Here is a 54,245-nt window from a genome sequence, read left to right as displayed (position 1 = left end):
GCTGCTGCAATTGCACCTGCGCGACGAGGGCTATGAGGTGGTGCACATGGCCGATGGCGACGCGGGCATGCAGGCCTTGGAGCGGGGCGGTTGGGATGCATTGGTGCTGGATTTGATGCTGCCGGGCGTGGATGGCCTGGAGATATGCCGCCGCGCCCGCGCGATGGCCTATTACGTGCCCATCATCATCACCAGTGCCCGCTCCAGCGAGATGCACCGCATCCTGGGGCTGGAGCTGGGAGCGGACGACTACCTGGCCAAGCCATTCTCGGTGCTGGAGCTGGTGGCCAGGGTGCGCGCGCTGTTGCGCCGCAGCCAGGCCTTGGCCCAAAACGCCCGGTTGGATGCCGGTGTGCTGGTGCTCGGCAATCTAGAGATCGACCCGATATCGCGCGAGGTGAAGGTGGGGGGATCCCAGGTGGAGCTGACACCGCGAGAATTTGACCTGCTGCATTTTTTTGTGCGCCATCCGGGCAAGGTGTTCTCCCGGTTTGACCTGCTCAACCAAGTCTGGGGCTACCGCCATGATGGCTACGAGCACACAGTCAACACCCATATCAACCGCTTGAGAGCCAAGATCGAAGCCGATCCTGGCAGCCCCAAGCGCATTCTGACCGTATGGGGCCATGGCTACAAATGGGCGGAGGAAGTGCCATGAAGCTCGCATCCACGACCTTGGCGCAGCGCCTGACCCTGGTCTTTGTGCTGCTGCTGTTGGCTTGCAGCGCGGCCACGGTCTGGCTGCAGATGCGGGTGTCCGACCAGCGTGAGCAAGAGGTGGTGCAGCGCCTGTCGCAGGATCTGGCCGCGCGCATTGCCCGCTACCCGGAGCTGATGCGTGCCGATGGCCTCAACGCCGGGGCCAGCCGCGAGCTGTTTGGCAAGCTGATGCAGGTCAACCCGAGCGTCGAGGTCTACCTGCTCGATGACACAGGTGCCATCCAGGCTTACGATGCGCCGCAAGAAAGGATACTGCGCCAAAAGGTGGATCTGGAGCCCTTGCAGCGCCTGTTCAGTGGCGCGGCCCTGCCGGTGTTGGGCGACGATCCCCGCAGCATGGCCGAGCGCAAGGTGTTCAGCGCAGCGCCGTTGATGCAGGGCGGCCAGCGTTCTGGCTATGTCTATGTGATCCTGCAAGGCCAGGGGCGTGACAGCCTGGCTGCCCGCGTGAGCAGCGATGGCGCGCTGCGCACACTGCTGTGGTCGCTGCTGGTCGTGGTGGTGCTGGGCGCGGTCGCAGCGGCTGTGGCCTTTGGCATGATCACCCGGCCGCTGCGGCGGTTAACGGCCGCCGTGCAAGAGCTGCAAACCGATGGCCTGGCCGATCTGCCCCAGGCCCAGGCCAAGCTGCAAAAAGCCGCGCATGGCGGAGCCGATATCGCTGTGCTTAGCCAGGCCTTTGCGCAGCTGGCGCAACGCACCTGGGAGCAGTGGCAAAAGCTGCGCACCCAAGACCAGCAGCGGCGCGAGCTCTTCGCCAATATCTCCCACGACCTGCGCACGCCTTTAACGTCATTGCATGGCTATCTGGAGACCCTGCAGATCAAGGCCGATGTGCTATCGGCAGACGAGCGCCGCCGCTACCTGGGCATCGCGCTGGACCAAAGCCGCAAGGTCGGTGACCTGGCGCAAAAACTGTTTGAGCTGGCGCGGCTGGAATACGGCGTGGTCAAGCCCGAGCCCGAGCGCTTCTTTCTGCCTGATCTGCTGCAGGACGTGTTCCAGAAGTTTGAGCTGGCCGCCGAAGCCAAGGCGCAGCGCCTGCACGCGGTGATTGACCCGGATCTGCCCCCCGTCACTGCTGATCTGGGCATGCTTGAGCGCGTGCTGGTCAACCTGATCGACAACGCCATCCGCGCCACGCCGCCAGGCGGCGATATCCATGTGGAGCTGCGTGCCGCAGAGCAGGGCCGCATCAGCGTGACGGTGCAGGACACCGGGCCAGGCATACCGCCCGTGCTGCGCGACAGCCTGTTCGAGCGCCCCACCTTGAGCCGCATGCACAGCCGCAGCGATGGGCGGTCTGGAGGGCTGGGGCTCATGATCGTGCACCGCATATTGCAGCTGCACGACAGCTCGATTGAGCTGCTCAGTGAGGCAGGGGAGGCGGGGGCGCGGTTTCGGTTTTATTTGCGCTAGGGCTACCTGAGCGCATCACGTTGAAAACAAAAGGCTGCAAACCGAAATTTGCAGCCTCTGTTTTGTGCGCCTCTGGCAGCGCCAGATTCAAAAGCCTTTGCAAGCTGCTGAATCCATTATCTTTGGCGGAGAAGGCGTCCGCTTCCAGAGTAGATAGCATGCCGATTAAAGAGGCTTTTGGGTGTCTATAGGCCAACAAACAGGCCAAAGCGCTCGGTGCTTTTATTTCTGAGAACTCTTCTGGTTGGTTGTTTTTCGGCAACACCAGACGCCCTCAATCGTACAAAAAATGTTGAGTGGGCTTTGATCGAATCGGTCCCAGCGCAAACGCTTAAAGTGGCTAACACAACCCTCGATACGTCGCTCTCAAGCTTTGTCGTACGTCTGTACTGTCTGCAGCTTAAAGTCTCGTCTTAATCGCAGACCTTTGGTTTGCTGGGTCCTGTTTGCACCTCTTAATCGTGAAGCCCAATGTTCAATGCTAGAACAGAATGTCAGATTCACTTGCCAATTTTCTGAAGGATTGTTGTGATTTCATCATACTCTTCATACCATATTATATTAACTCCCAACTCTCTCATGATTTCTTCGTTAAGCTTATGGTGCCTTTCAAGAAATCGTTTTACTGTTTGATTAGGCGCGCGTACCACCGGCTTTCCATCTTCATTGGAGAATTTATCAAATGTAATTCTTTTGATAAATGCAAAATGCTTTGACTTATCGATTGACTTTGCTGATATTTCTAGAAGTCTTCGCAGGTTTGGATCAGTGAGTGAAAGTCCTATCATAAGGCATGATGATTCTTTTAGATTATTTAGTTGCACTAAATTTGACCAATGATAAGCATCTTGATAAATCTTGTGATAACCCTCCTCTGAGAATACTAGTGTTGCTTTTTGTATGTTTGTATAAATGGAACGATCTTCTGGGAGAAAGCCGTGTACATGATATATTGGCAATTCCTCAGCATTTGGAAGATCAAGCTCTTCAAATATAGGTTTAAATGAAATTCCGTGAGCGCTTGCTTCACGTTCCAGCAGATCATCGAAGTTGTATGTCAAAACACATTTCACCTTTGCACCGGTGCGGCTGGGTGTGCACAGGTTAATGATTGATTTAATGAGACTGGAGCTTAAGGAATATTTTTTATTGCGTAGGCCGTAGAGTTGTTTTGTTACGGCGTTTATAAATTTCTCTTGCTCTACGCTGGAGTCGGTTGTAATACCTTTGCGGATATATCGCGCTAAGGTTAGTGATGAAGGTCCATCAATTTGTCTAAGGCGCTTTACTATGCTTGATATATGCTCTGAATCTGTGCTTTTAGAATTGGCTTCGTCATCTGTGAGCATTGAGACAAAAAGTGAATTTAGAAGAGTGTCCCAGTCTGGCAGCCCTGCACTACTTGAAACTCCTGCGCCTAAAAATATGGAAAATCGTCCGCTTTTGTATTCATCTCGAACTGCATTAACCACTTCGTCTCTCTGCTGACGCCAATCCTCGACATTGCTTTCGATTGTAACTTTAAATCTATTTAAAAAGAGATTTTCTGCAAGTTTGGAAGCGGTTTCTGTATGGCGATCTATTAATGATTGTATTTCGTTGGGTCCCCAAAAATGACAACGGCTTGATTGTCTAAAATTCAACTTGAGCATTAATCTCGCATTTGAATCGATATTTGTGAGAGATATAAGTAGAAATGATGAATCTTTTCCAGTGTCGAATGGTGATATTTTTTTGGTCTCAGTAAGAATGCGGGCTAAACTTATTACTCTCGCTATCTCAATGGAGACATGTCCAGAGATATCTCCAAATCCATTTGGGGCCACCGCATCGTAAGCGGCTACATCACTTCCAGCATTATGAATAATTTCTTGGCTTTTGGATTTGGCCTCTTCTTGTAATAATTTTATTAAAAAAGATTTCAGTAAATAGTAGCCGCGTGGGCCTTGTGACGATATTTTTTCTTCTAATTCAAGATAGTTCATAAATTCTTTAGTTTATTAAATGTGAAATTTCATTTGAATCTGGCAGTAAATTAGATTTTTTGGAGCTATCGGGTTTCCGAGGGCTATTTATTAACCGAAATTTCAAGTAGAAATATATGTGTATAAAATTATCTAGCTGCCTGAGTATTTTTACTTATCTGTCTTTTTAATCATTTTGAGGCACTTGTCCAATTGAAACTCGCGAAGGTTGTTTCGCAAAATATTCGTTTAACATCTTGGCCGCGAGTAACGACAGCCGGATGGAAAAAATGCGGGGTCCATCATGCCGCCGAAATCACTACACGTAAGAGGGTTTTGCACAGACATCAATACGATGCAGCTGTGTGGATGTGGTTGTGGATTTGGCACCCTCCAGAGCATAAATTGCACACTGTCCACACCTTAAAAATTCCGACGAATGCCGACACTCTAACTAAGTGTTCAACCGGCTTGCAAGACACAGCCAGTATAGGAAAGTCGCTATACGGACAGTCCGACGATTGCGACCTATTAAGCGAGCGGGCGCGGCGGGGTCTCGACGGCGCGCGGCGGGGATATGCAGGGGGGGGCCTGGCGCGGGGCAGGGGGCGAGGGTGGCCCTGGCCTGCGTGCGTGGGCCTGGGGCTGTGCCTGCGGGCCGTAGCTTTGTCGCTGGGTGCGGACAAGGGGCTGTGGGGTGGGCATGCAAAAGGCCCGCGCTGTGGCGGGCCTGTGGGGCCGGGTGCGTGGCTGGCGGCGCGTGCGGCGCGGGCCGGGCCTGCTGTGCGTGGGCTGGGGCGCCGGCCTGGGCCGGGCTGGCTGTGGTATCCGGCTGGCAGACGGCGGGTGCCGCTACTCGGCGGCCTGGCTCTCGTCCAGCTGGTAAGGCTTGAAGCGCACCACCTCCCGGCCCGCCTGCGCGTTGATCGAGCCGGCTATGTCGGTCTGCAGCGTGGTGATCTCATTGCGCGCAAAAACCATTGCAGCTTTTTCCACATCACCGAAGCCGCCCGTGTTGTTTGGCAGCATGCCGATCAGCTGCGGCGGCACCCGGTGCGCGGCCAGAACATCGTCGCGGCTGCTGTTCTTGATATTCAAGAAGTCATCTTTGGCCGCCACCTCACTGATAGGGATCAGCTGCAGGCCGTCCTTCTTGCCGCCTGGCGCATAGAAGAAGACGTTGCGGAAGTTGCCACCGTTCTTTGTCTGGGTCAGCTGCTTGCGCAGGGCGTCAATGTCGCCCTGGCTTTGGGCCGGGTCAGTCGCGTACAGGATGAAGCCTGCGTGCGAACCGTTGTTGTAGTAGCGGCGGCGGAATAGCGTTGCGCTTTCGTTGAGCTGGGCCGACTGCATGGCACCCAGGTAGCCGGGGACACCATAAATTTCCTGATGCAGATCGGGCTCGCGCAGGTGCAGGATAGACCCGGCTTTGAACTCGTGCGGCGACTGCAGATCCGTCACGAAAAAGAATCGCCCCGGATCGATGCCCACCCGCATGTATTTGGCCAGGGCGTGGCGCAGTACCAGCTTGTCACCCAGCTGGTTTTCGCGCCACTCCAGATAGCCGTTGCCAAGCACGCAAAAGTTAAAGGCCATGGCCTTGAAGTCTGCGGCGCTCAGCCACTGGGTGGGGATGAACGTGCTGGCCAGGATGTTGACCTTGCAGCGTAGGGCTGATTCATGGTGCGCGCCCACGCGTAGCAGACGGGCCAGCGCAGCCAGGCTGACGAGTGGCTCATACCATTCGCCGTTCTGCACACACTCGGCATACTCCATCAGCGCGCTGCGGCCACCTATCACGGGCTCGGGCTCGCCAAAGCTGAACGCCTGCACGTTGGACGGCTTGCCCGACTGGATGACTGGCGCAGGAGAGGGTGCGGCCATTGCGGGCGTGCGCTGGGGTTGCGCGGGTTTGCGTTTTCTCATTAGGGGTACACCTCGATAAAGGATTGCGTTTGCGGCGTGGCCAGGCCGGTGCCGACTTCCAGCGCTTCGTTGCTGAGCGCGTTCATGCACGCCCATGCCAGATCGGAGTGGCCGGTATCTTTGCTGCGGCCCGCTGCGTACGTCACGCTGCGGCCGCTGGCCGTCATCTCGCGCTTGATGGCCATGAACGAGGCGGCCAGCTCTTTGTTGCCGGCGTCCCACTGCAGGCGCTTGGACTTGATGACCTGCAGGGCTTTCATCACCAGCATGGTTTTGCTTTCCACGCTGTAGTTGATGCCCCGGGCAGCCGGGAAGAACTTGACCACCAGCTGGTAGACGGCATTGCCAATACTGGTCTGGTCGATGGTGAGCTGCTGCACGTTGTAGGTGTCGCAAATCTTCTTGATCTCGGCTGCCTGCGCCTCAAAGTCCAGTCCGCGCAGCTGCCTGGTGTGCAGCACGCGCAGGGGGCCGCCTGGTGTCTCAGGCGGGGCCAGCACCACCAGGCCCGCGCTGTCACCGTTCAGGCTGGGGTCATAGCCCACCCACACCGGCTGCCAGCCAAAGGGCCGCTGGGCGAATGCCTTGAAGTCTTTCCATACCTCCCAGCTGTCCACCAGGCACGGCTGCAGGTTGGTCAGCGGAAAGACGCTAAACGAGTCATCCACAAAGCCGCACATCAGCAGGTTTTCAAACTCTGGGTCGGAGTACTCCAGCCGCAGTTCGTCCAGGTCGAAAAGATCGCAGCCCCCGGCCTCGGCGTCCAAGATGTTGACGATGTGGCGCCACACCTTGTCTTCGCCCGTGAAGCCGCCCGCCAGCTTGCCGTGGGTAATGTCGATATCGGTCTTGAACTTGCGCGCAAACTTCTTCGCGCTCCACAGGTCATAGGCCGCGTGCTGGATGCTCGATGGGGTGCTGAAATAGGTTTTGCGCCACTTCTTGTGAATGGCCATGCCGCTGGCCACCTTGTTCAGGCGCTCGAAGTCGGTTGTCCAAAAATACTCATCGAAGTAGAAATTGCCGTGGTAGCCCTGGGCTGTGCGCGCATTGCTGCCCAGGAAGTGCAGCTGCGCGCCGTTCGCCAGAATGATCGGTTCGCCTTTCAGCTCCACCTGGCAGACCTCAAAGACAAACGCCTGGATGTACTGCTTGAAGATGTGCGCCTGGGCCTTGCTGGCAGACAAGAAAATCTGATTGCGCCCCGTCTCCAGCGCATCAATCAGCGCCTCGCGGGCAAAGTACCAGGTGGCGCCGATCTGGCGGCTTTTGAGAATCTGGCGCGTGCGCTGGTGGCTGTTCTGCCACCAGGTGAGCTGGTACTTGAAGCACGATTCAATGAAGGCATCGCGCAGCTGCTCGATCTGCTCCTGCGATAGGAAGTTTTTGACGGGCTGCTTTTTGGCGGCTGCGTTGCGCGCATCGATATTGGGGTTGAGATCGCGCTCGCGGCCCGACTGGCGGTAGTTGCTGATGCGCGCGAAGCGCTCCATTTGCCGCCCGAGTAGGTCAATTTCCTTGTAATCGCTGCCGGTCTTTTCAGTCTTGGCCACCAGCTGCGCGTAGCGCGTCTCCGTCACGCCCTCGGCGCGCTGCGTGGGGCTGGCCTCTGCCCAGCGCTCGGCCTTGTGCCAGCCGTGCAGGGTGGCGCGGGCCACGCCCAGCTTTTCCGCAATGTGGGTCAGCTTCCAGCCCTGCCAATACAGGTCACGGGCCTGACGCCGCAGGCCGGCCCCGCCATCGGTGACGGCGCTGCACTCGCCAGCGGGCAGGCCGTCAATCGCAAACGGCAGGCCCTTGCCCTCGGGTGAAATCTCTTTGAGGACAGCAGCGGTAAACGCCTGTTCGGGCGTCACCGTGGTGATGTGCGGTCCGCATTTGCCGCGCGATTTCGCAAGGCGTTTGACGGCGCGCGCCGGCACGCCGCTGTCAGCGGTGGCAGTGGGCGCGGGGCAGGTTGGTGGCTTTTGCGGTGCTACTTTCATTCCTCCAGTGTCTGCCGCGCGCGCGCGGAAATCGACAAGTGGAAATTGTCCGAAACGCAGCCACAGCGCGCGGTGATTGCTACAAAAACAGGGTGCGCGGAACATAGCGATAGATCAACAACCGCTTAACCGAGCCGCACCATGCCAAGCAAATTCTTTCGAGTCGCCACCGAAGGCCAAACCACCGATGGCCGCGAAATTACGCGCGCTGAAATCGAGCAAATGGGCAAAAGCTACAACCGCCAGAAATACGGCGCACGTATCTGGCTGGAGCATCACCGGGGCACCGTTCCTGGCGGCCCCTTCGACGCCCTGGGTGATGTGTTGGCAACGGAAGTTCGTGATGTCGAGGACGGGAAGAAAGCGCTGTTCGCGCAGATCGAGCCCCTGCCGACGCTGATCGAGATGAACAAGAAGGGCCAGAAGCTCTATAGCTCCATCGAAATCCACCCCAATCTGCCTGGCACTGGCGGCCCTTACCTCTTTGGACTGGGCGTTACGGACAGCCCTGCCAGCCTGGGCACCGAGGTGCTGAAGTTTTCGCAAGGCGCCGCTGTCAACCCATTTGCTGGACGCAAGACCGACAAGGCAACGCTGTACAGCGAGGCCATTGAGACCGATCTGGGATTGCAGGCCGACGAAGAAAGTATGGCCAGCGGTGTGCTGAAAAAGTTCAGCGACCTGATCGATGGTTTCAAGGGCATGGTCGCCGCCAAGCCTGCAGCAGGTGACAACACCTTTGCCGCCCAGACCGTGGAGGCACTCGGCGTGGCTCAAGACGCCATGCAAAAGCAAGCCAAGGAAAACGCCGACCTGCTGGAGAAGTTCAACAAGCAGGGCGATGCGTTTGCCACTCTGCAGCAAAACTTCGACGCACTGAAGGCCAAGCTCGAAGGCACCGAGAACCACAGCGACAAGCGCCCAGCTGCCACCGGCAAGGATGCCTCGGAGCTGGCCGACTGCTAAGCAAGCTACAGCCGCTCAATAGCCGCTCTCACCAACAACCGACACCAGTTTTTATAGGGACGCAATCATGCGCAACGAAACTCGATTTAAATTCACCGCCTACGTGGCGCAGCAAGCCGCGCTGTCCAACGTGGCAGACGCCGCCGTCAAGTTCGCCATCGCGCCCAGCGTGCAGCAAACCTTGGAGCAACGCATTCAAGAGTCCAGCTCCTTCCTGGGCAAGATCAACATCGCCCCCGTCGATGAAATGATGGGCGAGCGCCTGGGCCTGGGCGTGAACGGCCCCATTGCCAGCCGCACCGACACCAGCGGCAACGATGAGCGCAAGCCCACCGACGTGTCGGACATGAACAGCCATAAATACATGGCAGTGCAAACCAACTATGACACCGCCATTCGCTATGCCAAGCTGGACATGTGGGCGAAGTTTCCGAACTTCCAAAAGCTGCTGTCGGGCGCCATCATCCAGCAGTGCGCGCTCGACCGCATCATGATCGGCTTCAACGGCACCAGCGCAGCGGTTAACACCAACCGTGCAACCAATCCCTTGCTGCAGGACGTAAACAAAGGCTGGTTGCAAGACCTGCGCGAGAACCGTCCCGAAGGTGTGATGAAGGCCGGCCAGACGGCGGGCAAGGTCAAAGTAGGCATGGATGCAGCCGGCCAAAAGCTGGCCGATGCGGACTATGCAAGCCTGGACGGCTTGGTGTACGACGCCCGCCATGCGTTGATCTCGCCCATCTTTTCCGAAGCTGCCGACCTTGTAGCTATCGTGGGCCGCGACCTGATGCACGACAAGCTGTTCCCCATCGTGGACAGCCAAAGCGCACCCACCGAGATGATCGCCGGTAGCCTGGTGGTCAGCCAAAAGCGCCTGGGCGGCCTGCAGGCTGTCACGGTGCCATTCTTCCCGCCCAACGCCGTGCTGATCACCAGCCTGGACAACCTGTCCATCTACTACCAGGCCAGCGCACGCCGGCGCATGGTCAAAGACCAGCCCGAGAAAGACCGCATCGCCACGTTTGAATCGTCCAACGATGCATTCGTGATCGAGAACCTGGAAAAGGCCTGCCTGGTCGAAAACATCGAACTGGCCTAAGCCCAGCGCACCGGCCTGCCATCGGCGGCTAAAAAAATAGGCCGCTCTTTAGCGGGCCGGTGCCCACCAACACCAAGCGGGGAACATCCACATGCGACAGACACCAGCCCAAGCGCACTACATGCGCACCATGGCTGCCCTGGCGGCCAGCGCTGGCAGTGCCACCGACGCCTACGGCCAGACTATCGGCACCGCCTACGAACTGCAGCTTGTCCAGTTGCACCAACACCGCATTGCGCTGAAAGACCTCAAGAGCAATGAGCGCAAGGCCGAAGCCAAGCGCGCCATGCTGCCCGAATACGACGCCTACCTGGCCGGGGTGTTTGACACCAAGCCAGGCACGCAAGACGAAGTGGTGGCCACCATCCTGATCTGGGCCATTGACGCGGGCGACTATTCGCGCGCGATGCTCCTGGCCGAATACGCCCTGGCGGCTGGCATCAATCCGCCCGACAACTACAACCGCGATATGGCCAGCGTGGTGGCCGAGGAAATCGCCGAAGCCGTACTGGCTGGCCGTCTTGCTGGCCCCGAGGCCGTTTCTGTCACCCAGCGCGTGCTGGAGCTGACCGCCGAGGCCGACATGCATGACCAGATCAAGGCCAAGCTGAACAAGGCTGCAGGCTGGGCACTGCTGGGAAAGACCAACAGCCAGGACATTGCCATGGATGCCAAGGGCCGCACGCTGCAAGTGTGCAGCGCGGCCCTGCCATACCTGCAGCGCGCTATGGAGCTTGATCCAGTGCGCGCAGGCGTCAAAAAAGACATTGAGCGATTGGAAGCGCGCCTTAAAAAGTAGCGCCCCAATCGCCGAACCAGTCGCACCCCGCGAGCCGTGGCGGCCCCAGGGCAAAGGCAGCATTGATTTGCCACCGCCTGACGCCCTGGGCCACCGCCACACCTAACACCCTGAAAGCCTGACGCCGTGAATTCGCCCTTTGTCGCTGTCGCCAACCCGCCTATCAAGGGCGCCGAGCCATCGGTGACCAATGACGGCTGGTGGCCCGATGTGAACTGCGAGAAGCTGCGCGAAGACGCCAGGCTCGACGGCACCGTGACGCCGCCCCGCCTGCTGCTGGCCGTGGAAGAGGCCATGCTCAGTGTCAACAGAGAGCTGGGCGACTGGCAGGCCGCGCAGATGGCGCTGGGCTATGCCAGCCTGGCCGATGTGCCAGCCACCCAGCTGGGCGGCCAGAGCGTGAAGCTCAAGCACTACCAGCGGGCCATCCAATCGCATGTGCAGTCGCAGCTGGCCAGCGCCTACCGCGACATTGACACGCTGCCTGATGGCGCGGGCAAAGAAAGCCGGGTGCGCAGCGCGCTGGAGATCCGGCAAGACAGCCTCGACACCCGCACCCGCCACGCCATTGCCGACCTGCAGGGCTTGCCCCGCGTGATTGCCGAGCTGCTATGACCGGCGCGCAAAACACCATCACCGTGCGGGCGCTGCAAAACGATGTGCTCGATGCGCTGGTAAATCGCCACCTGGGCAGCACAGCGGGCCACGTAGAGGCCACGCTTGCCGCCAACCCGGGCCTGGCCAAGGTGGCCATGGATATCCCCATGGGCATGCCCGTTCGCCTGGTCAAGGCCGTGCAGCCCGTGCAAGACCGCATCAACCTTTGGGACTGACGACACGATGAACAAGCTGCAAACCTATTTGACCGAAGCCGGTGTGCCCGCTGAGCTGCACGCCCAGGCGCTGGCCAGCCTGCAAAGCGCGCGCAAGCCTGCATTGATCCGCTTTTGGCTGGGCCTCACTGCCCCCATCGTGTGGCTGTTCATCGCTGCACTGCTGCCCCGCAAGGCCGAGCAGCTGCCGCGCTGGCTGCGCTGGTACGACAATAACATCAGTATCAACGGGGACCGCTCTGACTGGGCGCTGATCGATGGGCGGCATGTGCGCATGCCCGCGCCCGACGAAGATGTGGTGCGTGACGATGGCCAGCATGTGAGCTACCGGCCGCCGTACAGCCCGCGCAGCTTCTTGCCGCGCTGGAATTTCAACGGCATCCGCAACCGCTGCGGCTGGCTGGCCAAGAAGTGGGGGCAGCCCCTGGATGGCATCGCCTATCGCGCTGGGCTGCCGGTGCTGGATGGCGAATGGGGCAACCCAAATATCGGCCGCCAGGTGATGGGCATCCGCGTGGCGTGCGCCAGTGGCGTCTGGCAGCTGGTGCGCACCAGCAAGCTGTGGGGCGGCACCAAGACCGAGAACTACGGGTTTGAAGTCCTGAACGCCAACACTATCGACCGCTTTGCTACATGCACATGGACGGCCTGGAGCTGGAAGGGGCCAAAGAAATGAACATCGAAGAAGCCGCACGCGATGCGGCCATTGCATCTGCGGGCGGAAAAACCGCGCTGACCAGCGGCGGCGCGCTGGTGGGCTGGGGCCTGCTTAGCAGCGAATGGGTGTTTGGGATCATCGGCGCCTGCATCGGCATTGCAGGCCTGGCCGTGCAGTACTACTTCCAAAAGCGCCGGCGCGACGATGACCGCAAGCAAGCCGCCGACGAGAACCGCCGCGCCGAGGAAATCCACAAGCTGAAAATCCAGCTCTACAACAAGCAGCTAAACGGCGTGCCCAGCCCTGACGCGTCGGTGATCGTCAGCCCGCCGCCCACGCGCAGCAAGCAGACCGATCTGCCAGTTACCGACTTTGGAGGGCTGCCCGATGACTAGACCCCTGCCATACGTGCCCAAGGGCACCATCATTGCCAAGGGCGCCACCGCAGTGGCGGGCGCCGTTGCAGCCATCCTGCTCACCACCTTGCCGGTGGACGAGGGCCGGGTGCTGCCTGCCTATCTCGACCCGGTGGCCATCCCCACCATTTGCGAGGGCTGGACGCGCGGCGTAAAGCTGGGCGATGTGGCCACGAACGCCGAATGCGATGCGCTCACCCTGCAGGGCATACAAGAGGCCTGGCAGCTGTTTGAGCGCTGGGTGCCCGCCGAGGTACGCGATGCCATGCCCGACTCCAGCGTGGCCGCCTTCCTCTCTTTCATCTACAACGTCGGCCCGGGCGCGCCAGGCGTAAAAGACGGGTTTGTCTACCTGAAAAAGGGTACTTACAGCACCATGCTGCGCCTGCTGCGCGGCGGCGATGTGGCAGCTGCCTGCCGCCAGTTGCCCGCCTGGGCATCGGCCAAAGAGCGCAAGCTGCGCGGCCTGGCCTTGCGCCGTGATCGGGAGATGGCCATGTGCCTGAAAGACCTCAAGCCATGAAAAAGCAAACCGGCGTCATCGACTGGCTGACCGTCATCGTCTGCGCCGCGCTGCTGGCGGCCCTTTGGGCGGGCTACGGCTGGGCATACCGCAATGGCTATGCCGCGCGCGACCAGATCGCCCAGCAGGACGATGCCAAGCGCCAAGCGGCTGAGCGCACCGAGGCCGCCCGCCAGGGCGAGGCCAGCCGCACCGCAGACAACCAGCTGCGCGACCAAGCCGCGACCCTTGCCCGTGAATTACAGGAGAGCAAAGACCATGCAAAAACTATTGAAGCTGAGCGCGACCGCGCTTTGCGTGCTGGTAGTCAGCGGCTGTCAGTCCGCACCACCAGCTGCGCCGCCCCCGCAGTACCTGCTGAGCGAGCCGCCCAGCATGCCGGCGCTGGGCCTCAAGAAGCGCGAGCCGAACTACTGGCAGAGGATGCAGCCGATATTGCAGCCATCACCGCCGACGCCGAAGACGCCACCCGCGAGCTGAACAGCTGCATAGACCAGTACAACGCGGCCAAGCAGGCGCTGGACGATTGGAAAAACACCATCTGGAAAGGCCCCAAGCATGTGGAAGCTGCAAAGCCTGCGCACCCTCATTGAGGCCGCAGTCCCTGACCTCAAGGCCAACCCCGAAAACCTCATAGTCCTGGCCAGCTCGGGCCAGGCCGTGACGACGATGGCTAAGAGCCTATCGTTTGAGTACGCCTACACCATTGAAGTGACCGTGCTGGACTTCACCGGGCACACCGATGCGCTGTTTGTGCCGCTGATCGCCTGGCTGCGCGTCCACCAGCCCGAGCTGCTGCTCAACCCCACCAGCCAGGCCACCGGCCTGCAGTTCCAGGTGGAGCTGCTCAACACTGCCGGAGCCGATATCGGCATTCGTGTGCCCGTCACCGAGCGCGTGATTGTCACCGCCGACCCCAGCCACCCCACGCGCCTGATTTGCGACCACCCCGCCGAGCCCCAGGTAATCGGTACCAACCGCTTGCCCGAGCATTGGCAGCTGTGGCTTAAAGACCAGATGCTGGCCGAATGGGACATTCCCACCCCGCCAGAAGAAGCGCGGTTTGTGCTGTAGCCCATGGCAGACTTTCGCGCCATTGAAGACTGGGCCGGCCACCTGCTGGCCAAGCTCGATGGCACAGCGCGCCGGCGCCTGGCCGTGGACATTGCGCGCAAGCTGCGCACGGCCAACACCCAGCGCATGCGCGCCCAGACTGACCCCGATGGCAACGCTTGGACACCGCGCAAGGCACCCAGCGGCGCATTGCGCAGCAAGCGCGCCCAGGTGCGCCAACAGGCCCAGCAGCGCAAGCCCATGTTCGCCAAGCTGCGCATGCAGCGCAACATCCGGGCGCACAGCGAGGGCGGCAACGCGGCGGTGGTGGAGTTCGTGGGCCGCGCCCAGCGCATTGCCCGCGTGCATCACAATGGCGAAACCGATCTGGTGAACCCTGGCGGCCCAAGCTACGACTACCCAGCCCGCGAGCTGATCGGCATCAGCAAAGATGACACCGATTGGCTGCGCGAATACCTGCTGGACTACCTGAGCAAGTAGCGGCCACCCGCTGCAAAAAATGTGCGAGGCGCAGCCACAGCGCCCGCTGCTGGCCTTCCGCGCGCGCGCGGCCGACACTGGCCGCATGCCCCCAAACACCAGCCCAGACACCAACCCGCTAGAGCTTGCCCGCCAACTCGCCAACGTGGCGCGCCTGGGCACCATTGCGGCTGTTGACCTGGGCACCGCGCGCTGCCGCGTCAAGACCGGCGACAACGAAACCGATTGGCTGCCATGGTTTACAGGCCGTGCCGCAGGCGAGAAGGGCAGCCAGTGGTGGCCGCCTGTCAAGGGCGAGCAGTGCATGGTGCTAGCCACGGGCGGCGACATGGGCCAGGGCTGCGTGCTGCTGGGCGTGTACAGCGACCGCATGGCCGCACCCAGCAAGCAGGCAGACACCTGCCGCACTCAGTTCAGCAAACAGGACTACAGCGAAACCGCCAAGGGTGAACACCTGCTGCACCTGGACAAGCGCGTGCGCTTTGAAGTGGCAGAGGGCTGCAGCATCACCATGGAGGGGGACAACATCACCCTGCAGGCCGGTAGCACCACGCTGAGCATTGGCCCTGCCCAGATCACTGCCAACGTCGATGTGATCGCCCAGGGCATCAGCCTGGTGAACCACCCGCACAAGGGCGTCCAAAAGGGCCAGGCATTGACGGAAGGTCCGGTGCCAGCATGATGAACGCCCAGACCGGCACCCGCATGGATGCCATCAGCCACCTGCGCCAATCGGTGATGGACATCCTGACTACGCCCATCGGCAGCCGGGTGATGCGCCGCGACTATGGCAGCCTGCTGCAGGCGCTGGTCGACCAGCCCGACAACCTGATTGCGCAGACCCGCGTTTTCTCCGCCATCCAATCGGCGCTGATGCGCTGGGAGCCGCGCATTGAAGTCAAGCAGATCAAAAGCCTGCGCGACCCAAGCCGCCCCGGCTATGCCGAGTATCAAATTTTGGGAACCTACAACAGCGACTTTGGCGCAAGCCAGCCGCTGCGCCTGTCGGTGTCCATTGCTTGGGGGGCATCCGCATGATCGACCTGGCCACACTGCCCGCGCCCGCCGTAGTCGAAGCCCTCAACTGCGAAACGATTCTGGCCACCAGCAAAGCCGACCTGGCCAACCTGCTGCGCCCGCACTTGCCCGCTGTAGACGATGTACTGGCCCTGGAGAGCGAGCCGCTCACCAAGCTGCTGGAAGCCTTTGCCATGCGCGAAACGGCTTTTCGTGCGCGCGTCAACGATGCGGCCCGTGCCCACCTGCTGGCCTTTGCCAGGGGCGCCGACCTCGACCACATCGCGGCCCTGGTGGGCGTCACGCGCATGGATGGCGAGGCAGACGCCCGGCTGCGCACCCGTGTGCAGCTGCGCATTGCGGCCCTGGCCAGCCAGGGCACGCGGGAGTACTACGAGTATCAAGCGATGACCGCCAGCCTGAACGTGCGCGCAGCCATGGCCACCAGCCCGCTGGCTGGCAAGGTGCTGCTGCAGCTGTGGTGCCAAGACCAGGCGCAGGCCGCCGCCACGCTGGCGGCTGTCACTGCCGTGCTGAACAGCGATGCCGGGCGCATGCTGGGAGTGCCCATCACGGTGACCGTGGCCCAGCCAAAGGCCGTCAACATCACCGCCAACATCTACCGCAACCGCAATGCCCCGGCCAACCTGCAGCAACTGCTGCAGACCCGGCTGCAGGATGCCTTTGCCAGCATGGCCGACCTGGGCGCCACTGTGGCGCGCAGCTACATCACCACGCTGCTGCATGTAGAAGGCGTTGTGACGCGGGTGGAATACCCCGACAGCACCGCGCCTGCCGAAGTGACCGCCATTCCTGTGGGCTACTTCCCCACCCTGGGCCAGGTGCTGCTGGTGGACATGGGGGTGGCATAGCCATGGCCGGCCCCAAAGTCTCCCAGCGCCACCGCAGTGTGCTGCCCCCCAATGCCAGCTTGCTCGAGCGCGCCATTGATGGCAACTTTCCAGCCGACTGGGGGAGCCTGGCCGACCAGGCTGAGCCCGCCGCCGATCCTGATGTGCTGCTGCCCTGGGTAGCGGCTCAATGGCAGCTCAGCCAGTTCGACCGCTACTTTGCCGATCCGCGCGAGCTGCTGGCCAAGGGCCTGCCATGGCTGCGCGAGCGCGGCAGCGCCGCCGCCGTCAAGCGGGCCATGGGCTGGCTGGGTTACGCCGGCGTGCGGATCGAAGAGGACGGCGCGCGCTTGCACATCAGCCCTGGCCGCGAAGTCTCCATTGCAGATATGCAGCACATCGCCTACATGGTGCGGGCCAGCATCCCGCTGCATGTGAAGTTTTACCGCCTGTTCCATCGCTATGACCTGCGCCGCATCCGGCTGGACAACCGCCCGCGCCTGGACAGCGGCATGCTCGACAGCGACAGCGGTGTGCCCATCGATGTGGGCGGCGAAGTCATCCTGGGCAGCCAGGGACAGTTTTTTAACGCGGTGGCCCAGCGCCCCCGCAACGCCATGGTGCGCACGCTGGCCACCATCGGCTGGAGCTTGACCACGCGCCGCAGGGATGTGCTGCGCCTGGATTCTTGGCGTCTTGACCGGCGCTTGCGCAAGGCCCCGCGCCTGCTGGCCACCAATGTGGAAGCACCCAACACCCCAGCCTATGCCCGGCTGCCCGCTCAAGCGGTCTATGGCAGGGCCTATGCCACCACGGCCGCCGCCCGCAACGCGCAGCCAGCGCTGGCACGGGCGGACACCTATTGCGCCGTGGTGCCGCGCACTATCCGCGCCCGCACTTGGACGGGCTTCTGGGATGGCCACGCCTGGCAAGAGTCTGAAATCGCAACCAAATACACCGAGGAAAACACACCATGACAGCAGCCGTTTTGCAAGATGCTGGCCGCATTGCCCTGGCCAAGGCCCTGGCCGCCATGCCCGCACACTTTGCGTGGGGCCGGGGTGATGGCGCCTGGCCGGCGCCGCCCGCCGTGCCCAGCAACCGCACCACCTTGCTGGCAGAGGTGGGCCGGCGCCTGGCCACCATCGTGCGCTATGTGGTGCCCGCCACCGAGGCTGATTTTGATGTGGAGATGGACGCCAAGCAGTTCTACAAATTCAGCGCCGACCCCACGCCATATCTGTACCTGCGCGCCGAGTTTTCCACCGATGACGCCCTGAACGAAGAGATCCGCGAATGCGGCCTGTTCTTTGGCACCGTGGCCAAGGCTGGCGTGTCTGCGGGTCAGCGCTACCTGAAACCCGAGCAGGTGCAGGACGCGGGCTTTATCTACCACCTGACCTACCGCAGCAAAGCAACGCGCGAGGGCCAAAAGGCCTACGAAGAAGCGGTGTTGCCTCTGTAAATCCCGGGACAAGCAATGACCATTTACAAAACCTTTGGCCGAGCTGACGGCTTTGTCAGCGTGGATCACCATGCAGACCGCATTCTGCAGTCGCGCGAGTTGAACGACAGCCAGGCCATGCAGCAGGACGCGCTGCGCCGGATCGCAGACGGCATTTTTAGCGACGGCGATATTCGTGAGGGAGCCCGCTGCGCCATGAGCGCGACCACCGGAATTGCCGCCATGGAGGCCGGGAGCATCTACATTGCCGGTCGCATCCACGATGTGGCCGCTGCGCTGGTGGAAGTGCCGGTACTGGGCACCCAGTATGTGGGCATCTACCTGGAAACCACGACGGTGACGGCGGTCGATGACCCGCGCCTCTACAACCCAGCGGTGGAAGGTGAAGGGCAGAACGAGCCAGGTGCCGACCGCACGCGCATGGTGGCGCGCTGGGGGCTGGCTGGCAGCCAAGACCAGCCGGGCGACTTCTTCCCCGTGTGGACGATTGAAGACGGGGTGGTCAAGCCCCGCGAGGCGCTCAGCAGCAACAGCCCAATCATGGGCGCCATCAAGGACTACGACATCGCGAGCACTGGCGGCGGCAACTACGTGGTGGACGGCATGACCGTTCTCATGCATGTCGATGACCAAGACGGAAACCAGATCTACACCGTCAAGGCCGGTGAAGCGCATGTAGGCGGCATAGCTGTGTTTCGCCCAGTTGACAGAACCGTGGTTTATGCCGCAGTGCCCAACACCATGCAGGTGCTGAGCGAGCCCCATGCCGCCAGCGGTGAAGCCTTGCAGACCATCACCTTTGACCGTTACCCGGTTTTGAAGCCTGCCACTGTGCGCGTGCAGCGCAAGAAAACCCAGCAGGTGAACCGGGGGCCGGTGCTGGGTGGCGCTGACCAGCTGAACGAAAACAGCGTGGTCAAGATCAACAGCATCAAGCTGGGCGGAACCACCTATTACGAGCCTGCCGACTTCAAACTGACGGCGGGGCAGGTGGACTGGAGCCCTAGCGGCGCAGAGCCAGCGACCGGCAACCTGTATACGGTGGAGTTTGAATTCATCAGCATCGAGCCGGTGCTGAACCAAACGCCCACCACGTTCCAGATTGCGAACCCGGTCAACGGCACGGTGCATTACGTGGACTATGAATTTGCCATGCGCCGCTATGACCGCCTGGTAATGGATGACCAGGGGGTATACAGCGTTATCAAGGGTGTGCCTGCCACCTGGCAGCCAGTGCCGCCCGATGTGCCTGACGGCCAGCTGCTGCTAGCCACCGTGTACCAAAGCTGGATGCAGGAAACACGCCGCCTGATTCTCGACAGCTGGCGTATGGTGCCCATGCAGACCATCGCCAACTATTCCAACCGCATGGACGATATCGAGCTGGACTTGGCCGAGCTGCGTTTGGCTACGGATGTGAACGGGCGCTACAGCGGCCTGAAAAAGGGCTACTTTGCTGACCCCATGCGCGACGACAGCATGCGCGACCAGGGGCTCGAGCAGACTGCGCAGATTCTCGACGGCGCGCTGCAGCTGTATGAGGACTTTGGCGCCCATCTGCTCGATGACGGCAAGACCTCGTATTCGATGGGTTTCGATATCGTGACGGGCCTGCGCCAAGCAGCGTACAGCCGCAGCATGGCCATCAACCCCAGCATTGGCGTAGGCCAGCTGCCCGCGTCTGTCATCCTGGCGCCGCCCATTGACCGCTGGGAAGTGCCGGGCGTGCGCCAATATCCCAAGGGCGTGAAGTTCCATTACAACCCGATCTGGAACCCGGGCCAGACGGTGGCCAACAGCGTGCAGGCCGAGTTTGACAAGACCTTTGATAAATCGCTGGTCGATACCAGCGATCTCTACCTGCGTGAGATCGATGTGGGTGTGACGCTCACCGGCTTTGATCCGCTGGAGCCGGTCAAGTCGGCCACTTTTGACGGCCAGCCTGTGGCATTCAAAAACGCCCAGGGCCAAACGCCATCGGCCAATGCGCAAGGGGTGGTGGAGGGCAGCTTCAAGGTGCCAAAGGGCATCACCGTGGGCACCAAGCGCGTGCGCATCGAAGGAGACAACGGAAGCTATGGCGAAGCCAGTTACACGGGATCGGCCACATTGAAACTGCAACTCTATTACCTGTACAGCGGCAACTTTATTACTGCCGGTGTAGGCATCGAAACGGTGAACTATGTCTTATAACGTCCTGACCCAAGCCATCAACCCACCTACTACCTGGCAGTCTGCTGGTGCCAACCTTTTCTTTGCACGAAAGGGTCAGGCCGTGCTTGTCAGCATCAGCCGGGCCGATGAAAAGGGTTTGCCCAAAAACGAGCTGGCCACCGTGCGGCTGGAACCCGACCAGATCAACACCGTGGGCGCTACCCCTGTATCCTGGCCTGCCCCCGTGCTGATGCAGGCCGGCGTGCCCTATGCCCTGAGCATCAGCGCTGCCGATACCGACACCGCGCCCTATGTGGCGCAGGTGGGTGAGGTCAACCAGGCGGGCGGCTATGTTACGCAGCCGCCTGCAGAGATTGGTGCGCTCTCGCACACGAACGAATCGGGGGTGGTGACCAAATACTCCAACCGGTTCTTGCGCTTTGAGCTGCTTGCCGTGCAGTACAAGCAGACGGCAGAGACCTTTGTGGTGGGGCAGCAGCCAGTAGTGAACGCCACCAATCTGACGGTGAATGCGGGCGCCATTCAGCCGGCGCCCGATGCCCAGGTGACCTACCAGCTCAAGCTGCTGGACGATCAAGGCGCCGTCAAAGCCACCCACGACGTGGATGTGGCGCAACCCATCCAGCTGGCTGCGCCACACACTGGCGCCGTGCAGGTTGAGGCCACCTTGCGCCGCGCCGCCAATGGCCTGGCCCCGGTGCTGGAGCAAGGCACCGTGCTGGTGGTGGGCAGCTTGCTGACCCAAGGAACTTACATCACGCCTGCGGTGCAGCTGGCAGGGGGCAACGCCATTACGGTGATTTTTGAGGCCAGCTTGCCAGCGGGTTCATCCGTGAAGGTGGCCTGCAGCACCGACAACGGCGCAACCTGGGTAGATGTGCCTTTTGAAAGCAGCAGCGCGCAGACGGCTGGCAATGTGGAGCTGACCCACAAAAAGACCGGGCTGGCAGGTGCTGCGCTGCGCGTGCGCCTGCAGTTGTTGGGCAACACCAATGCCCGACCCAAGGTGCGCAACCTGCGCGCAGTGATTCTGTAAGGGTTTGGCCATGGCAATCCAAGACGACATTACAGACTACTTCGGGCTGGAGTTGCCCTACGCGGGCAACCCGCTGGAAGTGGATGTGGAGCGCCTGCGGGCGCTGGGCCGCGCCGTTGACAACGCGCTCAATGACCTGCGCGAGCTGATCGACACCAAGGCCGAGGCGCAGGCGGTAGACGGCGCGCTAGATGCGCTGCAGAAGGCCATCAACGACATGGGCGCCGCGCGCGTGCAGTCGGTCAATGGGAAAGCGGGCGTCAACATCACCTTGGCGCGCGCTGATTTGAAGCTGGGCCCGGCCAACGGGCCCAGCACCACCAGCATTGCCTATGACACCAGCGGGCGCGTGTCGGTGGTGACTGAAATGCTGGACGCCAAGCAAGCGGTGACGGTCATCAGCTATGACGCTGCCGGGAACGTCAAAACCGTGGTCACCACCTATGACGGGCGCAAGCGCACCGAAACCATGACCTACAACAATGGGCGGCTGGAAAGCACCACCGCAACAGAGGAGGGAGTATGAGCACTTCTTTATTGGCCCAATCCCTTGCAAAGCTGGGCGAGTTGGCCACAAGCCTGGGCACTGCGCTGACCAACATCGCGGGGGTGCAGACCACCGCCAACACCATTCGCACGGACGTTACCAGCGCGCGCGACAACGTGAATGCCACGACAAATGCCGCACGCGACAACGTTAAAAGCCATGTGACTTCGGCGGTAGGTGGCATTGTTAGGCAGAGCTATACCGTTTTACCCACGGTGATTTGGCTCAATGGAAACGGAGGCGCGGGCGGCGTTATATATGCCGATATTCCGATTGGTGCTGTTAATGTCAATAAGGCATTTATTCAGCCTCAAAGACTTCTAATTTCTCAGGGTGGCATTGCGTATTTGACGTACAGATTCATTAGCAGCACGGTTGTCCGCGTTGAGGCGTCTTATGGATCAAACGTTACAGCTGGCTCAAATTGGGTTGTTGGTTTTAGTGTTACGGAGTTTTCATAATGGCAGCCTCTTACGCATTTACGAATGATGTTGGGATATGCATCGTGGAATGTAAGTACCCTTTTGCGCTCGATCCGCTGCCTACCAATGCAATCTTGCTGAAACAGGGTGAGACGCGCATCGGCCAAAAGTGGACGGGCAGCAAGTGGGTGCCCGTGGTGGCCCAGGCCGACCAGCGCCCGGCCATCGTGGTGGAGAACATCACCGCCGATGCAGGCAGCAATGCGCACACCATCATTGCAGACAACTTCGCCGAGGTGCGCACCAGGGTGGGCGCTATGCTGGCCATCTCCGTGCGCATGGAAGTGGGCGGCCAGCTCTACCCGGTCAATGAGGCATTCGATATGCCTATCACCAGCGTGGACGGTCGCGTGTACCCCAAGCGGGTGCTGTTTGAAGCGGGCCGCGCCACGTTCACCATCACGATGACCGAGCCCCGGATCTGGAACGTCACGGCGGAAATGATCAACAGCGGCCTCCCCCCTGAAAAGCAGATGCGCTTTGCCGGCCTGCGCGTGGTGGCCGCCGAGATTTAGACCCGCTTCCCACCCAACCCACAACCCGCCCAGGCGGGTTTTTTTGTGCCTGGCGCAGCCACAGCGCCCGCTGCTGGAGTTTCGCGCGCGCGCGGCAGACACTGACGGCTACAGAGAAATCAAGCGCGCCCATGCACAGGCTTGCGCACCCATTCACCCTTTGGAGTATCCGAATATGGCAACAGGAAACCTGGCCAATTACCACCACGGCGTGCGCGTTGTCGAAGTCTCGGGCGGCACCGCTGAATTGCGCATTCCATCGACTGCGGTCATTGGCCTGGTGGCCACCGGCCCCGATGCAGACCCGGCTGTTTTCCCGCTGGACAAGCCTGTGCTGTTCAGCAGCATCAGCAAGGCCCAGGCAGCAGCCGGCAGCGAAGGCACGCTGCCCCAGGCGCTGGCCATCATCGCCGACCAAGTGCGGCCCATCATCATCGTGGTGCGCGTGGCCGAGGGTGTGGGCGAAACCGACGAAGAAAAGGCCGCAGACCAGACCAGCAAGGTGGTGGGCGACTACATCAACGGCAAACGCACCGGCATTCAAGCTTTGCTCGATGCGCAGTCCCAGCTCAAGGTAAAACCGCGCATCCTGGGCGCACCGGGCCTGGACACCAAGCCTGTGGCCGAGGCGCTGACCGCAGCCGCTGAGAAGCTGCGCGCCATGGCCTATGTGTATTGCGATGGCTGCCAGGATGTGAGCGAAGCGCTCGAATATGCGGACGGTTTCGGCAAGCGCGAAACCATGCTGATCTGGCCCAACGTGATGCGCTGGGACTCGACCGCCAAGGCCAACGTAGTGGTGCCTGCTGTGGCATTTGCGCTCGGTGGCCGCGCCAAGATCGACACCGAGCAAGGCTGGCAAAAGACCATCTCCAATGTGCCGCTCAACGGCATCACTGGCCTGGAGCATGCTGTCTTCTTTGACCTGCAAAGCACGGCCACCGATACCGACCTGCTCAACGAAGGCAAGGTGACTACCTGGATCGCGCAGGATGGCTATCGCCTGTGGGGCAGCCGCACCTGCTCGATTGAACCCGAATTCACCTTTGAAAGCGCGGTGCGCACTGCACATGTGCTGGCCGACACCATGGCAGAGGGCCATTTCTGGGCGGTGGACAAGCCCATGCACCCTAGCCTGGCCAAAGACATCATCGAAGGCATCAATAGCCGCCTGCGCAGCCTCCGGAGTGGGGGCTACATCTTGGGCGGCTCTGCGTGGCTCGATACCGAGGTGAACGCCACCGAGACCCTCAAGTTCGGAAAGCTCACTATCGACTACGACTACACCCCAATCCCACCGCTTGAAGACTTGGGCTTTATCCAGCGCATTACTGACAAGTATTGGGGCGACTTCGCCCAGCGCGTGGCCACGGGCCTGTAAGCGCACCCACAAGGCCACCACGCATAAGGAAGCAACACCATGGCACTGCCACGCAAACTCAAAAACTTCATCGTCTTCAAAGACGGTATCAGCTACCAGGGCCAGGCTCCCGAGGTCACTCTTCCGGTACTCACCCGCAAGATGGAGGACTATCAAGCCGGTGGCATGGGCGGCCCTGTCAAACAAGACTTCGGCATGGAAGCCTTGTCCATGGAATACAAGATGGCCGGCTGGGCTGATGGCAGCCACAGCGGATTTGGCGCCGTGCGCCATGACGCCGCGATGATCCGCTTTGCCGGTTCGCTGGACAACGAAGATACCGGTCAAGTGGATGTGGTGGAAGTCGTTGCACGCGGTCGTATCAGCGAAATCGACAAAGGCTCTGCCAAGGTAGGCGAGGCCACCGAGCACACCTACAAGATGGAACTGAGCTACTACAAGGAAGTGCTCAACGGCCAGACCATTGTCGAAATCGACTTTGTGAACATGGTCGAGATCATTGACGGCGTGGATAACCTGGCTGCCACACGCGCGGCGCTGGGTATCTAAGCCCGCAACCCTACGCAGCTTTGCCAAGCTGCTGGGCGTGCCTCTGTACGGGGCTGCCCAGTTCCAACAGCGGGCCGCGCATCAACCCGTGCGCCCGCTGTCTTTTTGATAACCCGGAGAAGAACATGCAAACAGCTGAGCAAATCGAAACCACTATCAATGGCCGCAAGTGCGCTACCGTCGTGCTGCAGGAGCCTGTTAAGCGCGGAGAAACACTCATTGCCTCCATTCAATTGATGAAACCGCGCACCGCTGACCTGCGTGGCCTGCAAATCCCCCAAGTGCTGGAGATGGATGTGGATGCGCTGACCAAATTGCTGCCGCGCATCACGGTGCCTACCCTCACCAAGCCCGATATCGACAACCTTGACCCGGCTGACCTGGTGGCTTGCGCTATGGGGGTGGCCGGTTTTTTGGTGCCGAAGTCGGCCATGGATCTACCCCTAGCGTAGAGGACGCCATAGCCGATATAGCGTTTTTGTTTCATTGGCCGCTAGATCAGTTGGAGCAAATGGAGTTGGGGGAGCTGCTGAACTGGCGGCGTTTGGCGGTGGAGCGGCACAACGCTATCAAAGCACCGCCAGAGAGAAAGGGTTAAGATGCCACGCTATGAGCGGATTCATCATATTTACATTGGCAGTGCTGGGCATCTTGGTGTTGCTCGGCGGTGCCTTTATGTTTATGTACTTCTCGGGCTTAGCCGGGGGCGCGGTGATGAATCGCATAATGCGCGCCAATGGTTATCACGCGCCATCCCAGTCCGATGCTGCCGAAACTTCGCAGCAACGGCTGCGCGATATGGCCGAAGCCGAGCGCATCGACGCGCTGCTGCGCGATTTCGACCGCGTGACACACAGCAAGTAGTAATTAGCGGCATGGCGCCACGGGGGCGTCATGGTTGATAAGCTGCGTTTAGAAGTCCTGCTAGCTGCAGTCGATAAGGTTACCGGGCCATTGCGCAAAATCGCTGTGGGTAGCAAGGCTACATCCAGCGCAATCGGTGACACTGAAGCAGCTTTGAAGCGACTGCAATCGCAGCAGCGGCTGGTCCAAAAGCTGGAGAACTCCAAGCCCGGGCTTACTCAGGAGCGCGATAAGCTGCGCGTCCTTAACGAGCAGATTGCCGCCATGCGTGCGCAGGGCATAGCTAACAAAAAGCAGATTGCCGACAAGCAGCGAGAAATTGCCCAGCAAGCGGCGGCCTATGAACGCCAGCGCGCGGCCGTGATGCGTCTGCGCTCTGAGGTAAATGCATTGGGGCTGGGAAAGGTCTCTCTTGCGCAAACCAAGCTGGCCAGCGATATCGCAGCCACCAATACCCAGTTGGACGCGCAAAAGCGTAAGTTTGAACAACAGCGACAAGTCGAAGAACGGCTAGCTGCGCTTCGGGATAAGCACGCCACGACCATGACAAAAATGGGCATGTGGGGTGCCACTGCTGCAGGCGGGATGATGGCCGGCCAAAAGATCAAGTCCACCTTGATACCGGCGGTAAACACCTATGCTGATGCAGAGGATGCACAGTCCCAGCTGAAAGTCTCGTTCATGCAGGCAGAAGGCAGCGTTGTGCCTGAGTACGAGCAGATTTTGGGGTTGGCCAACAAGCTGGGCGATAGGTTGCCGGGCACGACCGCAGATTTCATCAAGATGTTCACTGTGCTGCGAAAAGAGGGTATGAGCGCGCAGGCAGTGCTGGGCGGCCTTGGCGAGGCTGCGGCGAATCTGGGGGTGCTGCTGCAAGTAGCTCCGGAAGAGGCCGCAGCCAAGATGGCCAAGATGCAAGATTCTCTGCGTGCAACTGAAAAGGAAATGCCGGAGGTTGCTGACCTCATGCAGCGCGCCAACTACTTGGGCGCCGATATGTCGTTCATGCAGTCAGCAATGGGTAACGCAGCACCCGTGATGGATGTGATGAAAGTGCAGGGCGCTGAGGCGATGCGCATGCTGGCACCCATGGCCGTGATGATGAATCAGGCGGGTATGGAAGACGGCGGATCGGTCGGCAATGCCGTCCGCAAGATCTACGACCGTGCCATGAGCAAGAAGAAGGTCGGCAAGGCGAACGAAGCCTTGAAGAAAGCCCGGGCCGGGTTCAGCCTGGACTTTACGAATGGCAAAGGTGAGTTTGGTGGCATGGAGAAGCTGTTTGCTCAGCTCGACAAGCTGCGCGGACTTTCCATGCAAACGCGGGGGGAAGTCATCAATGAGCTTTGGGGAGACGACGCTGAAACCAATCGGGTATTGACCAAATGGATCAATGACAACCTGGATGGATACAAGCAAACCGTGCAGAAGATGCAGGAGCAAGCTGACCTGCAAAAGCGCGTCAATGAGCAGCTGTCCACGCTGAAAAATGTAGCTGATGCCGCAGGCGGCGCCTACAGCAATCTGCTGAAGGAACTTGGCGCAAGCATTGCCCCGGAAATCAAGGCCATGCTCAATTGGCTGGGCGCCTTGGCTGCGGCCACTAAAGACTGGGTGGTGGAGAATCCTCGTCTCGTTAAAACGCTGATGCTGATTGCAGCCGGTTTGGCGACGGTTCTCACGGTCGGTGGCGCTTTGGGGATGGGCCTGATCGCGTTGCTCGGGCCGATGATGATGTTGCGCTTCTTATCAGCCCGGTTCGCTCTCAACCTGTTGGGTGTCGCTGCAGCGGGTGGCAAGGCCGGGGCCGGTGTCGGTGTAGTCGCACGCGGTGTCGCAGGGATGGTGGCAGGTTGGCAGACTTTCCGAAAATTGGGCGTTGTCGGCTTGCTCACCACTATGAGCGCGCGCGCTGTGGCCGCGTTTGGTTCCTTGCGCACGATGGGCGGCATTGTGGCTGTGTTCAAGGCGGGGTTGGGTGGCCTATTCAAACTGGTGTTTGCCTTTGCCAGGGCCAACCCGCTGACCGCAATTGTTCTGGGCATAGCCGGCGTGGCCGCTGGTGTCTATGCGCACTGGGACAAGATAAAGGAGTATTTCAAAGCTGGCGAATGGTGGAGCCTTGCAAAGGAGATTGGCGCAGCCTTGGAGTGGGGCTTGAATGCCGCCACCTTGGGAATGTATGAGTTCGTCAAGTCCATGGTGCTCAAGGCCTACCACGCAGCCAAATCAGCGGTGGTGGGGCTTTTCAGCAGTGAAGAAGGCACCGAGCCTGGCTATCGCAAATGGACGCCGCATGATGCGCTGGGCAAACCAGGCATGGATACGCTTCGCCCCGGTGCGGGTGATGCAACGATGGCCCCCATGCTGACGATGGCACCGGTTGCGGCCACGGCTGGGCCAACCATTACCACCACCAATAACATCAGCGTGACGGCGGCGCCTGGGATGGATGAAAAAGCTGTGGCCCGGGCTGTGAGTTTTGAAATCGACCGTCAAAACCGCGCGAAAGCTGCACGCATGGGTAGCGCGCTCTACGACACCAACTAGGAACAGAGAACCATGATGGCAGCCCTTGGCCAATTTGTATTTGGCCTCTCGACCCTGGCCTACATCGAACTGCAGCGCAGCCAGGAATGGCGCCACCCCAGCAGCAGCCGGGTAGGCGACCGGCCCGCGCGCCAGTATGTCGGACCAGGCGATGACAAGATCACATTGACCGGCCTGCAGGTGCCCGAGTTCATGGGCGACCGCAAGGCCCTTGACCGCCTGGCCGATATGGCTGACGCAGGCATGGCTTACAACCTGTTCACTGGCAACGATGCCATGGGCGCTTGGATAATCGAGAGCATAAACACCACTCGAACCGTCTTCATCCGCGAAGGTGCCGCGCGCAAGGTGGAGTTCACGCTATCGCTGGCCCGCGTGGATGCACAGCAGGTTGATCCGTCTGGCGGCTTGGACACCGGCCCAGACAGCGGCGCTGGAGATAACGATTGGTATGCCGGCGATCCCTGGGACTGGTGGCTAAATGGCGATGGGGAGTGGTAAGCAATGGCAGAGACAACCCCACCGGAAGCGCTGGATGCTGGCAACGACTACCGCCAGCCCACCTACCTGCTTACCATCAACGGAAGGGACATAACGCCAAAGATCAACGGGCGCTTGATCCGCATTGCGTTGACAGAGAGCCGGGGCGAAGAAGCCGACCAGCTCGATGTGGAGCTGAGCGACCATGACGGAAAGCTGGCCATTCCCCCAAAGGGCGCCATCGTGGCGCTGCGCTGGGGTTGGGTGGGCCACGGCCTGGTGGATAAGGGTGAATTTACCGTGGACGAAATCAGCCACAACGGCACGCCCGATGTGCTGAACATCCGCGCCCGCAGTGCCAACCTGGGCAAGGGCCTGCGCAGCCGCACCAGCAGCAGCTGGCACGACACCACCCTGGGCCAGATCGTGCAAGACATTGCTAAGGCCAACGGGATGGAGGCCAAGGTGGGTGCAAGCCTGACCAGCAAGCGCGTGCAGCACATCGACCAGACCAACGAAAGCCCGGTGCATTTTCTGACCCGCATTGGCCGCCAGCACGACGCCGTGGCCACGGTCAAAAAGGGCGTGCTGCTGTTCCTGCCGATCAACGGCGCAGCGACCGCCAGCGGCAAGGCCATGCCCGCCGTAGTGCTGAACCGCCGCGCCGGCGACCAGCACAGCTACAACAGTTCCGAGCGAGACAGCTACAGCGGCGTGCGGGCCTACTGGGGAGACACCAAAAAAAGCCAGCGCCGGGCCTCTGTCGCGGGCACCGAAACCAACCTGAAAACGCTCAAAGACACCTACGCCACCGAGGCCGACGCCCTGGCCGCTGCGCAGGCAGAGATGGGCCGCATTGTGCGCGGCAAGGCTACGCTGCAGATCAGCCTAGCCATCGGCCAGCCGTCGCTGGCGGTGCAGACGCCCGTCAAGGTCAGCGGCTTTAAACCCGAGATCGATGGCGAAGATTGGCTGATCAAAACGGTGACCAGCGAGCTGGGCGGCGATGGCGGCTTTACCACCAAGCTGGAGATGGAGCGGAACGGGGAAGATGAAGCTCCGACGCGGACTACTGACCCCGATGATCTCCCGGAAGATGGGGAATAGCGGAGCAAGAAAAAGCCACCTTTCGGTGGCTTAAATTGCAAAAGTGTGGAGCTAGTGTCCAGGCCCCAGTATCTTCGGGAGCCAAGTGCCAAGCACCGGAATCAGTTGACTTGCAACAACGGCCCCAACTGTCCATTTGATGATCGAAGATGTGGATGTTGCAACAGTAGCTTTCACGCCTTCCACAGCGGTTCTCACGCTTTCGATATCCGCCTTCGTTGCATAGTGCCTGGCAAATTCATCCTGCTTCAGCTCGATCCGCGTCAATCTTGCTTCGATTGTCGTGAGGCGTTCGCCAATCTTCTCAGCGAGGGATTCAAGTTTTGCGACACGTTGTTCCATATCTCCATTATCTGGGGGCTCGGTGCCCGAAGGCAAGGAGTTGCGGATCTTCTGGAAGTCTGCGGAGAACACGTTATTTGTCATTGTTCGTGAGCCCCTTCACTGAATTGATGAGCAAATCTGAGAAGTCGTTAGGCTTGCCGTCTTGATAGATTTTGCGACTGAGGTCAATGTTGCGATGAAAGTCTTCCGACGTTATGAGGCCTTTATCGAGCAGCGTTTTAGCCAGTGCAACGTTGATGGACAGGCTTGTTGTCGTTAGGCCTTCCACTAGGTCAGCCAGCTTGCCTAGTGCGCCTCCTAGCGCGTCGACGGGATTGGATTCATTGCTCATACATGTCCGTTAATGGTGAAAATGTCTATAGCTCAGCCACAGTAGGCCAGTAGTCCAAAAATGGTGCGATGGTGCCAATATCCCTGCATGCAGCATCTTCAACGCACCGTCTTCAAGCCTCGCGCCATAGGCTCAAGTTTTGATCTGATGGCAGCTCTACTCAACATCAAGAGAAGCAGCACCACAGCTCCCGGTATGGCTTGTAAGCCTCTTTCTTCTTGCTTCACCCATTGCTATCCCTTAAAACCGCCGACCGTTCCACCCATACACCACCATGCCGCAGATCCGCACTTCGTGGCCGCCGTTCAGAATGTCGGTCTGCTTGATCGCCGGGTTGTCGCTGCTGATCTCGTACCTGCCGTCAATCCGCTGTCTCACTCGCTTGATGAACAAGCGCTGATGCGCTTCTAGGACATACACCCCATCGGCATCAACCGAGTGAATATCGGTGTCCACAAGGGCAAAGTCACCGCTTTCCAGGGTACCGCGCATGCTATCCCCGTAGGCATGCACTAAGCGCAATGCCTCGGGCCGGCTGCGCGGGAGGTTCATCTGCACCCAAGTCAGGGACACGGGCACATCTCCCATCACCACATCGGCAGCCAGTGCTTCGCTGCCTGGGCCCATGCTTCCGGTGGCGCTGAGAAGAGGCACATATAGCGTGTCTTCTGAATGGGCGGGGGTGGGTGCGGGGCCTGTGAGCCCGGGGCGCCTAAGGGCCAATACGTCCTGAATTTGGGAAGATGTGTTCTTTGTGCGCTTGCCAGTGATGATGTACGCAACATCAAATCCCAGATTCTGGAGGTGGCCGAGGTATTCGGCTTTCGGAGTCGCTATGCCCTTCTCCCACCCGTAGATGGTGGTCGCTGGCCATAGGCCGGGGCGTTGCAGATCGGCCACTTTCATGTTCTGCAGCTCCCGTTCCTCCCTCAAGCGATTACCAATTTCCGTCTTAATGGACGAAATATCGTAATCATCATTGCTAGATTCCATAAATTTCTTGCCAATTTCTAAATTTAGAAATATCATGCAGCCGTAACACCAAATTACGTCCCTTCTGGGGATGGTACACGACACCGCCGTAGGCGGGGAGGCTTGGCAAATGAACACAAACGCATCAACTCGCGACAGCGACCTAAAGCAGCTTCGTGCTGAACGCGGCGAAGTCCGCAAGAAAATTTCATCCCTGGTTCAACGTGCCGCTGCCGACGCTGGCTTCACGGGGGCTGACTTGCGCGGGGAGGCTAAGAACAGCGTCAAAGCCATCTACCTTGCCGTTTGGAACTACCTCATCAAGCAGCCCAAGGGCGAGCAAGTCCTCACGAATACCAAAGTAGATGCCAAAAGAATCCATGTCGATGGTGCGGCAGATGACGCCGCTGCCATTGCGCAGCGCAATACGGTAGCTGCTTCCAGCGTCCCACGGACTGGCATGCTTTTTTGTGATGGCCAGTACTTTCTTGTCGATGGCGAGCGCCTCTACCCCTTTGATGCGCTGTGTGTGCATGGTGTTGTTTCCCCTTTGGATGACGATTGGTTTACCGCACTGCAGTACGGCATGGCGGTTGCGTGCGAGAAGGCGCGGACGAATGAAGCGGTGCAGGCTTCTGCAATCCCTTGGCCCAATGCGGCGCAGTAACTCCGAGTAACCACAAATCGTACACGACACCGCCGTAGGCGGGGAGGCTTGGCAAATGGCATACAAGAACCCGGATCACGCACGCACGGCCAAGAAGACCGTGCGATTCCGCCCAGAGGACTGGGCCATGTTGGAAGCAATGGCCCAGCGCCTGAAAACTGAACCAGCAACGCTGGTCTACGACATGACCATGCGCCGGGTGGATAACGAGCTGCAGGCATTGGGCCTGGGCGATGTTTCGCCCCAACATAGCGCCGGCGCCGCCTGCTAATTGGCGGCACCCGCACAAAACAAGCGGCAATGACCCATGCAGCTTTCCATCGAGCAGATCGGCTACAGCAAAGACCAGCTGGCAAAGCTGGAGCTGTACCGCCAGGCGATGCAGCTGCCAAGCATTGAAGCGGCTATAGAGCAGCTCAACCGCAGGCAGTTAGACGCCATGGTGGCGGCCATGACCGGTAAGCGGCCAGGCCCGCAGCTGGCAATCAACAACACAACGGCAAAAGCCGGGAGCGCAGATGACAACAGCAACAATCCAACGTGAGCGCCTGACGCAACTGGCGCGCAGCCGCAAGCCAGGCGCATTGGTGGCCAAGGCAGCGCGGCCAATCAAGAAGCTGGCCAGCATGCGCCTGTTTGATAAAGAAATGCAGGAGGCCGACGCGCTGGCGGGTGCCAAGTGCTGGAACCGGGGCTTTTTCCTGCGCACCGTGTTCTTGATGGGCTGGCAGCAGCTGCAGGCCCAAGAGGATCAGCTGCAGTACTTCTTCGGCAGCCGCGTGGACGCTAAGCCTGCCGGCGAGGCGGCCAAGTACCCCAACGTGCTGGCCGGCCTGCGCATCTTCCCGTCCGAGCAGCAGAAGGCCATGGAAATGGCCCACAGCCTGGGCCTGGAGCATGCCGCGCCGTTCCTGCGCTTTGTCTACCTGCTGGGCCTGCAGCAGTACAAGCAGCAGCGCGGCCAGGTGCAATTCTTTGCCAAGCAGTGAGCGGCTATTGAGCGGCTCAAAAGTGGCTATATCGACTGCACAAAGGCACACCATGATGCACACCACAGCAGAACAAAAGGCATTGCACAATGCGGAGCTGAAAAAGGCCGAGCTGCGCAAGCCGCGCGGCAACCACACGGGCCGCCGCCTGCGCATGGAGGGCACCCGCATGGAGTGCCCCCACTGCAAGGCAACGTGCGAAATCCGCACCAGCAAGCCAGTCAGCGCCACGATGCGCGAAACCATCTACCAATGCACCAACGTGGAATGCGGCCACACCTTTGTGGCCACCACCGAGATTGTGCGCACGCTGAGCCCCAGCGCCACGCCTGACCCCACCGTAAATCTGCCGCTGTCCACCCATGTGCGCCGCGAAATGATGCGTGTGGTACTCGACAACGCAGGCGAGGCCGCCCATGACGCGCTGTACACCCAGCCGGTGACCGGCGATCTGTTTGCGGGCGACAAGCCTGCAGGCGCTAGCAGCTAGCGCCAGAGCCGCTCAATAGCGGCCACCACCACACACCCAAACCAATCAATTTTTGCAAGGCCTGCGGGTCTGGCAGGGGCTTTTTTGCCCAAAAAAACCTTGGATCAGCAAATGCGTACCTTCCAAATGACCTACCTAAAAGACGGCGAGCAAAAGGCCCGCTGCATTCTGGCTACCGGCATTGGTGCCGCCTACGACCGCGCATTCGATTACCTGGAGCGCATTGGTTGCCTGCGCGGCGGCTGCACGGTGTATTTGGCTTGAGGTCTGCGGGATGAAGCAAGACAAGGCCGAAGCCAACGCAGTAGCCGCCGCATTGCCCTATGGCTTGCGCAAGCTGCCCGTGCGTGATGTGCCGCAGCTGCAATGCCTGGCGCCAGAGCTTGACCTGTTCCCCAAGGCGCCTGCGCGCGCTGAATTCGTCGGCCCGCCTGAAAAGGGCATTCCACGGCGTGAGCGTGCGCGTTTCATGAAGAACCGGGACTTCTTTGTGGAGAAGGCCAGCCGGGGCATGTACGCCGGCGCCGACCACGCCGAGTGGGCCAGCATCCCCGTGTCCTGGCGCGTCATCCTGATGATGGCGGGCGGCATGGGCAACATGGAAACCATCGACTACCTGGCTGGCCGCAGCTGGCAGGAGATTCCGCCCGCCGAGCGCGAAGCGGTCAAGTTCATCATCCGCGAAGCCAAAACCCTTTTTGGCCGCCTGCACGCGCTGACCTTGCGCACGGTGGAGTAAGCGCACCATGCCCGCTATCCTGCGCACCCTGCCGACTGCTGGCCTCTCTGACTGGGAGGCCAACAAGCCGCGCATGCAGATGGTGCAACACCATTTGCAGCGTGTGTTGGAGGCTGCGCCGGAGAGCTGGCAGCAGGCTATCCGCTCCCAGCTGGGCGGCGGCATGTTGGTGGACGAAAGCCTAGAGGCGCCGCCCGAGTGGGCGCAGGCCTGGGACAAGCTGCAGCAGATCGCTGGATTTGATGCGCGCTATGGGAATGCATCCCGCCTGAATCTCAGCGACTTTGAGATCTGCACCTGGGCCAAGCGCCTATCGGGCGCCGTTGGTGAGTTCCTGGCCAGCTGCCAGGCTGCCGGCATGGCCACCGGCGCCTATGAGCAATATCAGGCGCTGCTGGTGATGCTGCGCGGCACGGGGGCGCTGTCTGATGAAGACCTTGACAGCCTCTTCAAGTTCAAGCATTCGGACACGCAGGAGGATTGGGAAAAGAAGGTGGCGGCTGCAATGGAGCGGGCCTGTGATGGCGCATGGTGGCGCAAAAGGCTGCGCCGTCATGTGGCGCGCGTGGTGGAGGCCGGCGCCATCCGCCTGGGCCTGGTCAATGTGGCCAGGGGCCGTTACATCAGCCACGACGGCCTGCAGCGCCGCCAAGCCCAGATCAAGCGCAACATCGATGTGCTGACTCGCAGCCTGTACCGCAATGAGGCGGGCCAGGTGTATACGCTGGCCGAGTTGGCTGCGCTAGGCACCGCTAACCCTGCTGTGCGCGGCGGCGAGCTGATGACCCGTATTCGCGGGGCTGAGGAATACGCCGACAGCCATGGCCACTTCGGTCTATTCATCACCCTGACGCTGCCCAGCAAGTACCACCCCGTGGCATTCAGTGGTGGCAAGACCAGGCCCAACGAAAAGTACCAGGGCGCCACGCCGCGCGATGGCCAAAAGTGGCTTTGCAATACCTGGGGCAAGGCCCGTGCCCAGCTGGGCCGCAAGGGCATCAAGATTTATGGTTTGCGCGTGGCAGAGCCGCACCACGACGGCACACCACATTGGCATGCCTTGCTGTGGACTGAATCCCTGGAAGATGCGCAGCAGCTCGAAAGCACGCTGCGCCGCTACTGGCTCAAGGAAGACGGAAACGAGCGCGGCGCTCAAGAGTACCGGGTGTGCATCAAGCGCATGGAAAAGGGCGGTGCGGCGGGCTATGTGGCTAAGTACATCGCCAAGAGCGTGGGCCACATTGCGTTAGCAGACCACCAAGACCTAGTAAGCGGCGAACAGGTCGTAATGGACTTCGGCGCCGAAGAAAGCCAGGGCCACCAGCGCGTGGACGCATGGGCTGCCTGCTGGGGTATTCGCCAGTTCCAAACCATTGGCATGCCGAGTGTGACGGCCTGGCGCGAGCTGCGCCGCGTCAGCCATGACCAGCTGGAGCTGTTCGCCAAAGAAGGTGACCAGTTGACCATGCGCGCATACCGCGCCTGCCACCGCCATGGCGATATCAAGGCTGATTGGCGCGTGTTCATGGAGGCCATGGGCGGCCACGCCCGCCGCCGCGATGACTGGCACCTGAAAACCGTCAATCGCATGGTCGAAGACGGCCAGGTGAACAAATACGGCGAAGAAGTAAAGGTGGGTCGCATCGTCGGCCTGACGCCGCGCAAGGGCCGCATGTCGGGCCGCTGGCTGGTGAGCCGCCGCATTGCCTGGGTGCCCGTTGCTGGTGAGTCCAGCACGCATGCATCCCATGACTTAGACGCCGCCAAAAACGGCGATGCAGCAGAACAAGCGCAGGGCACTGGCATGGCAGGTGCCCGCGTGCCGCAGGCGCGCGCTTGGACTGGTTTCAATAACTGTACGGCCCGCATCACCGGCGAGCTGCGCCGGACCATTTTGGGCGTCAGCGAGCGCGAAAAAGCGCCCACCTATCCCCAGGAAACCTTGGACTACTTCCGCCGCCTACGGCAAATGGAGGCCCAGCAGTGAAAACCACCACCGCCAAAACCACCCAGGCGGGCCGCCGCATGCGCGCCGTCAGCCCAATGCTGCAGCAGGCCCTGGATGCAGGCCGCCGCGTGTGCGACGACATGCAGGACGGCCCCGAAGCCCGCCAGGCCATGAAGCGCGAGATTTTGGAGATTGCCGACACCGATGAGCGTCTGCTTGTCGGCCTTATCGCCGGCCTGACCCACCCGCGCCTAAAGCGCGCCGATTTTTCCACCACCACCCAGCAACCAAAGGAGCAGCAGCCATGAATGCAAAACGCACTGATCCCCGCACGCACACCTACCAGCGCAAGACCGGCACCTATGTGGGCACCGGCCACGACGCCAGCCACCTGGCCGCAGTCTTTGCGGCCGAGCGCGAGCGCCTGGCCACCGAAGCGGCCAAGGCCAAGCGCCGCCGCAAGCCCAAGGCCGAAGCCGTGGCCAACCCCGACGAAAACCCCAACCAACTGCGCCTGGTTGCCTGAACCAACCGAAAGACCAACACCATGCGACACACCACCGAAATCCAACCCATGCGCAGCTACCGCGCCTTCGTTTATCCCCGTACCGCCAGCGCCTGGGATTTGGAGGGTGAAGCGGGCAGCAAGCTGGTGGACAGCATCCACCTCAAAGCCGCGAGCAGCGAAGACGCTGCCGAAAAGGCACGCCATGTGACTGGCAAGGCCGTTCTGCGCGTTGAGCGAAAGGACTGAGCAAAATGAAGCGAGACGCCTTTTCCTTGCCCCTGTCGTTTCCCGGCGAGCTGATCATTGACAACTTCGCGGGCGGCGGTGGCACAAGCACCGGGCTGGAAGCCGCATTTGGCCGCCCGGTGGATATCGCCATCAACCACGATCCTGAAGCGCTGGCCATGCATGCGGCGAATCACCCGCATACCAAGCACCTGTGCGAAAGCGTGTGGGATGTGAAGCCCGCCGAGGTGACAGGCAACCAGCCGGTGGCCCTGGTGTGGCTGTCTCCTGACTGCAAGCATTTCAGCAAGGCCAAGGGCGGCACGCCTGTGAACAAGCGCATTCGCGGCCTGGCCTGGGTGGGTATGCGCTGGGCGGCCGTGTGCAAGCCCCGCGTGCTGATGCTGGAGAACGTGGAGGAATTCCAGACCTGGGGGCCGTTGATCGTGGGTGAGGATGGCACGGCCAGGCCAGACCCTGCACGCAAGGGCAAAACCTTTGAATCGTTCGTGCGCCAGTTGAGGGGGCTGGGCTATCAGGTGGAATGGCGGGAGCTGCGCGCAAGCGACCATGGCACTCCCACCATCCGCAAGCGCTTGTTTCTCGTCGCGCGCCGCGACGGTCTGGCCATTACCTGGCCTGAGCAGACGCATGCCGAAGCTACCGACCGCCGTGTGCTGGCCGGCAAGCTGGCAGAGCAGCGCACTGCGGCCGAGTGCATCGACTTCGCGCTGCCCGCCGAAAGCGTGTTTGGCCGCAAGCGCGCCCTGGTCGACAACACCATGCGCAGGGTGGCCAAGGGACTGTGGCGCCATGTGCTGACCAGTGCGAGCCCGTTCATCGTGGGCGACAGGGCGCCATTCCTGAATGAACATGCCAACAGCAGCAGCCAGCGCACGATGGCCGCCGACGCGCCCCTGCGCACCATCTGTGCCCAGGTCAAGGGCGGCCACTTTTCGGTGGTGGCTCCTACCCTGGCCCCGCTGCGCGGCACGACAGAGCAGCACCTGCTGGGCCATTCTGTGGATGCGCCACTGTCCACCGTGGCCGCAGGCGGCACCCACCATGCGCTGGTGGGTGCCAATCTCATCACCATCGGCTACGGCGAGCGCGCAGGCCAAGAACCCCGCGTGCAGGACATTCAGACTCCGCTGGGCACCGTGGTGGCCGGTGGTGTCAAAAGCGCCCTGGCCATGGCCCATATCACCAAGTTCAACACCGGCAGCGTGGGCAGCGCCATGGATGCGCCTTTGCCGACCGTGACCGCCGGCGGCACGCCCAAACGGCCAAGCACCGGCATCCAAATGGGCATTGTGGCCGCGCACCTGACCCACCTCACCCATCACGGCGAACGAAGCGGCCACGATCCACGGCAGCCGCTGCGCACTGTCACCGGTGCACACCGTGGTGAACAAGCAATGGTGGCCGCATGCCTGGAGCAGGCCAACGGCGGCTTCTACGACGGCGACGGGCGCGCGGCTGATGATCCCATGTCCACCATCACGGCTGCCGGCAGCAACCAACGCCTGATAACCGCCTACCTGGTGAAGTACTACAGCGAGGGCGGCCAGGACAGCGCCTGCAGCGTACCAATGCACACGTTGCCCACCAAAACCCGAATGGGCCTGGTGCAGACGGCCCAGGTGCTTGCGGACACGCTGTCGCCCGAGCATGAGCAGCGTGCGCGCCAGTGTGCTGAGCTGCTGAAAAAGCACTTGCCCGAGCAGTTTCCCGATGTGGCCGAGCTGGTGATGATGTGGCACGCGGGCAACTGGTGGGCACTGGTTGACATCACCTTGCGCATGCTCAAGCCGCGCGAGCTGTTCCGCGCCCAAGGCTTCCCCAAAGACTACCGCTTTGAACGTGTGCCAGATCCTGCCCTTCTGTTCCGCAACGGCAAGCAAGTGGAAGGAAACCCGCTGGACTTGCCGCAGATCGACCTAAGCACCACCGCCCAGGTTCGCATGTGCGGGAACTCAGTTTGCCCACCGGTGGCCGAGGCCCTGGTGCGCGCCAATTTCGCCCACGAGGCACAGATTTATGGAGCTCAACATGCTTGAAAACAAACCTTTCGATTCCCTCTTGACTGAAACCAAAGATCAAATGAATGCCCGCTGGGAGAGCCGGCGTGAAGCTGACCTGGTTGCTATCTCTCTGGGCCTGGCCTATCAAGACAGCCAACAGGGGGTTGTGTACTGGACTGGCAACGGGGAGCAGTTCCGGGCTGGGTACTGGGCTGGCAGGGAAGAGCCTGCAGCCGTGGCCGTGCCGGTGAATGAGCAACTCAAGGCACTAAAAGCCAAGACTGCTTGCTGCATGGGTGTCGGCAACGGTGACGGCAATTTGTTTGTCTACGGTGATTACGACAGCATCAAGGCGGCGCAGGCCTTGGTATTGCGCGCCGAAGCTAAGGCAGCGGTGCAGGCAGTGCCTGAGCAGTGGACTGATCTGGCTCGACGGTGCCTGATTGCCATGGAGATGGCCGTGGAGTGGGGCAAAACGCGGGAGGGCCGACCGCCCGCGCAAACTTGCCTTTTTGAAATCGACGATTTGCGGGCAATGCTTGCAGCACCTCAAGCCCAGCCCGCTGATGCCTTGCCACTTACCGACGATCAGATTGAAGCTGAGTTCACTGGATCCGGTGGAATGTGGACAGGTGAATATTGGAAGATCGAGGATGCAGATTTGCACCCCTATGTGAGAAAGATCAAGGAAGGCGGTGCAGCATGAGCAAAGAAGCCGCAGAAGCTATTGGGCGTGGCCTGGCCTGGTTTGGTTTCTGGATCGCCGTTGCGGCGTACTACATCGCAATAGCAATTTTGGAAGGTGGCAAGCAATGACCAACCTGCACAGCCGAGCCATGAAGCGCGGCCTCTACCGCAAGGCGGCGCCGATGATGGCGCTGATGGTGCGCAAGAACATGGAGGCCGAATACACCAGCGTGGGGCTGCACTGCGTGCAGGCCGATCACCAGTCAAACCAGACCGAGCTGCTGGCCCGCCTGGCCTATCTGCTTGGAATGGGCGCCGAGATTGCGCGAGCCATTCCGGTGGCCGGCGACAACCGGCCAGGCCTACACCAGGCGCTGGCCACCGTGGTCGACATGGCGGTGGACGGGCACCGCTGGGATTCCAGCTGGGGCGCCCAGCTGTCGCTGGCTGCCGATATCAGCATTGATCTGTTCTGCAGCTACGGCAACTTGGCAAGGCGGTTTGAGCCTGGCGCGCGCCTGCTGTCGCAGCATGTGATGGCGGGCACGGTGAGCGCAGATGTGATCAAACAGCTGGAATTTCCAGCTGTATATTTGGTGGCCTGAGCATGGGCATTTACCGAATGAACAAAGAAGAAGTGCTGGCCGAAATGGACGTTGCCGAAATGACGCTGCGCAACCTGATCGAGAACCACGGCTTCCCGCACCCGCGCAAGGCGGGGCCGCAAAAGCTGTTTTGGCTGGTCAGCGAGATTGTGACCTGGCTGGAGAGCTGTCCTAAAGCATGGGGTGGGGATCTTCGTGTAGCTGATAAAAGCTGATAATGCTTGGGCAAACAAGGTACAACCATGGACGAAAAAATGCGTAAGAAAATCGAGCTCGCCGCCCAAGCCGCTGGGGCGAGCCGCTATCCAGAAAATGGTCCATGGGAGTATTTTTTTGTTCGTGGGATACAAAGAACCGATGATGATGGGATGGATTTCACCGAATGGAATGCTTGGGACGACGACGGTGATGCTTGGCGGCTTGCTTCAAAACTGGGAATGTTGGTCGATATCGACTACTCCCGCAAAGTAGTAGGTGTTTCGATACGCTATGACAACGGTAAGAAGCTTGGCTTTTTCCAAGTTGACATAGGCGCTGATCCGGCAGAAGCTGCGCGCCATGCAGTCGTTGAAGCAGCGTCTATTTATCAGGATGCTATGATTACTCCTGCTGCTGGCCCGCCAAAATCAGATGGCCTGGAGCCGCATAATCCGCCCACTCCTGCATAATCACCGTCCTTTTTTCCAGCATGTCGCCGCGTCTATACGCGGCTTCTGTTTTTGTGTCGATGGCATGTGCCAAGCACAGCTCTATTGCATCGCGTGGATGGTGCGTGCATTCCCCAGCCCAGTCGCGGAAGGTGGAGCGGAAACCATGCGGCACGGCCTCGGGGTAGTGCCGGCGCATCACCGCAGTTAGGGACATATCGGAGAGCATGCCGCCGCGATTGGAAACAAACACCAGGTCATCCGGCTCGCCTGGCTTCAATTGGCTCAGCATGGCAAGTGCCTGCGCAGGCAACGGCACGCGGTGAAGGCGTTTGCTTTTCATGCGTTCAGCGGGCACAAGCCATAGGCCAGCAGATAGATCTAGTTCTCCCCAGCGCATGCCGCGCAGTTCACCGGATCGCGTCGACGTCAAGATGAGCATCTGCAGCGCGCGGGCGCTTTGGCCTTTCACACTGCAAAGGCGCTGGTAAAAATCAGGCAGGGCGGCGTAAGGCACGGCAGGGTGGTGCTGAACGGGTGCCACCTTGTTGGGGTTCGCTAGAACGTGTTCTAGCAGGCCCTTCCATTTGGCAGGGTTAGGCCCGCCGCGGTGACCGTGGACGGTTGACCAATCAAGGATTTGCTCGATGCGCCCCCGCACTCGCGTGGCTGTTTCCGTCTTAGTCTTCCAAATTGGCGACAGGACACGCAGCACATGCGCCTGTTCAATGTCTGCCACGTTCAGGTGGCCAATGACGGGGAAAGCGTACGTTGCCAGTGTGCTGCGCCACTGGTTGACGTGCTTTAGATTGCGCCATGTGCTCTCATGCTCTTTGATAAATTTCTCTGCTGCCTGCTCGAATGGCATCTGGTAGGAGGCTGCAAGGCGGGCGGCTTCACGCTCAGCGGCGCGCACCTGCAAAGGATCCGCGCCACTGTTGCGCAAGGTGAGAGCAGCCCGCGCTGCGTCTCTGGCAGCTGCCAGCCCCACAGCGGGATAGCTGCCCAAGCCCATGCGCTTACGCGCCCGGTGGTGTGTGTACCGATAGACCCATGAACGAGAACCACCGATGATCTGCAGATACAGCCCGGTTACCCCACCAACCGCGTGCGCTCCTTCTTCGCGTAGGCGAGAGACTTCCAAGGCAGTTTTTTCAAGAATGCGTTTCGGCATAGGGGAGTTCCACAGGCCGTCAGATGGGCCATCAAAATTTAGATTGGGGTAGTTAGGCGTTCCAGATAAGTACTGTATATAACACCAGTGAACTGAGCGTAACACGTTGGAGTATATAGAGCAATAGGCCGCGATTGGGCATGAAAAAAGCACCCTCAAGGGGTGCTTTTTCGTGTTCTGGCGGAGAAGGCGGGATTCGAACCCGCGGTGGGCTATTAACCCACACACGCTTTCCAGGCGTGCGACTTAAACCACTCATCCACCTCTCCGCATGTTTTGTACGTTTTACATCCTGTGGTGGCCAGGAAATAAAAAGCCAAGCGTGGACAGCTTGGCTGACAATTTCACCTGTTGACTGGCGGAGAGGGCGGGATTCGAACCCGCGGTGGGCTATTAACCCACACACGCTTTCCAGGCGTGCGACTTAAACCACTCATCCACCTCTCCAGTCGGTGAAGCGTGTATTCTAGCCTGAAATTTGGCGCCTTCCAGCAAAGCGGGGCCTTGTTTGGCAAAAATGCAGCGCGGCCCCAGGAGGGCGCGCGCTGCATCTGCGTTGGCGGGGTGGTTACTGGCCCTTGCCGGTCTGGATCATGCGCATGGCCGAGGTGATCAGGCTGGAGACCTCGGTCATGTTGCTCGGGACGACCAAGGTAGTAGTCGCGTCGCTCGCCAGCTTGCCGTAGGCGTGCACGGCCTGCTCAGCCACCTTCAGCTGCACGGCTTGCTCGCCGCCGGGCTGGCGGATGGCGGTCGCAATGCGCTCGAGCGCCTGGGCAGTGGCATCAGCCACCGCAGTGATCGATGCGGCCTCGCCTTGCGCCTTGTTGATGGCGGCTTGCTTCTCACCTTCGGAGCGGGCGATGAAGGCCTCGCGCTCACCGGTGGCGATATTGATCTGTTCCTGGCGGCGGCCTTCAGAGGCGGCAATCAGCGCGCGCTTTTCACGCTCGGCAGTGATCTGGGCTTGCATGGAGCGCAGGATTTCTGCCGGTGGCGTCAAATCCTTGATCTCGTAGCGCAACACCTTCACGCCCCAGTTGAGCGCGGCCTCGTCGATCGCCGAGACGATCTGGGCATTGATCATGTCGCGCTCTTCAAAGGTCTTGTCCAGCTCCAGCTTGCCGATCACGCTGCGCAGCGAGGTCTGGGCCAGCTGGGTGACGGCCATGATGTAGTTGGACGAGCCGTAGCTGGCGCGCATCGGGTCGGTCACCTGGAAGTACAGGATGCCGTCTACCTGCAGCTGGGTGTTGTCGCGCGTAATGCAGACCTGGCTGGGGACATCCAGCGGAATTTCCTTCAAGCTGTGCTTGTAGGCGACTTTGTCGACAAAGGGAATGATGAAGCGCGGGCCGGGGGCCAGGGTGCCGGCGTAACGGCCCAGGCGTTCTTTGACCCAGGCGTGCTGCTGGGGCACGATCTTGACGGACATCGCAATGAAGATGATGGCGATGACAAATATGATGATGGCGACTTCCATGGACTCTCCTCATGGACGCACTGCTAAGTGCAACGCGCCCGTTTTTTCGGTGATTGGCTGGGGATGGCTCCCTGGCTCAACGGTCTTGGCCATTACACCACGCGGGTGTGATGGGCCAAGTGGCGGTGGTGGGGCATGGGTTGGGCTGCGCCTGTTATGTTTTGTTGCCCCGGTGATGGGAATACGCGCTTAGTGCGCGGCGGGCTCGGCAGGTTCCACCAGCAGGCGGTTACCGTCGAGCCGCACCACGCGGTAGGCGCCGGGCAGCGCAGGGTGTTGGCCCAGCAGTGCAGCCGTCCAGGGCGCGCCGCGGTAGCGCACCTGGGCGCAGCGGTCGGCATCCCAGTGTTCGATGTGGACCAGCTCGCCAATGTCCAGGTGCATGTCCTGATCGCGCTCACCCGAGAGCAGCGAGCCGCGGCGTTTTTGCCGCAGGTAGCAGGCCAGCACGGTGGCTGCGCCCACGATGGCGGCGACCAGGATCTGCGTGACTTCATTGGCACCCAGGTGCGCAGCGATGGCAGCGGCAGCCATGCCAATGGCGACCATCAGCAAATACAGCGTGCCGGTGAGCAGCTCGGCGACGACGGCCAGGCCGGTCAGCAGCCACCACACGGTTGACATCTCCATAGCTCCCTCCTTGTTCGATTAGGTTTGTTGTCCGATTGTGCGATATGCCGACCAATTTTGCGGCAATTGATGCAGGATACATAAAAAGGGCGTGCAAATTCCGTACACTTCGCGCCTGTTTCGATTGTTTTAGTGAGGCCCGCCCCTGCGGGAACGCCCATGAAGTTTCGCTTTCCCATCGTCATCATTGACGAGGACTTTCGCTCGGAAAACACTTCCGGCCTGAGCATCCGCGATCTGGCGCATGCCATCGAGGAGGAGGGCTTTGAGGTGCTGGGCGTGACCAGCTATGGTGACTTGAGCCAGTTTGCGCAGCAGCAAAGCCGCGCCAGTGCCTTCATCCTGTCGATCGACGACGAGGAGTTCCAGCTCGGCGGCGGTGATGACCTGATCGTGCACAACCTGCGTGACTTCATCACCGAGGTGCGCCGCAAGAACCCGGATGTGCCGATCTACATCTATGGCGAGACCAAGACCAGCCGCCACCTGCCCAACGACATCCTGCGCGAGCTGCACGGCTTCATCCACATGTTCGAGGACACGCCCGAGTTCGTGGCCAAGCATATCCTGCGCGAAGCGAAGAACTATCTCGAAGGCATCCAGCCGCCGTTTTTCAAGGCGCTGCTGGACTACGCCGAAGACGGCTCCTACAGCTGGCACTGCCCCGGTCACGGTGGCGGTGTGGCGTTTTTGAAGAGCCCGATTGGCCAGATGTACCACCAGTTCTATGGTGAGAATATGCTGCGCTCGGACGTCTGCAACGCCGTCGAAGAGCTGGGCCAGCTGCTGGACCACAACGGCGCGATTGGCGAGAGCGAGCGCAATGCGGCGCGCATCTTCAATGCCGACCACTGCTTTTTTGTGACCAACGGTACCTCGACCTCCAACAAGATGGTTTGGCACCACACGGTGGCACCGGGCGATGTGGTGGTGGTGGACCGCAACTGCCACAAGTCCATCCTGCACTCGATCATCATGACGGGTGCGATTCCGGTGTTCTTGAAGCCCACGCGCAACCACTTCGGCATCATCGGCCCGATCCATGAGAGCGAGTTCTCGCCCAAGACCATCGAAGCCAAGATCGCTGCCAACCCGCTGCTCAAGGGTGTTGATCCAAAGGCCGTCAAGCCTCGCGTGCTGACGCTGACGCAATCGACCTACGACGGCGTGCTCTACAACACCGAGACCATCAAGCAAAAGCTCGATGGCTATGTGGACAACCTGCACTTTGACGAGGCCTGGCTGCCGCATGCCGCATTCCACCCCTTCTATGGCAGCTACCATGCCATGGGCAAGAAGCGCGCGCGCCCGAAACACTCGGTGGTCTATGCCACCCAGTCCATCCACAAACTGCTGGCCGGTATCAGCCAGGCATCGCACGTGCTGGTGCAGGACAGCCAGACGCAAAAGCTGGACTTCAACCTGTTCAACGAGGCGTACCTGATGCACACCTCGACCAGCCCGCAGTACAGCATCATCGCCAGCTGCGATGTGGCCGCTGCGATGATGGAGCCGCCCGGTGGCACCGCGCTGGTGGAGGAGTCGATCCTCGAGGCGCTCGACTTCCGCCGCGCCATGCGCAAGGTCGACGATGAGTTTGGTGAGGACGACTGGTGGTTCCAGGTCTGGGGCCCAGAAGCCCTGGCTGACGAAGGCGTGGGCTCTGCCCAGGACTGGATCATTCGTGGCCCGGACGCATCGCGCAAGACCAAGGGCAAGAACGGCAAGGAGTTCGACAACTGGCACGGCTTTGGCGATCTGGCCGATGGCTTCAACATGCTGGACCCGATCAAGTCCACCATCGTGACGCCGGGTCTGGACCTGGACGGTGACTTTGACGAGACCGGTATCCCCGCATCCATCGTCACCAAGTACCTGGCCGAGCACGGCGTGGTGGTGGAGAAGACGGGCCTGTACTCGTTCTTCATCATGTTCACCATCGGCATCACCAAGGGCCGCTGGAACACCATGTTGACCGCGCTGCAGCAGTTCAAGGACGACTACGAGAAGAACCAGCCGATGTGGCGCATCCTTCCCGAATTCTGCCAACAGCATAAGCGCTATGAGCGCATGGGCCTCAAGGACCTGTGCCAGCACGTGCACCAGCTCTACGCCAAGTACGACATCGCCCGCCTGACCACGGAGATGTACCTGTCGGACCTGACGCCGGCGATGAAGCCATCGGACGCCTTTGCCCACATCGCCCGCCGCAAGACCGAGCGTGTCGAGATCGACCATCTGGAAGGCCGCGTCACCGTGGGTTTGGTCACGCCATACCCACCCGGTATTCCGTTGCTGATTCCTGGCGAAGTCTTCAACAAGAAGATCGTGGACTACCTCATGTTCGCGCGTGAGTTCTCCAAGCTCTGCCCAGGTTTTGAGACCGATATCCACGGCCTGGTGGAGCTGGTGGACGAAGAGAGTGGTGAGGTGCGTTACTACGCCGATTGCGTGGCGCTGGACGCCAGTGACCAGGCCGTGCAAACCCAGGTGGTTTCTGCACCGGTGGCTTCGTCCAAGAAGCGCAGCCCCATGCTGGAAGGCAAGGCGCCCGCGTCGTCGGCCAAGAAGCGCACCACCGCTGCGATGAAGAAATCGCTCAAGGCGGAAAAGCCGATGGGTGATGCCAGCGAAGGTGTTGTCTCGCCGGTGGCCAAGACCCCGCAGGCAGCGCCCAAGCCACGCCGCGTGGCCAAGCCGCGCTCGCCCAAGGTCTGACCGGGCAGGTGAGTAGTGGCGGGGGATGTTGAGTCCCCTGCGTCACGCTTTCCTCAGCTCAAAAGCAGCGCAGAGGCGCTGCTTTTTTTATGCCCGCACATGACTCATGGCTCATGGTGTGCTTGCCACTTCGCCCGCAGGGGAGGGTGGCATGCCTTCTTCCCTCACGCGCCAGAAGGTGGCAAAGCGCGGCTTGCCGCTGTCGTGCACGCCACGGTAGCGGTAGGTCACCCAGCTGCCGATGGCGGGTGGATCGAGACGCTGGGCATCGCTCAAGCCACTGCCCAGCTTGAAGTCGATGCCATCAATGGTGCGTACCAGCAAGGCGCCCGTCATGCCTTCGTATTTGCCGCGCCCGGGTGCATAGCCCATCACCTGGGCCTCGGCATCCTCATGCGGCTTGAGTTTGAGCACATCGCCACTGCGGCCGCTGCGGTAGACGGCGCTGGCCTTGTGCAGCATCAGCCCTTCACCCCCGTCGCGCACGATGCGCCGCATCTGTGTCATTAGGCGGGCTTCGTCGGTCTCCTGCCATTGCGGTGCCGCCTGAACCCAGGGCTGCTGCACGGCAGCGACGAACTGCGCAATGGCTGGCAGGCGATCGCTGAAACTGCCTGGCGCGGCGGGTGCGTCAAACACCATAAAGTGCAGGTCCTGCCAGTCGGCATCCTCAGGCTTGGCTTTGCTGGTGATGGATTGGGCACGGGCAAACTGGCCGCGCCCGGCCCATAGCTCACCTTCCATCGGCGTGGCAGGCCAGCCGGCGGTGTACCAAGTGGGCGCGTGGATGGCAGTGCCCTGGCGCGTCCACAGCGCTTGGCCATCCCAGTAGCCGCGCACGCCGTCGTATTTCTCGCTCACCCAGTACTGCTGCAGGTCCAGTCCGCCGGGGTACTTTTGCGCAAGCCACAGCGCGGGTGGGCTGTTGGCCTGTGCCAGCACAGACCAGCAGCACAGCAGGGTGGCCAGCCACAGCTGGCGCCACCAGGGATGGACAGGGACACGCATGCAGCCTCCTCGGGCAGCGGCCGGGGTGGCCGCCTATCCGCATGCTAGCGGCGATAGCCAACACCTGCCAACCGCCGCTGTGGTTTGGCGCGGTAAGCAGATGTTGGGTTGCGCGGGGATGCCTAGGTGGTTCAGTGCGGACGAGACTGCAGCCGCGCGTACAGGCCGCCCAGGTCAAGCAGTTGCTGGTGCGTGCCTTGCTCGACCACCTGGCCGCGCTCCATCACCACCACGCGGTCTGCGTGTTCGATGGTGGACAGGCGGTGGGCGATGACCAAGGTGGTGCGGCCCTGCATCAGGCGTGAGAGGGCTTCTTGCACCAGGCGCTCGGATTCGGTGTCTAGCGCCGAGGTCGCTTCATCGAGGATCAGGATCGGCGCATTTTTGTACAGCGCCCGGGCAATGGCCAGGCGCTGGCGCTGGCCGCCAGACAGCTGGTTGGCATTGTGCCCAACGATGCTGTGGATGCCCTGGGGCTGGCGCTCGACAAAGTCCTGCAGGTTGGCGGCAGCCAGACATTCGAGCAGGCGTTTTTCATCGATGTCCTGGCCCAGCGCCACGTTGGCAGCGATGGTGTCATTGAACATCACCACATCCTGGCTGACCATCGCAAACTGGTTGCGCAGGTTGGGCAGGTCCCACTCGGCCAGGGCCACGCCATCAATGCTGATCTGGCCGTCGCTGGGCTCCACAAAACGCGGCAGCAGGTTGACGAGCGTGGTCTTGCCAGCGCCCGAGGGGCCCACCAGCGCCACGACTTCACCGGGGTGGATGGTCAGGCTCAGGTGGCGCAGCGCCGGGGCTTTGTCTTCGCCAAAGGCCACGCTGACATCCTGCAGCGCGATGGCGCCACGCGCTTGTTCGGTCTTGTAGCCACCGCCTTGCTCTGGCGGGATTTCCTCGAGCAGACCGAGGCCGCGCTCCAAGGCGGCAACGCCTCGCGTGAGCGGATTGGCCACATCGGCCAGGCGACGGATAGGCGCAATCAGCATCAGCATGGCCGAGATAAAGGCCACAAAGCCGCCAACGGTCACATCCTTGGCATTGATGCCGGTGGTGCGGCTTTGCCACAGCGCAATGCAGATCACCGCAGACAGCGCAACAGCGGCCAGCAGCTGGGTGAGCGGCGTCATCGCCGCCGAGGCGATGGTGGCCTTGATGGCGAGCTGGCGCAGCTTGCGGCTCAGAATCTGGAAGCGAGCGGACTGGCTGGACTGGGCGGCGTGGATGCGCACCATGCGGTGCGCGAGCACGTTCTCCTCGACCACATAGGCCAGCTCATCGGTGGCTTGCTGGCTGGCCTTGGTGATGTGGTAGAGGCGCTTGGAGAGCTTTTTCATGATCCACGACACGCTGGGTAGCAGTACAGCCACGATCAGGGTCAGCTGCCAGTTGAGGTAGAGCAGGTACATCAACAGCGCAATGACGGTGAAGCCATCGCGCGAGAGCATCAGCAAGGCCTGCACGATCAGGGTGGAGCCGTTTTGCACCTCATACACCACGGTGTTGGACAGCGCACTGGCAGACTGCTTGGTAAAGAGCCCCAGGTGCGCATCAAGCACCCGGCCAAAGAGGTTCTCGCGCAGGCGCATCATGCCGTCATTGGCAATGCGCGCTAGCGCATATTGGTTGATGAACTGCGCCAGGCCTCGGATGAAAAAGACGCCGACGATGGTCACAGGCACAGCCCACAGCGGCAAGGTGCCACCGGTAAAGCCCTGGTCGAGCAAAGGCTTAAGCAGGGCCGGGATGGCCGGCTCGGTGCCCGCTACAACGATGGTCGCGAGAATGGCAAGCACCCAGGTCCAGCGTTGGTAGCCAAAGTAGGGCGCCAGGCGCGACAGGCGTGCGCGCAGTGGCATCTGCGCAACGCTGCCAGCCGGTTTGTGGCCTTCGGTGCTGGCAGATGCCTCAGACGCACGTGCAGAAGATGGTTTTTCGGTTGTGGACATGTAGAGGTGATTCTAAAATGCACGGCTGTCGACGTTGGACGATAATAAAGAATTTGTGGGGTGTGTAACATCCTGCAGCCTTCAGGGCTTGTCATGCATAGCGCATTTATGATGGTCGGTAATGACTAAAACACGCTTCCCATCTCTCATCTCGGAGGCGGCCAAGCCGCTCTTCCATCGTCGTCACGTACTGGGTGCTGCGCTCGCAGCCCCTGCAGTCCCCGCCCTGGCGCAGTTCCGGGTTGAGATCAGTGGCGTTGGCATCAAGCAAATCCCCATCGCCTTGCCCAAGTTTCGGGGCGAAGATGCGTCGCCGCAAAAGATCTCTGCGATCGTGCAGGCCGATCTGATCCGCAGCGGTCTCTTCAAGCCCGTTGACGCATCGGGCGAACAGCTGGACGAGAGCTCTCGCCCCGATGTGGCCAGGTGGTCATCCGCCGGCGCCGAGTACCTGTCGGTCGGCAGTGTGAGCCGTGGCGCCAATGGCTTTGACGTGCGCTTTCGCTTGTGGGATGCCGTCAAGGGCGCCGACATGGGCGGTCAGAGCTACAGCGTGCCGCAGGCGGATCTGCGCTTGGTTGCGCACAAGATCTCGGACTACATCTACGAAAAAATCACCGGCGAAAAGGGCGTGTTCTCGACCCGCATTGCCTATGTGACCAAGGCCGGTCCCCGCTATACCCTCTGGGTAGCCGATTCGGATGGCGAGAATGCACAGTCGGCACTGGCCAGCCCCGAGCCCATCATCTCGCCCACCTGGTCGCCTGCCGGCACGCAACTAGCCTATGTGTCTTTCGAGTCGCGCAAGCCCGTGGTCTATGTGCACGAGGTCTCGTCCGGCCGCCGCCGCCTGATCGCCAATTTCCGTGGCTCCAACAGCGCGCCAGCCTGGTCGCCCGATGGCAGCACCTTGGCGGTGACCTTGAGCCGCGATGGCGGCTCGCAGCTCTACACCATCCCTTCGAGCGGGGGTGAGCCTCGCCGTCTGATGCAAAGCAGCGGCATCGACACCGAGCCAACGTACTCCAAGGATGGCCGCTATATCTACTTCGTCAGCGATCGTGGCGGTGCGCCGCAGATCTACCGCGTGGGCGCGCAAGGCGGCGGTGCAGAGCGCGTGACGTTCAGCGGGTCCTACAACATTTCTCCTTCCATCAGTCCTGATGGCAAGACACTTGCTTACATCACCCGCGCCGGTGGTGGATATAAATTGCAGGTCATGGATCTGGCTTCCAGCACTGTGGCGTCGGTCACCGACACCACGAGCGATGAAAGCCCCAGTTTTGCTCCGAACAGCCGACTCATCGTCTATGCAACCCGCGAAGGCGGTCGTGAAGCCCTCATGACCACGACGCTGGACGGCAAGATCAAAGCACGACTGGCAGGGCAGAGCGGAGACATACGGGAGCCCGATTGGGGCCCATACCAGCCCTAAGATTGGTTTTTGGCGAGTCAATTATTTTTATACGAGAAATTCGTTTCGGAGAGTTTTACATGTTGTCATTGAAGAAAGCTTCGCTGGCCCTGGTGGCCGCTGCCGTGTTGGCTGGTTGCAGCTCTGCGCCTCCGCTGGATAACGCACCTGTGGAAGACAAGGGTGCTGCTACCGCCGGTCAAGGCGCTGGCGCCGGTGGTGCTGGCCAAAGCACCGTTGGTGGTGTGGACCTGAACAACAGCGCAGCCAACGGCCAAGGCCCTGTCGGCGTTGCACGCATTGTGTACTTTGACTTCGACAGCTACTCGGTCAAGCCCGATGCGCAATCGATGCTGGATGCACACGCACGTTTCCTGAAGGCCAACCCTTCGCGCAAGGTCATGCTCGAAGGCAACACCGACAACCGCGGTGGCCGCGAGTACAACCTGGCCCTGGGCCAAAAGCGTGCTGAAGCCGTTCGCCGTTCGCTGAACGTGCTGGGCGTGAGCGACAGCCAACTCGAAGCCGTGTCTTTCGGCAAGGAAAAGCTGGCTGCTGAAGGTAGCTCGGAAGATGCGCACGCACAAAACCGCCGCGTTGAACTGAACTACCGTTAATAAGGCTCCATGAACCTCACTCGCAGTACTCCCCGTTGGATTGCACTGGCCGCGTTGATGGCCTGTGCAAGCACCTCCCAAGCCGCTTTGTTTGAAGATGGCGACGCACGTCGCGCCATCATTGAACTGCGCCAGCGTGTCGATCAGCTGACGCAAGGCAACAACCAAAATGGTGAGGACACCTCGCAAGTGCGTCGCAGCCTGCTGGACTTTCAATCGCAGATTGAATCCATGCGTGGCGAGATGAACAAGTTGCGCGGTGAAAACGAGACGCTGCGACGTGAGGTTGCCGATCTGAAGCGCGGTCAGACTGATTTGGCCAAGGGTGTCGAAGCCCGGCTCCAGCAGTTTGAACCCGTTTCGGTCACCGTAGATGGGCAGGAGTTCAAGGCCGATCCTGCCGAAAAGCGTGATTTCGAAGCCGCGCTGGGCGTGTTTCGCACCGGTAAGTTTGCCGATGCCGCTGGCGTGTTCAGCAGCTTCATCCAGCGCTACCCCAAGAGTGGCTATGTGCCATCGGCACGCTTTTGGCTGGGCAACGCGTACTATGCCACCCGCGACTACAAGCCCGCCATCGACAATTTCAAGCTGATCCTGGCCCAGGCGCCCGAGCATATGCGTGCGCCTGATTCGGCACTGTCCATTGCCAACTGCCAGATCGAGCTCAAGGACACCAAGGCCGCCCGCAAGACCTTGGAAGACCTGATTGCTGCCTACCCGCAAAGCGATGCGGCAGCGGCTGCCAAAGAGCGCCTCTCCAAGCTGAAGTGATATGAGTGCACCGTCTCCATCGGCGCCCGATCGGCAGGACGCCGAGGCGGACGTTGACACACAAAGGCGCTTTGGCGGGCTGGACCGCCTGTTTGGCGTTGCGCCTGCCGCGCAAATGCGCGCAAGCGCTATCGCCGTTATCGGCATCGGGGGCGTGGGCTCCTGGACGGCCGAGGCCCTGGCCCGCAGTGGCGTTGCCAGGCTTCGCCTGATCGACTTGGACAATGTGGCCGAGTCCAACATCAATCGCCAGATCCACGCGCTGACAGACACCATTGGCATGGCCAAGGTCGACGCGATGCGCGAGCGCATCCGCCAGATCAACCCCCATTGTGAAGTTGAGGTGGTAGAGGACTTCCTCACTGCCGATAACTGCGCCGCATTGCTCGATGGCGTTGACGGCTTTGTCGACGCCTGTGACCAGGTGCGTGCCAAGGCGGCAATGGCCAACTGGGGGCGGCGCCACCAGCGTCCTTTTGTATGCATCGGTGCGGCAGGCGGCAAACGCCTGGCCTGGAAGGTGGAGCAGGCCGACCTGTCACAGACCACGCACGACCCCTTGCTGGCCCAGGTGCGCTACCGCTTGCGCAAAGAATATGGCGCCCCCAAGGATGGCAAGAAAATGAATGTGGCCTGCATCTACAGCCAGGAGGCCGTGGCCGGCCCCGACCCTTCCTGCGCCGTGGATGGTGATGGCTCGCTGAACTGCCACGGTTATGGCTCATCGGTGGCGGTGACCGCGACCTTCGGAATGTGCGCGGCCAGCTGGATTCTGGAAAAGTTGGCACTTTCCCCAAAATGACAAAAAACCTACGCTATAATTTAAGTCTGTTGTGAGCAAGACCAGTTCTTAGGAATTTGTCAAGCAAACACGGCGGGTCTTTAGCTCAGTCGGTAGAGCAGCGGACTTTTAATCCGTTGGTCGCGAGTTCGAATCTCGCAGGACCCACCATATATAACAAGGAAACCCTGCTATCTCATAGGTAGCAGGGTTTTTCGTTTGTCTGGCGCGAAACAAGACATGTCTCCTATGCGGTACCGGGCAAATGATGCCATCGGTGTGTCGTTCGGTGGTGGCTTGGTGTCGCCACGAGCCATGCTCGGTGTAGCGCTCGGCACTGGTCTTGCCTGAAGGTTCATCGACTCCAAGATCTTTCAGCCTGATGCAAACGCAGGATGACCCGAAGGGCTTTCGCCACCTGGCCGTGGAGATAAGGGAATTGCTGCTGCGCGTTATCGGCAATGCGGTCGCCCAAGTGGGGCGCGGCGGCCTAGAAGGAGTCAGCCAGCAGGGCTTGCCCCAGTGTCCCGGATGATTTGCTCAGCCCATCAAGCGTTGCTCAAAGTCGGCGGCGGCGCGTCAGGCATTGGCGGCAAGTACGGACCCGCGTTAATCAGAAAGCCAGTGGGTGTGTGGCGG

The 54,245-nt window shown here is 60.7% G+C and carries 65 protein-coding genes and 3 tRNA genes (1 of these 68 only partly in view); 54 read left to right on the top strand and 14 right to left on the bottom strand.

Annotation, left to right across the window (positions count from 1 at the left end):
* On the top strand, positions 1 to 658 hold the 3' portion of the coding sequence (locus DCO45_RS19780; protein ID WP_116927415.1) for a response regulator transcription factor. Its footprint begins 53 nt before the window's first position; the window shows 658 of its 711 coding nt (coding positions 54–711); its start codon lies off the left edge, out of view; the stop codon is at positions 656 to 658.
* The gene (locus DCO45_RS19775; protein ID WP_116927414.1) at positions 655 to 2,139 is read left to right on the top strand and encodes a HAMP domain-containing sensor histidine kinase; all 1,485 of its coding nucleotides are present in this window, start codon (positions 655 to 657) and stop codon (positions 2,137 to 2,139) included. The genes DCO45_RS19780 and DCO45_RS19775 overlap by 4 nt, the downstream gene beginning before the upstream one ends.
* Here DCO45_RS19775 and DCO45_RS22805 read toward each other — a convergent pair.
* Together DCO45_RS22805 and DCO45_RS19770 are read right to left on the bottom strand one after the other, a co-directional pair.
* Complete coding sequence (locus DCO45_RS22805; RefSeq protein WP_133248221.1) at positions 2,090 to 2,404, bottom strand: hypothetical protein; 315 nt, start codon at positions 2,402 to 2,404, stop codon at positions 2,090 to 2,092. The two genes, DCO45_RS19775 and DCO45_RS22805, sit on opposite strands and share 50 nt — an antisense overlap.
* A 235-nt stretch (positions 2,405 to 2,639) precedes the next feature.
* Positions 2,640 to 4,124: an SIR2 family protein gene (locus tag DCO45_RS19770; protein ID WP_116927413.1), complete on the bottom strand. Its 1,485-nt coding sequence runs from the start codon at positions 4,122 to 4,124 to the stop codon at positions 2,640 to 2,642.
* A gap of 682 nt (positions 4,125 to 4,806) precedes the next feature.
* Here DCO45_RS19770 and DCO45_RS22800 point away from each other — a divergent pair.
* Entirely contained in the window at positions 4,807 to 4,989 is a 183-nt protein-coding gene (locus DCO45_RS22800) for a hypothetical protein (RefSeq protein WP_133248220.1), read from the top strand.
* Here DCO45_RS22800 and DCO45_RS19765 read toward each other — a convergent pair.
* Entirely contained in the window at positions 4,956 to 6,029 is a 1,074-nt protein-coding gene (locus DCO45_RS19765) for a phage portal protein (protein ID WP_347707651.1), read from the bottom strand. The two genes, DCO45_RS22800 and DCO45_RS19765, sit on opposite strands and share 34 nt — an antisense overlap.
* Positions 6,029 to 8,014: a terminase family protein gene (locus DCO45_RS19760; protein ID WP_116927412.1), complete on the bottom strand. Its 1,986-nt coding sequence runs from the start codon at positions 8,012 to 8,014 to the stop codon at positions 6,029 to 6,031. Before DCO45_RS19760 ends, DCO45_RS19765 begins: the two co-directional genes overlap by 1 nt.
* 141 nt (positions 8,015 to 8,155) lie before the next feature.
* Between DCO45_RS19760 and DCO45_RS19755 the strand changes: the two genes are divergently transcribed.
* From DCO45_RS19755 to DCO45_RS19620, 29 genes are all read left to right on the top strand, one after another.
* Entirely contained in the window at positions 8,156 to 8,980 is an 825-nt protein-coding gene (locus DCO45_RS19755; protein WP_116927411.1) for a GPO family capsid scaffolding protein, read from the top strand.
* Between the two features lie 67 nt (positions 8,981 to 9,047).
* Positions 9,048 to 10,079, top strand: coding sequence for a phage major capsid protein, P2 family (locus tag DCO45_RS19750; protein WP_116927410.1), 1,032 nt, complete (start codon positions 9,048 to 9,050; stop codon positions 10,077 to 10,079).
* Positions 10,080 to 10,170: 91 nt separating this feature from the next.
* Positions 10,171 to 10,878: a phage terminase small subunit gene (gene gpM / locus DCO45_RS19745; protein ID WP_116927409.1), complete on the top strand. Its 708-nt coding sequence runs from the start codon at positions 10,171 to 10,173 to the stop codon at positions 10,876 to 10,878.
* Between the two features lie 126 nt (positions 10,879 to 11,004).
* Positions 11,005 to 11,493 (top strand): head completion/stabilization protein, encoded by a 489-nt coding sequence (locus DCO45_RS19740; RefSeq protein WP_021024756.1) that lies wholly within the window; start codon positions 11,005 to 11,007, stop codon positions 11,491 to 11,493.
* Positions 11,494 to 11,510: 17 nt separating this feature from the next.
* Positions 11,511 to 11,711 carry a tail protein X gene (locus DCO45_RS19735; RefSeq protein ID WP_027010375.1) on the top strand — a complete coding sequence of 67 codons (201 nt, stop codon included), beginning with the start codon at positions 11,511 to 11,513 and terminating at the stop codon, positions 11,709 to 11,711.
* A 7-nt stretch (positions 11,712 to 11,718) separates the two neighbouring features.
* Entirely contained in the window at positions 11,719 to 12,387 is a 669-nt protein-coding gene (locus tag DCO45_RS19730) for a hypothetical protein (RefSeq protein ID WP_116927408.1), read from the top strand.
* Entirely contained in the window at positions 12,384 to 12,764 is a 381-nt protein-coding gene (locus DCO45_RS19725) for a holin (RefSeq protein WP_165841239.1), read from the top strand. Before DCO45_RS19730 ends, DCO45_RS19725 begins: the two co-directional genes overlap by 4 nt.
* Positions 12,757 to 13,308 carry a lysozyme gene (locus DCO45_RS19720; protein ID WP_116927406.1) on the top strand — a complete coding sequence of 184 codons (552 nt, stop codon included), beginning with the start codon at positions 12,757 to 12,759 and terminating at the stop codon, positions 13,306 to 13,308. The genes DCO45_RS19725 and DCO45_RS19720 overlap by 8 nt, the downstream gene beginning before the upstream one ends.
* Positions 13,305 to 13,901, top strand: a complete 597-nt coding sequence (locus tag DCO45_RS19715) for a lysis system i-spanin subunit Rz (RefSeq protein ID WP_116927405.1) — start codon at positions 13,305 to 13,307, stop codon at positions 13,899 to 13,901. The genes DCO45_RS19720 and DCO45_RS19715 overlap by 4 nt, the downstream gene beginning before the upstream one ends.
* On the top strand, positions 13,867 to 14,382 hold the full coding sequence (locus DCO45_RS19710; protein WP_116927404.1) for a phage tail protein: 516 nt from the start codon (positions 13,867 to 13,869) through the stop codon (positions 14,380 to 14,382). The genes DCO45_RS19715 and DCO45_RS19710 overlap by 35 nt, the downstream gene beginning before the upstream one ends.
* A gap of 3 nt (positions 14,383 to 14,385) precedes the next feature.
* Entirely contained in the window at positions 14,386 to 14,862 is a 477-nt protein-coding gene (locus DCO45_RS19705) for a phage virion morphogenesis protein (protein ID WP_116927403.1), read from the top strand.
* A gap of 85 nt (positions 14,863 to 14,947) precedes the next feature.
* The gene (locus DCO45_RS19700) at positions 14,948 to 15,544 is read left to right on the top strand and encodes a phage baseplate assembly protein V (protein WP_165841238.1); all 597 of its coding nucleotides are present in this window, start codon (positions 14,948 to 14,950) and stop codon (positions 15,542 to 15,544) included.
* On the top strand, positions 15,544 to 15,900 hold the full coding sequence (locus DCO45_RS19695) for a GPW/gp25 family protein (protein WP_116927401.1): 357 nt from the start codon (positions 15,544 to 15,546) through the stop codon (positions 15,898 to 15,900). Before DCO45_RS19700 ends, DCO45_RS19695 begins: the two co-directional genes overlap by 1 nt.
* Complete coding sequence (locus tag DCO45_RS19690) at positions 15,897 to 16,751, top strand: baseplate J/gp47 family protein (protein ID WP_116927400.1); 855 nt, start codon at positions 15,897 to 15,899, stop codon at positions 16,749 to 16,751. The genes DCO45_RS19695 and DCO45_RS19690 overlap by 4 nt, the downstream gene beginning before the upstream one ends.
* Before the next feature lie 2 nt (positions 16,752 to 16,753).
* On the top strand, positions 16,754 to 17,707 hold the full coding sequence (locus DCO45_RS19685) for a phage tail protein (protein WP_116927399.1): 954 nt from the start codon (positions 16,754 to 16,756) through the stop codon (positions 17,705 to 17,707).
* A complete protein-coding gene (locus tag DCO45_RS19680; protein WP_116927398.1) occupies positions 17,704 to 18,195 on the top strand; it encodes a hypothetical protein in 492 nt (163 codons plus the stop codon). The genes DCO45_RS19685 and DCO45_RS19680 overlap by 4 nt, the downstream gene beginning before the upstream one ends.
* A gap of 15 nt (positions 18,196 to 18,210) precedes the next feature.
* Positions 18,211 to 20,388, top strand: coding sequence for a DUF4815 domain-containing protein (locus DCO45_RS19675; RefSeq protein ID WP_116927397.1), 2,178 nt, complete (start codon positions 18,211 to 18,213; stop codon positions 20,386 to 20,388).
* 82 nt (positions 20,389 to 20,470) lie between these two features.
* Positions 20,471 to 21,406 carry a virulence-associated protein gene (locus DCO45_RS19670; RefSeq protein ID WP_243419430.1) on the top strand — a complete coding sequence of 312 codons (936 nt, stop codon included), beginning with the start codon at positions 20,471 to 20,473 and terminating at the stop codon, positions 21,404 to 21,406.
* Between the two features lie 10 nt (positions 21,407 to 21,416).
* Positions 21,417 to 21,932, top strand: coding sequence for a hypothetical protein (locus DCO45_RS19665; RefSeq protein ID WP_116927395.1), 516 nt, complete (start codon positions 21,417 to 21,419; stop codon positions 21,930 to 21,932).
* Positions 21,929 to 22,414 (top strand): hypothetical protein, encoded by a 486-nt coding sequence (locus DCO45_RS22795; RefSeq protein ID WP_133248219.1) that lies wholly within the window; start codon positions 21,929 to 21,931, stop codon positions 22,412 to 22,414. The genes DCO45_RS19665 and DCO45_RS22795 overlap by 4 nt, the downstream gene beginning before the upstream one ends.
* A gap of 95 nt (positions 22,415 to 22,509) precedes the next feature.
* A complete protein-coding gene (locus DCO45_RS19660; protein WP_133248218.1) occupies positions 22,510 to 22,950 on the top strand; it encodes a hypothetical protein in 441 nt (146 codons plus the stop codon).
* Positions 22,951 to 23,140: 190 nt separating this feature from the next.
* Entirely contained in the window at positions 23,141 to 24,331 is a 1,191-nt protein-coding gene (locus tag DCO45_RS19655) for a phage tail sheath subtilisin-like domain-containing protein (protein WP_347707652.1), read from the top strand.
* A 39-nt stretch (positions 24,332 to 24,370) separates the two neighbouring features.
* Positions 24,371 to 24,880 (top strand): phage major tail tube protein, encoded by a 510-nt coding sequence (locus tag DCO45_RS19650; protein ID WP_116927393.1) that lies wholly within the window; start codon positions 24,371 to 24,373, stop codon positions 24,878 to 24,880.
* Positions 24,881 to 25,005: 125 nt separating this feature from the next.
* The gene (locus tag DCO45_RS19645) at positions 25,006 to 25,332 is read left to right on the top strand and encodes a phage tail assembly protein (protein WP_116927392.1); all 327 of its coding nucleotides are present in this window, start codon (positions 25,006 to 25,008) and stop codon (positions 25,330 to 25,332) included.
* Complete coding sequence (locus DCO45_RS19640) at positions 25,269 to 25,478, top strand: GpE family phage tail protein (RefSeq protein ID WP_116927391.1); 210 nt, start codon at positions 25,269 to 25,271, stop codon at positions 25,476 to 25,478. Before DCO45_RS19645 ends, DCO45_RS19640 begins: the two co-directional genes overlap by 64 nt.
* An 11-nt stretch (positions 25,479 to 25,489) precedes the next feature.
* Positions 25,490 to 25,744, top strand: a complete 255-nt coding sequence (locus tag DCO45_RS19635) for a hypothetical protein (protein ID WP_133248217.1) — start codon at positions 25,490 to 25,492, stop codon at positions 25,742 to 25,744.
* Positions 25,745 to 25,774: 30 nt separating this feature from the next.
* Positions 25,775 to 28,294: a phage tail tape measure protein gene (locus DCO45_RS19630; RefSeq protein WP_116927389.1), complete on the top strand. Its 2,520-nt coding sequence runs from the start codon at positions 25,775 to 25,777 to the stop codon at positions 28,292 to 28,294.
* Between the two features lie 12 nt (positions 28,295 to 28,306).
* Positions 28,307 to 28,795: a phage tail protein gene (locus tag DCO45_RS19625; protein ID WP_116927388.1), complete on the top strand. Its 489-nt coding sequence runs from the start codon at positions 28,307 to 28,309 to the stop codon at positions 28,793 to 28,795.
* A 3-nt stretch (positions 28,796 to 28,798) separates the two neighbouring features.
* Complete coding sequence (locus DCO45_RS19620; RefSeq protein WP_116927387.1) at positions 28,799 to 29,881, top strand: contractile injection system protein, VgrG/Pvc8 family; 1,083 nt, start codon at positions 28,799 to 28,801, stop codon at positions 29,879 to 29,881.
* Between the two features lie 51 nt (positions 29,882 to 29,932).
* On the opposite strand, the gene DCO45_RS19615 is transcribed toward DCO45_RS19620, so the two are convergent.
* The 3 genes from DCO45_RS19615 to DCO45_RS19605 all read right to left on the bottom strand — a co-directional run bounded on the left by DCO45_RS19615 (position 29,933) and on the right by DCO45_RS19605 (position 31,586).
* Positions 29,933 to 30,307: a hypothetical protein gene (locus tag DCO45_RS19615; protein ID WP_133248216.1), complete on the bottom strand. Its 375-nt coding sequence runs from the start codon at positions 30,305 to 30,307 to the stop codon at positions 29,933 to 29,935.
* Entirely contained in the window at positions 30,297 to 30,557 is a 261-nt protein-coding gene (locus DCO45_RS19610) for a hypothetical protein (RefSeq protein WP_116927385.1), read from the bottom strand. The genes DCO45_RS19615 and DCO45_RS19610 overlap by 11 nt, the downstream gene beginning before the upstream one ends.
* Positions 30,558 to 30,797: 240 nt before the next feature.
* Positions 30,798 to 31,586: a S24 family peptidase gene (locus DCO45_RS19605; protein WP_243419429.1), complete on the bottom strand. Its 789-nt coding sequence runs from the start codon at positions 31,584 to 31,586 to the stop codon at positions 30,798 to 30,800.
* A 73-nt stretch (positions 31,587 to 31,659) separates the two neighbouring features.
* On the opposite strand from DCO45_RS19605, the gene DCO45_RS19600 reads away from it, so the two are divergent.
* The 16 genes from DCO45_RS19600 (at position 31,660) to DCO45_RS22790 (ending at position 41,079) form a co-directional block, all read left to right on the top strand.
* A complete protein-coding gene (locus DCO45_RS19600) occupies positions 31,660 to 32,196 on the top strand; it encodes a hypothetical protein (protein WP_133248215.1) in 537 nt (178 codons plus the stop codon).
* Between the two features lie 127 nt (positions 32,197 to 32,323).
* On the top strand, positions 32,324 to 32,467 hold the full coding sequence (locus DCO45_RS23060) for a hypothetical protein (protein WP_165841237.1): 144 nt from the start codon (positions 32,324 to 32,326) through the stop codon (positions 32,465 to 32,467).
* Between the two features lie 36 nt (positions 32,468 to 32,503).
* Positions 32,504 to 32,740 (top strand): hypothetical protein, encoded by a 237-nt coding sequence (locus tag DCO45_RS19590; protein ID WP_116927382.1) that lies wholly within the window; start codon positions 32,504 to 32,506, stop codon positions 32,738 to 32,740.
* On the top strand, positions 32,715 to 33,185 hold the full coding sequence (locus DCO45_RS19585) for a hypothetical protein (protein WP_133248214.1): 471 nt from the start codon (positions 32,715 to 32,717) through the stop codon (positions 33,183 to 33,185). Before DCO45_RS19590 ends, DCO45_RS19585 begins: the two co-directional genes overlap by 26 nt.
* A gap of 52 nt (positions 33,186 to 33,237) precedes the next feature.
* Positions 33,238 to 33,675 (top strand): ogr/Delta-like zinc finger family protein, encoded by a 438-nt coding sequence (locus DCO45_RS19580; RefSeq protein ID WP_116927380.1) that lies wholly within the window; start codon positions 33,238 to 33,240, stop codon positions 33,673 to 33,675.
* 111 nt (positions 33,676 to 33,786) lie between these two features.
* Entirely contained in the window at positions 33,787 to 33,939 is a 153-nt protein-coding gene (locus DCO45_RS23055) for a hypothetical protein (protein ID WP_021025320.1), read from the top strand.
* A gap of 10 nt (positions 33,940 to 33,949) precedes the next feature.
* Positions 33,950 to 34,414 (top strand): hypothetical protein, encoded by a 465-nt coding sequence (locus DCO45_RS19575; RefSeq protein WP_116927379.1) that lies wholly within the window; start codon positions 33,950 to 33,952, stop codon positions 34,412 to 34,414.
* Between the two features lie 7 nt (positions 34,415 to 34,421).
* The gene (locus tag DCO45_RS19570; RefSeq protein ID WP_116927378.1) at positions 34,422 to 36,401 is read left to right on the top strand and encodes a replication endonuclease; all 1,980 of its coding nucleotides are present in this window, start codon (positions 34,422 to 34,424) and stop codon (positions 36,399 to 36,401) included.
* A complete protein-coding gene (locus DCO45_RS19565) occupies positions 36,398 to 36,670 on the top strand; it encodes a hypothetical protein (protein WP_116927377.1) in 273 nt (90 codons plus the stop codon). Before DCO45_RS19570 ends, DCO45_RS19565 begins: the two co-directional genes overlap by 4 nt.
* Positions 36,667 to 36,888: a hypothetical protein gene (locus tag DCO45_RS19560; protein WP_116927376.1), complete on the top strand. Its 222-nt coding sequence runs from the start codon at positions 36,667 to 36,669 to the stop codon at positions 36,886 to 36,888. The genes DCO45_RS19565 and DCO45_RS19560 overlap by 4 nt, the downstream gene beginning before the upstream one ends.
* 21 nt (positions 36,889 to 36,909) lie before the next feature.
* Positions 36,910 to 37,116: a hypothetical protein gene (locus DCO45_RS19555; protein ID WP_116927375.1), complete on the top strand. Its 207-nt coding sequence runs from the start codon at positions 36,910 to 36,912 to the stop codon at positions 37,114 to 37,116.
* A 5-nt stretch (positions 37,117 to 37,121) separates the two neighbouring features.
* The gene (locus DCO45_RS19550; protein WP_116927374.1) at positions 37,122 to 39,155 is read left to right on the top strand and encodes a DNA cytosine methyltransferase; all 2,034 of its coding nucleotides are present in this window, start codon (positions 37,122 to 37,124) and stop codon (positions 39,153 to 39,155) included.
* Positions 39,148 to 39,825 (top strand): hypothetical protein, encoded by a 678-nt coding sequence (locus DCO45_RS19545; RefSeq protein WP_133248213.1) that lies wholly within the window; start codon positions 39,148 to 39,150, stop codon positions 39,823 to 39,825. Before DCO45_RS19550 ends, DCO45_RS19545 begins: the two co-directional genes overlap by 8 nt.
* A gap of 106 nt (positions 39,826 to 39,931) precedes the next feature.
* Entirely contained in the window at positions 39,932 to 40,411 is a 480-nt protein-coding gene (locus DCO45_RS19540) for a hypothetical protein (protein ID WP_116927372.1), read from the top strand.
* A gap of 17 nt (positions 40,412 to 40,428) precedes the next feature.
* Positions 40,429 to 40,626 carry a hypothetical protein gene (locus DCO45_RS19535; protein WP_116927371.1) on the top strand — a complete coding sequence of 66 codons (198 nt, stop codon included), beginning with the start codon at positions 40,429 to 40,431 and terminating at the stop codon, positions 40,624 to 40,626.
* 27 nt (positions 40,627 to 40,653) lie between these two features.
* Positions 40,654 to 41,079, top strand: a complete 426-nt coding sequence (locus tag DCO45_RS22790) for a hypothetical protein (protein ID WP_133248212.1) — start codon at positions 40,654 to 40,656, stop codon at positions 41,077 to 41,079.
* Here DCO45_RS22790 and DCO45_RS19530 read toward each other — a convergent pair.
* From DCO45_RS19530 to DCO45_RS19510, 5 genes are all read right to left on the bottom strand, one after another.
* Positions 41,012 to 42,232: a site-specific integrase gene (locus tag DCO45_RS19530; RefSeq protein ID WP_116927370.1), complete on the bottom strand. Its 1,221-nt coding sequence runs from the start codon at positions 42,230 to 42,232 to the stop codon at positions 41,012 to 41,014. The two genes, DCO45_RS22790 and DCO45_RS19530, sit on opposite strands and share 68 nt — an antisense overlap.
* 178 nt (positions 42,233 to 42,410) lie before the next feature.
* A tRNA-Ser gene (locus DCO45_RS19525) sits at positions 42,411 to 42,501 on the bottom strand.
* Positions 42,502 to 42,588: 87 nt separating this feature from the next.
* Positions 42,589 to 42,679, bottom strand: a tRNA-Ser gene (locus DCO45_RS19520).
* 121 nt (positions 42,680 to 42,800) lie between these two features.
* Complete coding sequence (locus DCO45_RS19515; protein WP_021028801.1) at positions 42,801 to 43,715, bottom strand: stomatin-like protein; 915 nt, start codon at positions 43,713 to 43,715, stop codon at positions 42,801 to 42,803.
* A gap of 189 nt (positions 43,716 to 43,904) precedes the next feature.
* Positions 43,905 to 44,345, bottom strand: a complete 441-nt coding sequence (locus tag DCO45_RS19510) for an NfeD family protein (protein ID WP_116927369.1) — start codon at positions 44,343 to 44,345, stop codon at positions 43,905 to 43,907.
* Between the two features lie 159 nt (positions 44,346 to 44,504).
* Between DCO45_RS19510 and DCO45_RS19505 the strand changes: the two genes are divergently transcribed.
* A complete protein-coding gene (locus DCO45_RS19505) occupies positions 44,505 to 47,063 on the top strand; it encodes an arginine/lysine/ornithine decarboxylase (protein WP_232539319.1) in 2,559 nt (852 codons plus the stop codon).
* Positions 47,064 to 47,174: 111 nt separating this feature from the next.
* Here the strand turns inward: DCO45_RS19505 and DCO45_RS19500 are convergent, their stop codons facing one another.
* On the bottom strand, positions 47,175 to 48,071 hold the full coding sequence (locus tag DCO45_RS19500) for a DNA ligase (RefSeq protein ID WP_243419428.1): 897 nt from the start codon (positions 48,069 to 48,071) through the stop codon (positions 47,175 to 47,177).
* 131 nt (positions 48,072 to 48,202) lie between these two features.
* Complete coding sequence (gene msbA / locus DCO45_RS19495) at positions 48,203 to 49,933, bottom strand: lipid A export permease/ATP-binding protein MsbA (RefSeq protein WP_116927368.1); 1,731 nt, start codon at positions 49,931 to 49,933, stop codon at positions 48,203 to 48,205.
* Positions 49,934 to 50,144: 211 nt separating this feature from the next.
* Here msbA and tolB point away from each other — a divergent pair, with 211 nt between their 5' ends.
* From tolB to DCO45_RS19470, 5 genes are all read left to right on the top strand, one after another.
* Entirely contained in the window at positions 50,145 to 51,458 is a 1,314-nt protein-coding gene (gene tolB / locus DCO45_RS19490) for a Tol-Pal system beta propeller repeat protein TolB (RefSeq protein WP_116927367.1), read from the top strand.
* 59 nt (positions 51,459 to 51,517) lie between these two features.
* Positions 51,518 to 52,054, top strand: coding sequence for a peptidoglycan-associated lipoprotein Pal (gene pal / locus DCO45_RS19485; RefSeq protein ID WP_116927366.1), 537 nt, complete (start codon positions 51,518 to 51,520; stop codon positions 52,052 to 52,054).
* Positions 52,055 to 52,063: 9 nt separating this feature from the next.
* A complete protein-coding gene (gene ybgF / locus DCO45_RS19480; protein WP_027011353.1) occupies positions 52,064 to 52,825 on the top strand; it encodes a tol-pal system protein YbgF in 762 nt (253 codons plus the stop codon).
* A gap of 1 nt (position 52,826) precedes the next feature.
* Positions 52,827 to 53,627, top strand: coding sequence for a tRNA threonylcarbamoyladenosine dehydratase (locus DCO45_RS19475; protein ID WP_116927365.1), 801 nt, complete (start codon positions 52,827 to 52,829; stop codon positions 53,625 to 53,627).
* 74 nt (positions 53,628 to 53,701) lie between these two features.
* Positions 53,702 to 53,777, top strand: a tRNA-Lys gene (locus DCO45_RS19470).
* Positions 53,778 to 54,245: the final 468 nt, after the last annotated feature.

Source organism: Comamonas sp. JNW, assembly GCF_003105075.1.
Classification (GTDB): Bacteria; Pseudomonadota; Gammaproteobacteria; order Burkholderiales; family Burkholderiaceae_C; genus Comamonas; species Comamonas squillarum.
The sequence above is the reverse complement of the archived record's forward strand: the minus strand, read 5'-3'. Positions and strand labels throughout refer to the sequence as shown.

Excerpts from the sequence above, each read along its gene's own strand:
- DCO45_RS19775 (WP_116927414.1), top strand. The coding sequence starts at position 655 with ATGAAGCTCGCATCCACGACCTTGGCGCAGCGCCTGACCCTGGTCTTT.
- DCO45_RS19770 (WP_116927413.1), bottom strand. The coding sequence starts at position 4,124 with ATGAACTATCTTGAATTAGAAGAAAAAATATCGTCACAAGGCCCACGC.
- DCO45_RS22800 (WP_133248220.1), top strand. The coding sequence starts at position 4,807 with ATGCAAAAGGCCCGCGCTGTGGCGGGCCTGTGGGGCCGGGTGCGTGGC.
- DCO45_RS19765 (WP_347707651.1), bottom strand. The coding sequence starts at position 6,029 with ATGAGAAAACGCAAACCCGCGCAACCCCAGCGCACGCCCGCAATGGCC.
- DCO45_RS19760 (WP_116927412.1), bottom strand. The coding sequence starts at position 8,014 with ATGAAAGTAGCACCGCAAAAGCCACCAACCTGCCCCGCGCCCACTGCC.
- DCO45_RS19755 (WP_116927411.1), top strand. The coding sequence starts at position 8,156 with ATGCCAAGCAAATTCTTTCGAGTCGCCACCGAAGGCCAAACCACCGAT.
- DCO45_RS19750 (WP_116927410.1), top strand. The coding sequence starts at position 9,048 with ATGCGCAACGAAACTCGATTTAAATTCACCGCCTACGTGGCGCAGCAA.
- gpM (WP_116927409.1), top strand. The coding sequence starts at position 10,171 with ATGCGACAGACACCAGCCCAAGCGCACTACATGCGCACCATGGCTGCC.
- DCO45_RS19730 (WP_116927408.1), top strand. The coding sequence starts at position 11,719 with ATGAACAAGCTGCAAACCTATTTGACCGAAGCCGGTGTGCCCGCTGAG.
- DCO45_RS19725 (WP_165841239.1), top strand. The coding sequence starts at position 12,384 with ATGAACATCGAAGAAGCCGCACGCGATGCGGCCATTGCATCTGCGGGC.
- DCO45_RS19720 (WP_116927406.1), top strand. The coding sequence starts at position 12,757 with ATGACTAGACCCCTGCCATACGTGCCCAAGGGCACCATCATTGCCAAG.
- DCO45_RS19715 (WP_116927405.1), top strand. The coding sequence starts at position 13,305 with ATGAAAAAGCAAACCGGCGTCATCGACTGGCTGACCGTCATCGTCTGC.
- DCO45_RS19710 (WP_116927404.1), top strand. The coding sequence starts at position 13,867 with ATGTGGAAGCTGCAAAGCCTGCGCACCCTCATTGAGGCCGCAGTCCCT.
- DCO45_RS19705 (WP_116927403.1), top strand. The coding sequence starts at position 14,386 with ATGGCAGACTTTCGCGCCATTGAAGACTGGGCCGGCCACCTGCTGGCC.
- DCO45_RS19700 (WP_165841238.1), top strand. The coding sequence starts at position 14,948 with ATGCCCCCAAACACCAGCCCAGACACCAACCCGCTAGAGCTTGCCCGC.
- DCO45_RS19695 (WP_116927401.1), top strand. The coding sequence starts at position 15,544 with ATGAACGCCCAGACCGGCACCCGCATGGATGCCATCAGCCACCTGCGC.
- DCO45_RS19690 (WP_116927400.1), top strand. The coding sequence starts at position 15,897 with ATGATCGACCTGGCCACACTGCCCGCGCCCGCCGTAGTCGAAGCCCTC.
- DCO45_RS19685 (WP_116927399.1), top strand. The coding sequence starts at position 16,754 with ATGGCCGGCCCCAAAGTCTCCCAGCGCCACCGCAGTGTGCTGCCCCCC.
- DCO45_RS19680 (WP_116927398.1), top strand. The coding sequence starts at position 17,704 with ATGACAGCAGCCGTTTTGCAAGATGCTGGCCGCATTGCCCTGGCCAAG.
- DCO45_RS19675 (WP_116927397.1), top strand. The coding sequence starts at position 18,211 with ATGACCATTTACAAAACCTTTGGCCGAGCTGACGGCTTTGTCAGCGTG.
- DCO45_RS19665 (WP_116927395.1), top strand. The coding sequence starts at position 21,417 with ATGGCAATCCAAGACGACATTACAGACTACTTCGGGCTGGAGTTGCCC.
- DCO45_RS22795 (WP_133248219.1), top strand. The coding sequence starts at position 21,929 with ATGAGCACTTCTTTATTGGCCCAATCCCTTGCAAAGCTGGGCGAGTTG.
- DCO45_RS19650 (WP_116927393.1), top strand. The coding sequence starts at position 24,371 with ATGGCACTGCCACGCAAACTCAAAAACTTCATCGTCTTCAAAGACGGT.
- DCO45_RS19645 (WP_116927392.1), top strand. The coding sequence starts at position 25,006 with ATGCAAACAGCTGAGCAAATCGAAACCACTATCAATGGCCGCAAGTGC.
- DCO45_RS19635 (WP_133248217.1), top strand. The coding sequence starts at position 25,490 with ATGAGCGGATTCATCATATTTACATTGGCAGTGCTGGGCATCTTGGTG.
- DCO45_RS19630 (WP_116927389.1), top strand. The coding sequence starts at position 25,775 with ATGGTTGATAAGCTGCGTTTAGAAGTCCTGCTAGCTGCAGTCGATAAG.
- DCO45_RS19625 (WP_116927388.1), top strand. The coding sequence starts at position 28,307 with ATGATGGCAGCCCTTGGCCAATTTGTATTTGGCCTCTCGACCCTGGCC.
- DCO45_RS19620 (WP_116927387.1), top strand. The coding sequence starts at position 28,799 with ATGGCAGAGACAACCCCACCGGAAGCGCTGGATGCTGGCAACGACTAC.
- DCO45_RS19615 (WP_133248216.1), bottom strand. The coding sequence starts at position 30,307 with ATGACAAATAACGTGTTCTCCGCAGACTTCCAGAAGATCCGCAACTCC.
- DCO45_RS19610 (WP_116927385.1), bottom strand. The coding sequence starts at position 30,557 with ATGAGCAATGAATCCAATCCCGTCGACGCGCTAGGAGGCGCACTAGGC.
- DCO45_RS19605 (WP_243419429.1), bottom strand. The coding sequence starts at position 31,586 with ATGATATTTCTAAATTTAGAAATTGGCAAGAAATTTATGGAATCTAGC.
- DCO45_RS19600 (WP_133248215.1), top strand. The coding sequence starts at position 31,660 with ATGAACACAAACGCATCAACTCGCGACAGCGACCTAAAGCAGCTTCGT.
- DCO45_RS23060 (WP_165841237.1), top strand. The coding sequence starts at position 32,324 with ATGTTGGAAGCAATGGCCCAGCGCCTGAAAACTGAACCAGCAACGCTG.
- DCO45_RS19590 (WP_116927382.1), top strand. The coding sequence starts at position 32,504 with ATGCAGCTTTCCATCGAGCAGATCGGCTACAGCAAAGACCAGCTGGCA.
- DCO45_RS19585 (WP_133248214.1), top strand. The coding sequence starts at position 32,715 with ATGACAACAGCAACAATCCAACGTGAGCGCCTGACGCAACTGGCGCGC.
- DCO45_RS19580 (WP_116927380.1), top strand. The coding sequence starts at position 33,238 with ATGATGCACACCACAGCAGAACAAAAGGCATTGCACAATGCGGAGCTG.
- DCO45_RS23055 (WP_021025320.1), top strand. The coding sequence starts at position 33,787 with ATGCGTACCTTCCAAATGACCTACCTAAAAGACGGCGAGCAAAAGGCC.
- DCO45_RS19575 (WP_116927379.1), top strand. The coding sequence starts at position 33,950 with ATGAAGCAAGACAAGGCCGAAGCCAACGCAGTAGCCGCCGCATTGCCC.
- DCO45_RS19570 (WP_116927378.1), top strand. The coding sequence starts at position 34,422 with ATGCCCGCTATCCTGCGCACCCTGCCGACTGCTGGCCTCTCTGACTGG.
- DCO45_RS19560 (WP_116927376.1), top strand. The coding sequence starts at position 36,667 with ATGAATGCAAAACGCACTGATCCCCGCACGCACACCTACCAGCGCAAG.
- DCO45_RS19555 (WP_116927375.1), top strand. The coding sequence starts at position 36,910 with ATGCGACACACCACCGAAATCCAACCCATGCGCAGCTACCGCGCCTTC.
- DCO45_RS19550 (WP_116927374.1), top strand. The coding sequence starts at position 37,122 with ATGAAGCGAGACGCCTTTTCCTTGCCCCTGTCGTTTCCCGGCGAGCTG.
- DCO45_RS19545 (WP_133248213.1), top strand. The coding sequence starts at position 39,148 with ATGCTTGAAAACAAACCTTTCGATTCCCTCTTGACTGAAACCAAAGAT.
- DCO45_RS19540 (WP_116927372.1), top strand. The coding sequence starts at position 39,932 with ATGACCAACCTGCACAGCCGAGCCATGAAGCGCGGCCTCTACCGCAAG.
- DCO45_RS19535 (WP_116927371.1), top strand. The coding sequence starts at position 40,429 with ATGAACAAAGAAGAAGTGCTGGCCGAAATGGACGTTGCCGAAATGACG.
- DCO45_RS22790 (WP_133248212.1), top strand. The coding sequence starts at position 40,654 with ATGGACGAAAAAATGCGTAAGAAAATCGAGCTCGCCGCCCAAGCCGCT.
- DCO45_RS19530 (WP_116927370.1), bottom strand. The coding sequence starts at position 42,232 with ATGCCGAAACGCATTCTTGAAAAAACTGCCTTGGAAGTCTCTCGCCTA.
- DCO45_RS19515 (WP_021028801.1), bottom strand. The coding sequence starts at position 43,715 with ATGGAAGTCGCCATCATCATATTTGTCATCGCCATCATCTTCATTGCG.
- DCO45_RS19510 (WP_116927369.1), bottom strand. The coding sequence starts at position 44,345 with ATGGAGATGTCAACCGTGTGGTGGCTGCTGACCGGCCTGGCCGTCGTC.
- DCO45_RS19505 (WP_232539319.1), top strand. The coding sequence starts at position 44,505 with ATGAAGTTTCGCTTTCCCATCGTCATCATTGACGAGGACTTTCGCTCG.
- DCO45_RS19500 (WP_243419428.1), bottom strand. The coding sequence starts at position 48,071 with ATGCGTGTCCCTGTCCATCCCTGGTGGCGCCAGCTGTGGCTGGCCACC.
- msbA (WP_116927368.1), bottom strand. The coding sequence starts at position 49,933 with ATGCCACTGCGCGCACGCCTGTCGCGCCTGGCGCCCTACTTTGGCTAC.
- tolB (WP_116927367.1), top strand. The coding sequence starts at position 50,145 with ATGACTAAAACACGCTTCCCATCTCTCATCTCGGAGGCGGCCAAGCCG.
- pal (WP_116927366.1), top strand. The coding sequence starts at position 51,518 with ATGTTGTCATTGAAGAAAGCTTCGCTGGCCCTGGTGGCCGCTGCCGTG.
- ybgF (WP_027011353.1), top strand. The coding sequence starts at position 52,064 with ATGAACCTCACTCGCAGTACTCCCCGTTGGATTGCACTGGCCGCGTTG.
- DCO45_RS19475 (WP_116927365.1), top strand. The coding sequence starts at position 52,827 with ATGAGTGCACCGTCTCCATCGGCGCCCGATCGGCAGGACGCCGAGGCG.